Genomic DNA, 55,153 nt, shown 5'->3' with positions numbered 1-55,153 from the left:
CCACATCAGCTTGCCGACTGGTGCGCCGAGCGAAATCCCGATCGCAGCACCGAGCGGAGCGCCAGTTAACAGTGGCGAGGCCAGTCCAAGTCCGATGACGCCGTACTTCTCCCAAATGCGCCCCATTCGTCCTTGGTTTTTCCCCTTTTTCTCCACCCGTTTCATCAGCCAGCTTCGCAGGGAGCCGCCCAAAAAGATGACGATACCCGCGCTTGCTATTGCACCAATGGCACTGAACAGCCCCGTCAAAAACGGCGGCAACTGCAATAAAAATCCAATGGGAATCGCTCCCCACAATTCAAGCATGCTTGTCAAAGCGACTGTCCCGCATTTCCATAATACGTCCATACTCTCTCGTCAATCTCCTCTCGTTGCCATTCCTGATCCTCTCAGTAAATACGAACGAGAAGGAAAAAGGTAGCGCTTTTTTCCAAATTAGGAAGTGACGTCCCGGCGGATAAAGACGGTGTAGGCTACGATCAGAGCAGCTAAGGCCCATATACTCAGCACAGTCAAGGAAAACGGAAGCGTCATTCCTTTGATCGGAGGCAGTGTGCCATTCAAATAATCGGTCAACTGCAAATTGACGACGAACAAGTATTTGGACGACTCCCAGGAGGAGGCCATCTGGGTCAGAATCATGCCGCTGATCAAAGCCGCCATCATGACTCCCATCCCGGCGGCGGCGCTGCGGATCAGCACGGAAACCATGAACGTGATCGTTCCGACTACGAGGCACACGAACCAGCCCAGTCCGTACTGCATGAGCAAAAACTGCCACTGCGGCAACATGAACGCCCCTGCTGTCTGCAACTCTCCGCCTGCCACTTCGAAGCCGGTGAGCACAGGCAAGTCCCATCCGGAATAGCCAAAGACGAAGCCTGACAGCGAATAAGCCATAAACAGCGTCATCACCACGGTCAAGGACGTAAACAGCAGCAAAGTGATGTACTTGCTGGTCAACACCTTCCAGCGCCGAACGGGTCTGGTCAACAACAGCTTGATCGTCCCTTCGCTCAATTCCGCCGAGACGATATCGACTGCCAAAATGACGATGATCATCGGCAAAAACATGGAGATCGTCTGATCCATAAAGCCGCGAGCAAAAGTCGGACCTCCAGGCGCCATCGGGTTGATATCGTGGTCGAGATAATATTGCTGTTGCTGAATGCGGATTTTAATGATGTCGCGCCATTCGTCCGGGAGGCGGCTGGAAGCAAGCCTGTTTTGCATATCGACGATTTGCTGGGTCAAAAGCGGACGCCAGTCAGTCGTGCCCATGCGCTCCTGGGTGGTGATCACGGAACGATACTGCGCGTATGTAAAAATCGGGATAAGGATCGCCAGAATCAGCACGACGACGAGGAAGCGGCGGCGGCGCAGCAGTTTGACCGTTTCATTTTGGACGAGGCCCAGCATGCTTGGATTCATTTTTCTCCCCCTCCTGTCAACGTCAGGAACAAGTCTTCGAGCGTCACCGTTTTCGTGGCAATTCCCACGACCGGAACGCCTGCCTGAACCAGCGCCTGGTTGACTTCTCCTACCCGTTCCATATCCATGTGCGTTTTCAATCGGTCTTCTCCGACCGCGGCAATCTCCGTCACAGCCTTATGCCTACGCAACACGTCCATTGCCTTTTGCATATGCGCAGCGGAGATGGTCCATTCCACCTGATCGGCAAACTGCTCCATCAGCTCAGTCACCAGCCCAACGGAAATAACCTTCCCCTGGCTAATAATCGCTACCCGATCGCACATCATCTCGATCTCGCTGAGCAGATGGCTGGAAATGAACACAGCAAGTCCCTCTTCCTCCGCAAGCCGCCGGATAAACTGGCGCATTTCGCGGATGCCAGCCGGGTCCAGTCCGTTTGTCGGCTCGTCGAGAATCAAAATCTTCGGTCGGTGCAACAGCGCCTGCGCGATTCCCAGCCGCTGTCTCATCCCGAGCGAGTACGTCTTGACCTTGTCGTCAATCGCCCGTTCCAGATCGACGAAGCGCACGATCTCCTCTATCCGCTCCGGCGCAATCCCGCCGCTCATGCGGGCAAATTGCTCCAGGTTTTCTCTTCCCGTCAAAAATTTGTACAGCTCGGGATTTTCCACGATGCAGCCAACTTGCGCGATCGCTTCCGGGAAATTGTCCCGCAGCGATACTCCCCCGATGCGAATGTCTCCGCCATCTGCTTTTGCCAGACCGACCAGCATGCGGATCGTCGTCGTCTTGCCCGCTCCGTTTGGCCCGAGAAAACCAAACACTTCTCCGGCGAGCACTTCAAAAGTAATATCGTGAATAATCTGCTTTTTGCCGATTGTTTTTTGCAATCCTGATACTGCGAGGACCGTATCGCCCAATGTGCGCCCTCCTGTCTTTGTTTGCGCTGCCCGCGACTGACGCAAGCTCTGCGTTTATGGTACACTGGCATAAGATGTCCAACCACATTATACCATGTCTGTTCACTTCACATCGAATAGGAGGATAGCCGATGCGCACATCCGGCAAACTTCTCTGGCGGACCGCAGGGTTGCTGTCATTTCTGTCCTTTTTGCTCTTGGCTACAGGCTTTGTCCTGGCGATGAACCCGCAGCAGCTGGCCCCCGCTACAGGAACATCCCCTGCCGAATCCGCGAAAACGCCAGCGCCTTTGCCTGCTGAAGGCGTCCGCAAAATCGTCGCGCTCGGTGACTCGCTCACACGCGGTGCCGGCGATGCAAACGGTCAAGGATACGTCGGGCTCGTCCGGCAAGCGTTGGAAAAAAAGGCGGGCCACTCGATCACGTTTACCAACCTCGCGATTAACGGACAAGAGTCGACCGACCTGCTCAAGCAAATGTCCGAAGCACAGGTCAAAACGCTGATTGCCGATGCCGACCTGATCTTGTTCACCATCGGCGGCAACGACTTGTTCAGGCAAACCGGAGGACTTTACACGATTGAACAAGAAAAAGTGGCCGCAGCCATTGACAGGCTTACGACCAACTATGAGGAGATCATTCGACAAATTCGCGCGCTGAACAAAAAGGCGACGATCGTCTACACTTCTTTGTACAACCCGTTCGGCAATACGGAAGCGGCTGTGGATACGGTGCAACCTGTCCTGGACTGGAACAACTCCGCCTCGCAAATCGCGGCCCGCTACCCGCAAGTATTCGTCGTCCCGACTTATGACATGTTCTTGCGCAAGGAACAGTCGTACTTGTACACCGATCATTTCCATCCGAACACGGAAGGGTATTCGCGGATCGCCGAGCGGATCATGCAGGCGCTAGAGTGATTCCGCCCGCGCCTCGTTCAGCGATTTGCCGTGCGTGGCGAAGTACACCCGCTGACCTGCCCACTGGAAGGCGCTGCTGACCATGGAAAAGGCGGCTACGGTCAAGAACAGCGTCGTCCCGCCGTAAAGCCCGAGCAGCATGCCGCCCATCCACGGACCGATGAACTGCCCGAGGTTGCTGAAGCTTTTGGCACCGTAGTAGCTGCCGCGCATTCCTTCCGGCGCCATGCGGTCAATCAGGACGTCACCTGCGGTAAAGGTCAAGATTTCACCGAATGTAAACAACACCATGGCGATGATGAAAAGCGCCCAAGAGCCAGCGAACGCGTAGCCGATATCGCCCAGTGCATACATGACGTTTCCGACCACAATTGCGGTGAGGGGCGTCTTTTTTTCTGCCCATCTGGTCAAAGGCATCTGCATGAGCACGACGACAACTGCATTGATGCTCATGAGAATCGCGAACAGCTCCGCACCGGACGCCACTGTCATCTCCGTGAACTTGGCGAGCGTGGAGGACATTTGCGAATAGCCGACCGCTCCCAGCACCCCGGCAATCATGTACAGGCGGAATGCCTTGTCGTTCACGACTACGCTGAAGGCGCGGCCAAAAGTAATCGTCTCTTTCTTTTGCCCCTCGATTTGCTTGATCCCGAACTTGTTCAGCAATCTTTGCAAGCTGATGACGTACAGCAAGTAAATGAGCGCGGTAATCATAAAAGGCAGCGCGACGGACGTCTTCGCCAGCACAGCGCCCGCAATCGGACCGACCGCTACCCCTACGTTGATCGCCGTATAGCGAAGGCCGAATACGCGAAACCGTTTTTCCGGCGGCGTCACATCCGCCATCAGCGCCTGCGAGACCGGCTCATAAAACGAGCGACAGAGCCCGCCAGCCATATTGAGGAACAGCAAGACCAACGGGTTTTTGCTGATCGCAAAGCCGATAAAGACGAGCGTCCAGACGTACAACGCCCCCAGCATGACCCGTCTGCGTCCGATTCGGTCCGACAACGTCCCGGCAATAAAACCGCCAATCGTCCCGGCTAATGGGCCAGCTCCGATCGTCAAACCGATCATCGCCAAATCCATATCGGTATGATTCGACAAGTATAAAAACAAAAACGGCATGCTCATCGAACTAGCAGCCCTGACAAACACAGTCCCGACAATCAGCGACCAGACGATCGGGTGGTACTCCTGCAAACGTTTTTTAGTCCAGCTCATGCTCTCTTCTCCCCACAACTGTTCTGCTTGCGCCTTGCTACCAGAACAGACGCTCTGTGATGTTCCTATTGTAGTGAGGAGTCTATGGTTCGTCAATGAGCATTCAAAATTTTTGGATTATGAAAAATTTCTATGAGACTTATCAAAAATTCGATAGCTGCTAACTTGCAAAAAAAAGCCGGGGATCTCCCGGCCTTTACGCTTCTATTTTGATGTGCTCGATGATTTCACCTTTTTCATTGAGCTTGACCGCCCGGTAGACGGCGTCGTGATAAAACGTGAACCAGGCTCCTTGCTGGATGCCGCCGAGTATCCATTCTTCTTTCGCGAAAATCGACGTCATCGGGTAGTCGTCGTACGCCATGACCCACAGCGGATTGTGGTGGGTGTGCGTCGGCATGATGTCTGCGAGATGCAAAAGCAGTTGACCGCCGCTTTCCATGCGGACGATGGCATGTCCCTGGCTGTGGCCGCCCGTGTGATGCAAGCTAATGCCGGGAACGACCTCCAGCGTGTCGCCGTATGTTTGCACTTGCGCTTCAATCGGGCGCCAGTTTTCTTCCCAGTATGTATTGCGGGAACGAATGTTGGGCTCTCGCATTTCCGCCCATTCCTGCTCTTGTACGTAAATGACGGCGTTCGGAAAAGTCGAGACATGCTGCCCGTCCTGTACGGATACGAGTCCATTTGCGTGGTCGTAGTGCATGTGCGTCATGATGATGATATCAATATCAGCAGGCGTCAAGCCTTTTGCCGCCAGCGATTCTTTTACTTGCGATTCTTCCACGAGGCCGAAGTTGCGCTTCTGCTTTTCTGTCAGCCGATCGTTCCCCATGCCGGATTCGATCAAAATGCGTTTGCCATACGCCTGAATCAAAATCGGGTCTGCCCGAAGCGGAATCTGATTGCTTTCGTTGGGCGGATAGCGTTTGCTCCACAACGGCTTGGGAACCACGCCAAACATCGCTCCCCCGTCGAGCTGGGTCAAACCGCCTCTGAGCCACGTAAGTTGCAGCTCGCCTACTTGCCATTCGTTTGCTGTCAAATTCTTCGGCCTCCTCGCCTGTATCTATGTAGAGGGGAAAAAAGCGAAAAGCACCCTGCTCAGGGTGCCTTACAACTTCTCTGCCACACTCACAGTTCTGGTCGCTGGCGCGATTTCCAGCAGCAGCTCGCTGGAGACGGCCTGCACGGTGACATCTGAGTCGGAACGTCTATGATGAAGCACGAGTTGAGCAACCTTTTCATTTTCACGGTAAACGCTGATAAGTGTCTGAAGTGGGTTAGCACTACCACCTGCAATCATCTTAAACCCCGGGGCAATCGTAAACGTCCATCCCTCCACTTCTGCTACAGGTGCAGTGGAGTACAGGAAGTAACGCTTTCCTAATAGAATGCCGTTATGGTTCATCAAGGCGAAAGCCCCCAATCAAATGAATTTGAACAGTATGCTTCCATTGTGCAAGAATTTAAGTATGTTGAAAAGCGATTCGACAAAAGTTCTAAAAAGACGACATACTTTTTTCATCATACACGATCCAATGTATTTTCGGAATAGAAAAACTTTTGCAGGGCATCAAATCGCCCTTCCCACCTGTGCTCCTTCCAAAATCGCCCGCTTGGCGTCCAGCTCCCCTGCCTCTTTTGCGCCGCCGATCAAATGCACCGGAATGCGTCCTGCAAGCGCGTGATACAAGGCATCATTCGGCGTAGCTCCCGCCGCGATGATCACCGTATCAGCCGGAATGACCTGCTCTTCGCCATTGCGGGTAATGTACACACCTTCTTCGGCGATCCGCTTATACTCGATCTCGGTCAGCATCTCTACGCCGTTTTGCTTTAAATAGGCCAAAGTCGCCCAGCGCGTCGTTTTGCCCAGCCCGGTGCCGACGTGCTTGCCCCTGCGCAGCATGAAGACCTTTCTTTTGCCTGTTTGCAGCTTGTGCAGAGCTTTCGCATCCAAAATCCGATACGCGAGCAAATACTCCGCTGCTTCCGGTGAAATCACCTCGTCATGGACGAGCAAGTGGGACAAGTCACAGGCAATTCCCCCTGCGCCCACGATCACGACCTTGCTTGCGACCTTCACCTTGTGCTCAAACACTTCATTGTACATGACGACGTGCGGCAGCTCCTGGCCCGCAATCTCCGGTCTGCGCGGAACAACGCCTGTCGCGATGACGACTTCCGCAAAGCCTTCGCGCACCAATTCGTCCGCGCTCGCTTCCGTGCCCAGCCTGACTTCTACCCCCAGCTTGACCAGCTGCGTCTGATAATAGCGCAACGTCTCGTTAAATTCGGCCTTGCCTGGCACTTGTCGCGCGTAGTTCAACTGCCCGCCGATGCGCTCCTGCTTTTCGAACAGAACAACCTCGTGCCCCCGCTCAGCCAGCACGCGGGCTGCTTCCAATCCGGCAGGGCCAGCGCCCACGACCGCGACCTTTTTGCGGACAGTTGCCTGTGCCAACGCCCACTCCACCTCTCTGCCGACCATCGGGTTGACCAGACAGGATGCGACCTTGCCATCGAAAATATGATCGAGGCAAGCTTGGTTACAGGCGATGCACGTATTGACTTCATCAAAACGTCCCTGAACGCTTTTCGCGACGATTTGCGGGTCAGCCAAAAACGGACGGGCCAGCGAAACGAGATCGCAGCGGCCAGCCTGCAAAATTTCTTCTGCGTGACGGATGTCGTTGATCCGGTTGCTGGCGATGACCGGGATGTGGACAGCCTCTTTGACTTGCTGGGCGACCCACACATACGCTCCGCGCGGCACCATCATGGAGATCGTCGGCACTTTCGATTCATGCCAGCCAATCCCGATATTGAGCGCGTCAACCCCGGCCTCCTCCAGCATCCGGGCGAATTGCAGCGTTTCTTCGATCGTGGTGCTGTCCGGAATCAGATCAAGCCCGGACATTCGGAACAACACAGGAAAATCACGGCCAACTGCTTCCCGCACGCGCTTCGCTACTTCCACCCCAAAGCGTGTCCGCCGCCCAAAGTCTCCTCCCCATTCATCCTGCCGCTGGTTGGTCACAGGAGAGAGAAACTGATTGATCAAATACCCTTCCGACCCCATGATTTCGACAGCGTCAAAACCAGCTTTCTGCGCCCGCACCGCACCACTGGCAAAAGCGGCAATCGTCCGTTCAATGCCAGCCTCGTCCAGCTCCCGCGGCTGTGTGCGATTGATCGGCGCCTGCAACGGCGAGGGAGCTACCGGATCGAGTCCTGTCACCTCTTTGTACGCGTAGCGGCCCGCATGGAACAGTTGCAACGCGATTTTGCCCTTTTGCTGGTGCACTTTTTCTGTAATGATCCTGAGCTGTTCGATATGTTCATCGAGAAACACGTTGCAGTAGACCTCACCCATGCCACCCTCCGGCAGCACAGCCGCTCCTCCCGTCACGATCAATCCTGCTCCCCCGCTGGCTCGCTCCGCATAAAAATCTGCGAGGCGCTCTACGCCGTTCGGCAGCTTCTCCAGCCCGACGTGCATCGAGCCCATGATGATCCGATTCGGCAGTGTCATCGCTCCGAGCCGGATCGGCTGTTGGACATTTGCAAGCTTCATGATAGGACCCCCTCAAACAAGAATGAATGCTCATTCATTTTCTGTTTAATCGATTCTGCATCTCTGCCCGCAAATCCTGCCCGCTGTTTCCGCAAAACAAACAAAACATGGGGAGCGCCTGCCGCCTTTGCAGCAAACCGCTTGCCTTTCTTTCTAGACCGGGAAGCAAAAAAAGCCGAGAGGTGTCCCTCCCGGCCTGTGCTTCGCTTTGCTCGTCCCGGCTTATCCCAGCTTGACCAGCTCTCCCAAATCCGCTGCAAACCGCTCCAGCGTCTCGTTCAGCGCGGTCTCTTGCTCTGCACGCTCTGGCGTCTGCACGACAAAGTGGTAGTCCACCTGTACAGATGCCTCCACCAGCTTGCCTGGCTCGGTATAGCGGCGTTTCTCGGTAACCGAGCATTCTGCTACCCGCCCTCTCGCCTGCTCCCACAAGTCCTGAACCTGTTTTTCCTGGAGTTTGCCCGGATATTGAATCTCTACCTCAACTTCGCAGCTCTGCTCGTCTTCCAGCAAAAAAAGATGAATCGTTGCCGTCGGCTGTTCCTCTTCAAAAGAGCTTGCGAAGGTGATCATGACCTCGCGCATTTCTTCGTCTTCCAGCAAGGAGCGATCCGAACGCAAAACGACATCCGTAATCATCCCTCGTGTAGACAGCAGTTGATTTAGTTTTTCTACCAATAATTGCAGCACGGTAAATGGTTCCTCCTGTAAATGCGTTATTCCCTATCCAGCTAGAAGTATAGCACGATTGCCCGGTGCGCGAAAAACCCCTTCGCTCAGGAAGGGGTCGGTGTATTGTTCATATTTTTTTGATTCATAAATTCAGAGAGCCAGGCGCGTCTTACTTCTTTGTTTGGGCAATAGCCTAAAATGTAGCTTTCCCCGCGCATATATTTTTCCTTGATCCACTCTTTATGCTTGCGGAAAAAGGCGTGTTGGAAATCGATCGGCATTTGCTGATATTCTTCCAGCGCTGAGGGGTTCTGGAGGAAAAAATCTTCATCGTACACAAGCTCTTCATTTTGTTGGCGGCTGATCAGGTACACAAAGGCAATCACCAGAAACAGGTTCACCAAGAAAATCGTCATCCAAATCCCTCCAGTCAGGTAAGTATTTTTCTGATTAATCTGTCTTATCAGCATATTATTATTGTACCACGAATTTGGTGTTTTCTAAACCTTTCGTTTCATTTTTTATAAAAAAAGTTCTATTGAAAACAGAAAAGGCTTGGCAACGTTTTGCCAGCCTCATTAAAAAGCACCCGCTCTTTTTCAAGAAACGGGTGCTTTGCCTGCTTGCTATGATGGAGTCGTTGTCGGGTTCGATGCTGGTGCTCCGCCGTCCTGTCCGGTTGCAGGCGGAGAAACGATATCGGGAGGTGGTGCCGTAGTCCCGCTATTTCCTGCTGGAACGGCAGGAGGCTGCTGGATGACAGTCCCATTCGGAACTGTCGTCTGCGACTCAGGTGTAGTCGTCTGGCCCTGCTGTTCCGGATTCGCTACATCTGGCGGTGGAGTCGTTCCATCCGTCACGCTTTCCTCGCCCTCTGCGACTTCCTGCTCCGTCGACTTTTTCGTCTCTTCGCTTGCTTTCGGCTTGGCCGAAGCTGCCGACTCCGTCGTTTTCTTTTTGGTCGATCGGTTGCTGCTCGATGCCGACACAGTTGATTCCCCTGATCCCAATGTCGGGGAGTTGTTCAGCTTTGCTACTACATTGCCGGACACGCCCATTTCCGCTTGCAAGGAATCGCGAATCAGATCGAGCTTCTCTTTTTCCAGGAACGTATAGCCGCCTTGCCAATAAGCGCCGTTGTCCAGCGTCGTCAGCGTCGAAGCGCTAAATCCTTTGAAGTCGTACGCGAGTCCCTTAATTTGTTCTTTGGACAGGTCCGTATGTATATGCTTTTTCCCTACGTCCATGATGTTGAAAACTTTGGTCAATCCATCCAGGGAGCCTACCTTGTCAACGACGGCACGAATCACTTCCTGCTGGCGTCGATTGCGGTCGAAATCGCTGGAGTAATACTTGGTTCCCCGATTGTCGTGGCGGTGGCGTACATAACCAAGCGCCTGCTCGCCATTCAGCTTCTGCAGTCCAGGATTGAGGTTGATGTGCGTATCGTCAGTCGGATCGTCGTAAACGAGCTTGCGGTCGACATTGACCTCGACACCGCCCAGCTCGTCGATCACAGCTTTGAAGCCATCAAAATCGACCGCTACGTAATGTTCGATGGGAATCCCCAAAATTTCGTTCAATGTTTTCTTCGTGAGCGAAATTCCGTCCTCTGTCGGCGTCTGCTTGTTTCGCTCGGCCTGTCTGCGCTCAGCCTCGCCGTTGGCGTAAACCGAGTTGATTTTGTGATAATCGCGATATCCCGGAATTTTCACACGCGTATCGCGCGGGATGGAGACCATCGTTACTTTTTTCGTCTCCGGGTTGGCTACCGCGACAATCATCACGTCCGTGTTCATCGAGCCTGTCTCTGGCCGTGAATCGGAGCCGAGCAAGACGAAGGACATCGGCTTGTCAGAATGATAGACCGGGTCCACATTTTTGGATACTTCAGAGGTAAAACCATTTTCTACAGGGCTCGTTACTTCGTCCAGAGTGTCTTCAATTTTCCAATAAATTGCTCCAGCGACACCGCCGACCAGCAACAGAACCGTCAAGGCGAAGATCGTCAGGAATCTGCGCAGCTTCCGGCTACGGGTTGGCTGCTGCTTCTTCTTGCGCGGAGCAGAAGCGCGTGTTTTTGCAACAGTTTCTGGCATATGTATCAATCTCCTTGTTCGCGCACGCTTTTTGACAAAAGAAAAGGGAGGCACAATTGGGAACAGTGCCACTTAACCAGATGAACTAATATTTTCTTCTGTTGGTAATCATCTGATTCAGGTATTGTACCATAGGATTGTCTGCATTTGTAGAAAAATGTTCCTTTCACGCAAAACTCCCCTACCGTTTTTGTCGATAGAGGAGTTTTTTTCTGTGAAAAACGTCCCGGCATTTTTTGCCGAAAAAAGAGGTGACCGCTTGCGTTGGGCAAAGCGGTCACAATCGGTTTGCTGTTTATTGCAGACCTTTTGGCGCCTGGCTAAAACCTTGCACTGGCCCATCTGGCTGCTTTTGCTTGGAGCGGTGCGAATCGCCGCCTTGACGCACGTGGCTTTCTTGCTTGCCGTTCACATCGTTTGACTTCTTTTCCATGTACACTCCTCCTTGGGACAAAATACCCAATTAGTGTACGCCGTTCTATGTACCCTCATTCCCGCTCGAAAATTTGCATCTCTTTTCCAGTAAAAGACTGTTTTCGCTGCATGAGCAGTTCCAGATTGTAAGGGCGATGTTTGTCGCGGCTCATTTCCGCAAGCGCCATTCCGTAGGCCGCTTGTTCCCGCAGCAGGGGCGTCCGATGCTGCGCAAAAAGAATGCCCGCGGCAAAAGCGTCGCATGCCGCTTCGCGAATCGGCGCAGGAGGAGCGGCGATCCAGATCGATTCGGCTTCCCGGCACAAATACAGGCCCGCTTCGCCGCAGTTGATCATCAGCTGGCGCACGCCTTGTTCGAGCAATCGTTTCGCGCATACTTCCACATCGTTAAAGGAATGCAGCGATTGGCCGGACAATATTTCTATCTCATCAATGCTCGCAATCAGCACATGCACCCCATGCAAAAGGGGCCGCCATTTTTCCGCCTTTTTCACGGAGACAGGATCGACAGCAACGATTTTTCCCAGCCTGTTTGCCTCTTCCAAAAAGGCGTGCATGACCGGCACGGGCAAGTTTGCATCCATAAACAGGCCGGCAGCTTGCGGCAGGCGCTCCATAGCCTGACGGACAAGCTCCTCTGTCCACGCCTCGTTGACTTCCATGTCTGCCACTGCTGTGTACAGCTCTCCGTCGAGATCGCGAATCGCCAAATACCTGCCAGTCGATTTGCCAGCAATCCGCAACATCCCGTGGGTCGATACTCCGCTTTTGGCCGTCACTTGCCGCAGCCATTCCCCGTCAGCATCCTCTCCCACAAGAGCAAAAAGCTGTACTTCTTCCCCAAGCCATCCCAGATTTTCTGCCACATTACGAGCTACTCCGCCTGCCACTTGCTGAACATGCCCCGGATTGCTCGTTCCAGGCAGCAATCTGGCAGAAGTGACTCCTTGCACGTCCACATTGGCTCCACCCACGCATAGCCAGTATTCGGTAATCCCTTTCAGCACTTCGGCACTCCTCCCAGCCTTTTGCTCATGGTCTCGTCCTTCATCTTTTCGACAACGCATTTGCATTTACCTACCGATCCCAAAACTTCATCGTGGAAGACGAAGCGTATATCTCGTCGGCATATTCCATCCAGACAGTGATGACGCCTCCAGCCCATCCGTGCTACAGTGAGAAAAAGTCAACGGCAACTTCTCACTGAACAAGAAGCTGCACGATTTTCCCACTCTGAATAATGGAGATGAACTGACATGAGTGCCACATCGACACCGCTGCAAGCGTCTGGGGCAACAACAGCAGCACCTACCGTGTATCGCATGCTGTTTGCCATCAGTCTCGTTCATTTGCTGAACGACAGCTTGCAAGCGGTCATTCCGGCCTTGCTTCCCATCGTGGAAAAAAATCTGGCGTTGACCTTCACACAAGTCGGCTTCATTCTTTTGGTCATGAACTTGACTGCATCCGTCTTGCAGCCTGTTGTCGGTTACTTCTCCGATCGCAAGTCACAGCCGTTTCTGCCTCCGCTTGCCTTGCTCGTCTCCGGGCTCGGGATGCTCGCTCTCGCTTTTGCAGGCAGCTACTCCTTCGTTCTCGTCGCTGTTGCCTGTGTCGGTATCGGCTCCGCTGTCTTTCACCCGGAGGCGTCCCGTTTTGCGCATCAGGCATCCGGCCCGCGCCGCGGCTTGGGGCAATCGATTTTTCAGGTCGGCGGAAACGCAGGCCAAGCGCTTGCTCCGCTCATGACGATTCTCGTCTTCGCCAATCTCGGCCAGCCGGGAGCGGCCTGGTTTTTGCTTCCGGCGGTTTTGGCAAGCGGCGTTCTGCTTTACGTGGCGCTGTGGTATCGCGGTCAACAAAGGCTGAAAAAAGCCGCTGCCGCGGTCGTGACGTACACGAACCGAAAGCAGCGGCTCGTCGCCTTGTGGCTGCTCATCCTGATCGTCAGCGTCCGCTCCTGGATGAATGCGGGCTATCAGAGCTTTTATCAATTTTACTTGATGTACGTCAAACATATGGATTATTCCAGCGCCCAGCTAGTTGTGTTCGGCTTCCTGCTCGCCGGAGCCATCGGCACCTTTTTTGGCGGACCTCTGTCGGACCGATTCGGAAAACGCAATCTGCTGATTCTCTCGACACTCGGCGCGTTGCCGTTGACCTTGCTGACGCCTTACGTCTCCGGCTTCTGGTCTTTTCCCCTGCTGCTCGTAAGCGGCTTCATCATGCTGTCCAGCTTTTCGGTCACCGTTGTTTATGCCCAGGAGCTTTTGCCAGGCAAAATCGGCACCGTGTCCGGCTTGATTATTGGCTTGGCTTTCGGCATGGGCGGCATGGGTGCTCTCGCTTTTGGCTACTTGGCAGATATGTTCGACCTTGGCTTCGTCATCACCCTCTGCTCGGTGCTCCCGTTAATTGGTCTGGTCGGATTTTTGCTGCCGAAAGACAAGACCTTGCAATCGTGGGTGCAATAAAAGCACGCTTTTGCGTCAAAAGAAAAAACCCGAGGAGCGATTCCTCGGGTTTTGTTTTTATACCAAGACGCCAGTCGGCACACCCAGCAAATGGGCAATCGCTGGCGGATACAGCTCAGGCGTGCTGTACAGACGCCAGTTGCCATCCTCGCCTTTGCCAAACACGCCGGAAATCATCCAGTCAGGCGCCAGCACGTCTTTTCCGTCAGCAGCGATAGCCAACGTGATTTTTTCACCATCAGGACGTTTGGCAACCCAGCCGTTTGCGGCTGTATCCAGCAAGAGCAGCGTTTCCTCCGCTACTTCTTTCGGAGCGGAAGTGTTGCCGTACAAGTTCTGATTGGCTTCCTTTTCCAGTACGCCACGCAAACGGTATGCTTCTGGCAGCGTCTCTTTCAGCTCTGCCAGCAAAGACTGCATGTTCGCGTACAAGGCACTGGCTCCTTGCTTGTCCAGCCACTTGAAGAATGCGGTCAGAACAGACAGCAGGTTTGTTGCCAACGTTTTCGTCGCAGCATCTGCACGTGTAAAAATGTCATGAACGAGGAAATAAGCAAGCTCCTCCTTGCGCAGCTGCTCCCAGGTAAACGCAGGGCCAAACGCGCCTCTGACAAAAGAGCGGAAGTTGTTCATAACCTCATCATATTTTTTGACCGTAGCTTCCGACTTGCCTTCTGTCATCTCTTGCACGAAGCGATTGATGTCAGCGAGTCGGTCAGGATGCACGGTGTACACACTTTCTGGCAAGCCTTCGATCAATGGTCGGTTGAGCAGGTTGTTCACGTGCAGGCTGGCATTGGACAGGCTCAGGCGCGGACGGAGCATGTCCATCCGAATGAAACGGGCAATGCCTTGTCCTACTTTGTGATCCTGTTCCATTTGCACCAGGAGGCTTTCCAGCTTGGCGTGAAGCTCTTTGCTGTCTGACGCCGCCACCAAAACAGGAGGCAGGTCGTCGAGCGCATCCTGCGGGTTCACCAGCCATTTTTCCGCAAAATACGTCTGCACAGCCCATTGCAATACTTTTGGCGGCAATGTCGGCTGGCTCGTAATGAACAAGGTTCCTTTGGACAGTCTGGAACCAGTCGAGGTCAGGACGCGAATCTCTTCCTCTTTTTCGTAAGCGAGCAGCAAAAGCAGCTGCGCCACTTCCTCCAGCTCCGAAGCGTATCCTTCCAGATACAGCTTGTCGCCTTCCAAAATTGCCTCTGCCTGCACTTCATACAGTTCAAGCAACGCATCTTTCAGCGCCGGGAACAGATGCTCTTCCTTGCGTGTCGCATATACCCAGATTTCCTTGGCGCCATCGGACTTTTTCAGCTCGAAAGCTGGATTGGCCTCGATCGCTTTGGAAAGCTGATCGCGATTGGGCAACACATACGTGCGGCGCAGCAAGGTGCCTTGACCAGATGCTGGCTGTTCGCTGCCTGTTTCTGTCCCGCCGAACTGAACGATGAAACGGTACAGCTCCGTCGTATACACTCTTTTGCCCGCGTCTTCTGCCGCATGCTCCACTTCCGGATGCTGATTCAGCCATTCCAGCAAGCTTTCTTTGACATGCGGCTGCAAAATGATGCTGCCGGAAAAGAGCATGTTGCGCAAGCCGAGGTTCAACAGGCGACCGACGATCATCTGGCCTGGCATGACATTCAGGCTATTGGAACGCAAAATGTAATGCTTTTCCAAAGTGAGCGGATGTTGAACCGTCATGACATCGCGGTCTACTTCCGTGATCTCGTATACGTTCAGATGCAAGCCTGCAAAAGCACGACGGAGGTCAGGCTCCATCCGGCGGCCGTGCTGCTTGATGTAGTTCTCCAGCAGCGTGCTTCCGCCTGTTCTCACATCCAGGACACACCAGTTGAAGAAATGCGCAGCCCACTCTGGACGCGTGACTTCTTCTTCGGTCAAGCCCACTTCTGCTGCAAAACGGCTGCGCGCTTCGGAAATGGTCTCGCTGGTGACATTGCCACCTACGAAATGGTTCAGACGCTCGACCCAGCCTGCATATTCTTTCTGCAATTTTTGTTCATGACGGCTGCGCAGTTCGGTAATCGGTGTAACGACTCCGCAGCACTTCTTGTATTTTTTTCCGCTCCCGCACGGGCACAGTTCGTTTCTTCCTACTGACATAGAGGGTTTGGATCTCCTTTCCATCCCACGCGGCATGCGCGGGGAATCCTACACAATCCCCCTATATTACCGCATTTTCCATCATGTGTTCAAGTGTTCTCGTTTTGGCTCATGTGCGATTCCCACATCGCCGTTGCCTTCCCACTGGGAAATAAACAGCTCCAGACGGTTCATCAAGCGGACGATGCGCTGCTTTTCGCTCATGCATGTAGATATAGCAGAGAGCTGGTTGGCGGCAAAAAGTTCCACCACTTCCCGCTCCATGTCTTGAAGGCGAATCCGATAACTCGCGATGATGTCGCGCAGCAAATCAAATCGCTGTTCCAACCGGATCATGGCCTCAAGTTTACTCATTGTTGCTCACTGGTTGCCAGTACTTGCTGAATGCCAAGTACGATTTGCTCATGCTTATGTTTCTCTTTCATCAGCACTTCTATAGCTTGCATATTGCTTTGTTGGAAATGCGCGACGACTTCCTGGGACATCTCCTGATTGCGGCCTTCCAGGCGGCTGATTGCTTCTTGCAGCAATTGTTGTACTTCCTCCAGCACTCGTACATTCGTAGCGTTTGTCATGTTCGTTTCCTCCTTGGTAAAAATTGTTTCTTCTTGTTTCGGTTCCTGATGCAACGGGCTTGCTGTTTCGGGTGCAACTTCCTCTGTTTCATTCTCGATGACGGCTATCGATTCAGAAGAGTCCGCCGCTGCGATTTCTTCCGCAGCCAGCTCCTCATCGGTTTCCTCACTGCGAACAATGATATACAGCGTTTCTCCCTCGACCCGGAATCGGTCATCCAGCAGGGGCAGAAAAGCGGCATCCCCGGCGATCCCCACCTCTTGCTCCAGAAAATGGACAAGCGAGCGGGCAGCTACGTGCGTGATGCCGTTATCCCGGCAATAATCGTAGACTTGGTCGTTTGCCTGCGTCCACTCTGCCAGGAACCATCGGTCGTCGCCTTGATACTGAACAAAGCGAGGGTCGCGTTCCAATTGCAACATGCGAAGGATCTGATTCCAGCCAAACTGCGTCTGACGGCGCAACTCAGCGACGATCTGTTCCAGCTTTTTAGGCGTTTGGGTATCGCGCAAAAAGCGGTGCGCCAAATCGTACACCTGATGCGGCTGGTAAGTGATCTCCACGATCGCCTCCGAGCTGGCAATCCGTACAGGCGACTGCTCCATCTTCAACACTTTATCAAGTAGTGTCGCGCTATCCAGATCCAAAAAAGCCGTCAGCTCATTCACTTCCATCCGGGAGCAAATCTCCGTACGTGGGAGGGAGCGCTCGCCGGACCGGAACACCTTTTTGACAATACTTGGTAGGGTATAGGTTGGCCGTTTCATGCACTTTCTCCTTCTCGTGATCGGCATTTTTGCCAAATCAAATGGGAATCAAGAAGATATTCTACAAAAAGCAAAAAAATCCTACTAGCTGTGAAGTGTTTGTCTATTTTGAAAAGAAAGGCATGGGACAATCCATGCAAACAACCCGGCAGCACACAGCCACGCCGGGTCGTTGCCTGTTTTGGTTACTCGGTCAGCTCACGCCAGTTGCCCGCTACTTCGCCTGTTTTGGCTTCCACCTGCAACGCTTCCGTATCCGCCGTCGGCACATACGCGAGCTGCGGAGTGGCAGCTGTCTGCCCGCCGATCTGCGGATAGAAGTACGCAAGGCGCAAAGCAGCATGCTTCAGCAACATCTCTTTGGCTCGCTCCTGACCGATGACCCCTTGTTTGTCCAACGCGGCTGGCATCGCGGCTGTTTCGTTCACCTTTGCTTTGACGACGTTCCCTTTTTTCGCGTCTACTTCGATGGTAAACAGCGGAGTTTTCGCGCGGATTCCATTGGCCTCGGGATAAAAATCGTACTGGTAGAGCGGCCGCACCACATTTTGATCGGCCCATCCGGGCAAGTAGTCAACCGGGCGGGTTTGTTTGACCACAAAGCTCTGTTCCCTGGACAACAAATTCGTTTCTGCAAAACGGAGGGCCAACGCTTTTGCTTCATCTTCACTCAGCGGTTTTTCCCGTTCGCTTTGGGCCGAGCCATCCAGGGAAAAGGCAAGCAATGACTTCGATTTCCGCTCTACCAGCACGGAGGCACTCTGGTACATTCTCGCGTTCCACTCGTACAGATCGGTGTCGCGTTTCTTTTGTTTCACGGATGGGGCCTCGAATGTCAGGCTGCTCATTTTCAGCGCGAAGTTCTTCGCAAGCCACTCTTCCATTTTAGTGCGATCGCCCCAGCTTGAGTTGCCAGCGGTTCCTTTCAGCTTGACGGTTTCCGTTGCCGTGACAGTGACTTCCGGGACGATTTCTCCGGTCAGGGCATCCACAACCGGGAGCTTGACCGGCTCGTATACGAGCTTGCCCGCAGCGGTATCGTAAACAAGCTGCACGTCCAGGTCATTGCCCCACGCGCTCGCCGCCTTTTCCAGAGCGATCGCTTTTTTCGGGTCAGCTACCTCCGTTGCCAGTGGAAGCTTCTTTTTCTCTTGCCAAAAGTGCACAATCTGTCCCGAAGCATCGATATAGGCGCGACCCATCTCCTTTTTCACCCAGACGCCGTTGAGCACCGGATAAAACGGCACGACTGCCAGGCGGTCGAGTCCCGCTTTCCGCTCTGTAGAGAGCATGGGCTGTGTCGCTATGACGATATGGTCAGGCACGTTCTCGCGAATAAAATCCGTCAGCTTTTTGTAGGTTGCTTGTTTGTCCCACTTTTGCTGATCACGGTCAGCGCCATTCAGTTTTAAGGAAGTAATGTTTCCATCTGCATCGACGACGAGATCGAGAAAAATATTTGCGGTAATCACGCTTTTTCGGTCGGACAGAGCAAGGATCGTCTCGGACTTGCTGCCTTTTCCGATCGCATCGACGTGCAGGTCGGACAAAAGCGGCACGTAATCTTCCTTCAAATCGACCAAAAGCTTGCGTATATCGTCAGGCAGCGGCATGACTTCGAGATCAGATTTGCCGTCGTAGGCATAGACAGGTGCCGCTGTTCCAATCGCAGCTCCCGGCACGGCGAGAACTGTCGCCACCAGCATTACTTCAATCATTTTGCTGCTTTTTTTCATAGCAAACTCCTCCTTTGCAAGCCAATCTTGTAGTAAGACGGTACAGGAAGGAAAAGGTTTCAGAAAATTTGTTCGGCACAAAAAAGCCAACTGCCTGATTCGAGCAGTTGGCTTTCTGGTTTTGGTGCTTTTCCTTTTTCATGCTGCCAGATGACGATTAGTAGCCTCGCCAAACTTTTCGTCTGAGCACACCTGCGTACGCCCACTCGTCTTCCTCGCCCATGTCGGCGAGTGTTTGCCCGAGTGCGTTCATTTTGCTGTCGATCTGGTCCAGGTAATGGAACAAGACAGCCGTCGGAGTCTTGCCGGATACGGCGCTTCCCCAGCCGTTCTCCACTTCCCCATGATGACTCAAAATGCAATGTTTGAGATGAAGCACCTCGGCGTCTCCGAGCGGAATGTCCAGCTTGCGGCAAATGCCGCTGACCATCTCGACGCCCATCACCAGATGGCCGATCAGCTGGCCTGGCGTGGTGTAGTCCGGCGCAATCGGGTCTGACAGCTCGTACAGCTTCCCGATATCGTGCAGGATGCAAGTGGCGTAGAGGACATCTCTATCGACCTGCGGATAGAGCGGAAGCAAGCTTTGCGCCGCTGACAGCAAGGAAACGATATGTTCCAGCAGTCCGTGGTAGTAATTGTGGTGCATTTTTACCCCTGCCGGGTACTGCCTCAGCCGCTCGCTGATTTCCTCCGTAGCCAACGCCTCGCGGATAATCGCTCGCAGCGTGTCGCTTTTCAAGCTGTCTACCGTCTGCATGAGCTTCGTCCACAGCTCGTCCACCGGAACCGGGGATACAGGGATCAGCGACTCCATCAGCACTTCATCCGATGCGGCTGCCGGGCGAATGCGCTGGATCACCAGCTGCTTTTTCCCGCGGTACATCTGGACGGCGGCGTCGATTTTCACCACAGATTTTACGGCGATCCACTCTTTCATTTCAGGGCTGACATCCCACAGCTTGGCCATGAGCGTGCCGGAGCGATCTCCCAGCTCCAGATTCAAATACTCGCTCTGGTTGCTCGCCACGCCAGCCTCTTTGCTTTTCACCAGGCAAAAGGCGACGACTCTCTCTCCCTCTTGATAATCCAGCAAATATTTTGTCATTCGTGTCCCATCCTGTTTATTTTTTTCGGAACAGTGTCTCTTCCAGCTTTTTCACGATTTTTTTGCCAACGAGGTCATCTGCCGACTTTACGACCTTCGTAATGACACCGAGCAAGTCTTCCTTGCCATTCCAATGCTCGCGCACGATTTTTTCATCCACGTCCACCAAAATTCGCCGCAGGGCGTAAACTGCCAAAACGACGTCGTCCAAAAGCCCGACGCCGCCGACGAGCGCTTCCGGGATAAAATCGATCGGCGTGATGAAATAAGCGACCGCCACCCCGGCAATCGCCTTGGACTGAACGCCTACCCGCTTGTCCAGAAGCAGACGGGCGAGCAACACGAACAGATCCGGCGCCAACAAAATATAGTTCGCTGCCGTGTCATTGACGCCTTTGTCTTTGATGAAAGCTTCGATTTTGGCCCGCAGTTTGTCGTAGAAACGCTGATGCACCTCGGGTAATTGTAGCGGAACCAACTGCTCAGGCTCGCGAATCACTGGCAGGTTATTGTCTTGCCGATTCTCTTCACTCATTGCATTCCCCTCCGTTTTTGTTTCTTCAAACTTGCCCGATGCCGCAAATAAGACCAGCCGGCAATGATTGCAAACAATGCGATAAAGAATATAGCCAGATTGCGCGAGATGAGATCGAACAGTTCATCCCAGCGCTCTCCCAACTGCCAGCCCAAGGTGACGAACAACAGGCTCCAAAACAGCCCGCCCGTATACGTGTACAGCAGAAATGTCGGAAACGGAAGTCTCGTAATTCCCGCGAAGTAGGCGGTAAACTGTCGCACCCCAGGGATAAAATAGCCGAGCGGCAGCGCCCATTTTCCTACCCGATTGAACCATTCTTCCGTTTTTTTGTAGACGGTGTATCCCATGCCGAGCCGCTTCCCGTACTTCTCTAAAAAAGGGAAGCCCAGCTTTCGCCCGATCCAGTAGGCCGTCGTCATCGCTGATATCGAGCCGAGAAAGCAGACGAGAAAAGTAGGCCAATAAGCCAATTGACCTGTCGAAACCAGAAAACCGGAAAAAACGAGCAGCGTTTCTTCTGGCAGCGGCATCCCCAAAATTCCCAGAAAAAACAAGCCAAACAAGGCTCCGTATCCGTATTGCGCAATGTAGTCGCCAAATGTAGTCATCACTTCTGCCATAACTTCCACCACTTTTCTTGCGGGTCTGCCCTCTCCATTATGCCAAAAGATAGCAGCATTCACAAATGAACGCTCCTCTCGGTCGGCGTGGACAAAGGGGTATCAATTTTTGCCAGGAGAACTGGACATACTTGTGTTAATTGGCTTCCCCCAAGCGAAGCCTTTTTTGGGAAAAACAGAACATGAGTTCAGACAAAAGAGAGGCAACTATGTGGAACAAACTGTACCGCAAACTGAAATTCGAATACTACAAGCTGATCAGAATGAAAGGGGCGCCTTCTTTTGTCGCCCGCGGCTTTTCCGTCGGGATTTTTGTCGAGTTCATTACCCTGCCCACCTTCGGCCTCGCTTTTTTGCTGCTCTTTCCGCTGGTCAGGCTGTTTCGCGCCAGCCTGCCTGCGGGTTTGATCGCGTTTGTCATCGGAAAACTCGTGCTGCCTATCTTCATGGTCGTGAACTACAATATTGGGTACGCTTTTGTCGGAAAACCGTTACAGTCTCCCCCCGCCCCTCCGCACGAAGCGTGGCCGCAATGGCTTGTCTGGATGAAAGAAAAAGGGTTGGCCTACTTCACAGGAAGCGCGATTATGGGCCTGGTCGTCGCAGTCGCCAGCTATTTTTTGGTACATGGCGCTCTTCTGATGTATCGCCGGAAAAAACTGCGCCGCTCCGTGACCCACGGCCGCACCTCTCCCTGAAAATTCGGCGGCTCCACCGCTTCGCATTAGAAAACTTGGCTGCGCCAAGCCTGCGGCGCAGCTTTAGTTGCACTTATACTGGATAAGAATCTTATATCTGTATAAAAAAGACCGGAACTGACAATTTCTTGTCCGTCCGGTCTTTTTTATGTACGCAATCTTGCGTTACGCCAAGTAGCCTTTATCCCGCAGTTGCTCGATGATTTCTGCAACAGTAGCGTCTTGTTTCAACAGTTCCATCGTAACTTCCACTTGTTCCGGGGACAGGCCGTTCGCTCCGAGGCTTTCTTTTACCAACACGTCGTTAGGACGGCGGAAATACGTTTGCAACGTACGTTTCACGCGGCCTTCGAGGCTCGTTCTCAGCATCAATTCAGTCGTCGACATCTGTTCCACCTCTTTCCTAGAAAGTTTTGTGCGTAACTTCTATTATCGTACAAAACTGCCTAATAATCAACCTGTCAGTGAAACAGCTTCCTTCATCAGCACGATGCGGTTTTGCTCGTGGGAATCTTGCAAATACTGGCCGATCGGCGCACCGTCGTAGGAGATTTGCCGAAAGCTCTCTGCCAGCGCTTCCTCGCTCGTCCCCGCCGCTACGCCTTCGAAAATCAGCTTCCGGGCAGCAAGCAAATACTCTTGGTCCCGTCTGATCCGGTGCAAAATTGACTCGCGCCCTTTTGCCGGGACGCCATGCCCCGGAATGAGCTCTTCAACCTCGCCGTCCACGACCAGCTTTTCAATCGCTTGCAAGCTCGACAAGTACGCGCTGCTGTCGTCCACAAACGGAAATTCCAGGTTGGAAAGCATGTCGCCGACGACCAGCAGTTTTTGCTCGCAAAAGAGCGTCGCCAGCTGATCAACCGTATGGCCGGGAACCGGGATAAACCGCACTTCTTCCCATGCTTCCACCTGCTCGACCAGCTTGTCAAACGCGGGAGGATTCAGCTCGTACGGACGATTCACATAATACGAGCCGTCAAACTTCCTCGCCTTCTGCAGCTTTTTGGCAAGCCGCTCAGGGTCGGTAATTTTTTTGTGCCCAATCAGCTTGGCATCGGCAAATCGGGGATAGCCCACAATATGGTCCCAGTCGCCATGCGTCAAGACGAGAACAAGCTCCCGTCCGTTTCGCGCACTTTGCACATACTCGGCAATCGCCTCGATCTCGTGCGGAAAATAGGCCGGGTCAAACAAATACAGTCGGTCAGGCGTCGAAACGACCGCACTCGTCGTCTGCCACAGGCAGCTCGTAAACAGCTTGTAATCGCTCATCTTAAATACCTGGCATCAGGTTGCGTTTGTGTTCGGATATGCGGTGCAAGTAATCGATGCGCTCTTTTGCTTCCGGTCTGGTTTCTCCGGTAATCAGCAGGCGGTCGAGGTCTTCGTACGTAAAGCCCATTTCCTGCTCATCCGTTTGGCCTTCCCACAAATCGGCGGAAGGAGCTTTCGTAATGATCGCATCCGGCACGCCAAGTGCAGCGGCGAGAATGCGCATTTCGTGCTTGGTCAGGCTCGCTACCGGGTTGAAGTCAGCCAGACCGTCTCCGCCTTTTGTCATGTAGCCGACATGAATCTCGCTGCGGTTGCACGTATCGGCAACCAGATAGCCTTTCTGGTTGGCTACGGCGTACAGCACGGTCATGCGCAGGCGCGCTTTTGTATTTCCTTTTGTCTTGTCGTCGAGCGCGAGCACTCCTTCAATAGCTGGAACAAGCGCATCGTACGCAGCTCCGACATCGACTGTATGCAAATTCATTCCGATCGCTTCAGCCAAACGCTGTGAATCTTCGGCGTGAACGTTTTGCGAATACGCTGGCAGCCAGATGCCAACGACTCGTTCGCGGCCCAGGGCACGCACGCACAAAGCCGCTGTTACGGCGCTGTCGATCCCGCCGGAAATGCCTACGACTACGCCGCCCAGCCCGTTTCCGTCAATCTGCTCGCGAATAAATGCGACGCGTTTTTCGATATCGTCCTTTACATGAATCTGGTAGTTCGCCAGATGTTCTTGAAACTTGTCCACGCTACCTACCCCCAGGTTGTTTAGTTCTTCCTCATCCTACCATGCCGTTTTCACTGTGGCAATTAGCCCCAAACAGGTCTACACTGTATACTGTATAGAGAGCATTTGAACTTACGCGAGGACAAGGAGAGAGTCGATGATTATCCTCAAGACACCCGAAGAAATCGAACTGATGCACGCAGCAGGCAAGATTTTGGCTGCCTGCCATCGCGAGATTGCGAAGATGATTCGTCCTGGGCTAACCACTTGGGAAATTGAACAATTTGTAGAAGAGTTTTTGGCGAGCCACGGCGCAACACCGGAACAAAAAGGCTTCCACGGCTACCCGTACGCCACCTGCGCTTCCGTTAACGACGTGATTTGCCACGGCTTCCCGAAAAAGGAACCGCTGCGCGATGGAGATATCGTCACGATCGACATGGTTGTGCGCAAAAACGGCTGGCTGGCGGATTCGGCCTGGTCGTACGAAGTGGGCACCGTCTCACCGGAAGCGAAAAAGCTGCTGGAAGTCACGGAAAAATCACTGTACCTGGGCATTGAACAAGCGGTTGTCGGCAACCGGATCGGCGACATTTCCCACGCGATTCAAACGTACGCCCAAGCACAAGGCTACTCGGTTGTACGCGACTTTACCGGCCACGGAATCGGACAGGAAATGCACGAGGAGCCGTTCGTTCCGCACTTCGGCCCTCCAGGACGGGGTCAGCGCCTGAAAGAAGGCATGGTCATCACGATCGAGCCGATGCTCAATATCGGCACCTACCACGCCACTGTCGATGCCGACGGTTGGACGGCCAGAACCCGCGACGGCAAGCTGTCTGCCCAGTACGAGCACACGATTGCTATTACGGCGAACGGGCCGGTTATATTGACGAAGCAATAAGTACAGGACTCAGTTGCATTGCTCAATCCATCTGCCAACGAGTCAAGGGTTTGCCTCACCTCACTCCCTTGACTCCGCTGGCTATGGTAAATCTACATTCTCGCCATTTTCATATGGCCCTCCCCCATTTCGCCATCAGCAACAGCTCTTTGTCTCCTCATTCCCGTTCTCGGATTCAGGCGTGCAGCAAACTGCTGCAATCTCCCTATGAGTATCTGCATCTGCTTTCGTGTAAAAGAACTCCCACTCGTTTCCATCCGGGTCGTGTACCCAGAATTTATCCTGGGTTGCATAACAGCAGGTAATGTTCCTTTCATCTTTATTCGAAAAAAGATTGCGCTTCTCCAAACGTGTTTTATGGATGAGGACGTCCTCTGTCGAAGCGACTTGAAATCCAAAGTGGCTCACTTGATTCCCGGTCACTTCACGGCTTACATTCAGCGTAAAATTCAAAGCTGGAGAAGACAGAAGAAACTTCGCGTAATCAGGCTTTACTTTGACAGGTTCAGCGTCAAACAGCTTAGAGTAAAACGCGATCGACTTCTCCAGATTTGTTACGTTAATCCCAATATGAGCATACAACATGACTGTTCCTCCTCAATATCAAAAAATTTTGATGTTTTGAATAAAAAAATTTTAGCAACAAGTGTTGCTAGACCGGAACACACAACAAAGCTCTTCGGAAAGAAGGTGATTGATCTGAGTTTCGTTTAGCTGATAGTAGTTCCATGTTCCATCCGTTTCTTTTTGGATGAGATTGGCATCGAGAAGGATCTTGAGATGATAGGACAGTTTGGACTGTGCCATATCCATCACTTCTGCCAAATCACATACACAAACCTTGCCGCGCTGCGTCAGTTCGTACATGATTTGCAGTCGCTTCCGATCCGCAAGAGCTTTAAATTTGGCTTCATATTGTTCAAATGTCCCGCTTATATCTCCTTGCTTCATCCTGTCTCACCTGCATCAACTTTTTTTGATGTATTAACTGTATCACCAAAATCTTGCAAAAGCAACGGATTACATCAATTTTTTTTGATATTGGAAAATGCCCCCGCTTACCTATCCGAGAACCGGGGGCATTTCATGTTATTTTCCTGCTTCCACGAACTGGACGACACGCTTCCTGATGGCATCACGAACGGTTCGGAACTGCTCCTTTACTTCCTCCTCTGTCCCTGTTGCCTTGGCTGGGTCATCGAACCCCCAATGCAGCTTGATTGCGTTTTCGTTCGGGATCAAAGGGCAATTCTCATCTGCATGCCCGCATAACGTAATGACGTAATCCGCTTTTTTCAAAATGACAGGATCAATCTTGTCGGAAGTGTGATGGCTGATATCTACTCCTGCTTCTTTCATCACATCTACAGCCCGGGGATTCAGCCCATGCGCTTCTAGCCCCGCACTCATCACCTCGTACTTTCCCCCGCCAAGCGCTTGTAAAAAACCGTGGGCCATTTGGCTCCTGCAAGAGTTGCCCGTGCAAAGAAAATAGACGAATGCTTTGTTAACCATGTTGGACTCTCCTTTACTTTTGGCCTGGATGAAAATACTTCTTCTGAAACCAAAGTGCCAAATTCACGAGTGCAATCATCACGGGCACCTCTACCAGTGGGCCGATCACCGCAGCAAACGCAGCCCCGGAGTGGAGCCCAAAGACGCCCACGGCAACAGCGATGGCCAATTCGAAATTGTTGCTTGCAGCGGTGAACGCCAGCGTAGAGGTTACTGGATAAGGAGCTCCTGCCTTTTTCCCCATGAAAAACGACACCAAAAACATAATGACAAAGTAAATCAACAGTGGAATCGCAATCCGCACAACATCCAGCGGAAGCGCGACGATGACGTCCCCTTTGATCGAGAACATGACAATGATCGTAAACAGCAGAGCGTTCAACGTGATCGGACTGATTTTTGGGACAAACACGCTCTCGTACCAGGTACGCCCTTTTCGGTGGACCAACGTATAGCGTGTGATCATCCCTGCAAGAAACGGCACCCCCAAATAAATAAAGACGCTTTTGGCTACTTCAGCGATAGTTATGTCAACCACCATCCCCTGCAAACCGAACCACTCTGGCAAAACTGTAATGAAAATGTACGTATAAACGGAATAGAACAAGACCTGAAAGATTGAATTGAAGGCAACCAGTCCCGCCGCGTATTCAGTGTCTCCCTTACAAAGATCGTTCCATACAATGACCATTGCAATGCAGCGAGCGAGCCCAATCATCATGAGACCTACCATGTACTCGGGATAGCCTTGCAAGAAAACAATCGCTAGCACAAACATTAAAATCGGACCAATCACCCAGTTCTGTACAAGGGATAACCCCAGCACTTTCCCGTCGCGAAACACCCGCCCCAATTCTTCATAGCGCACCTTTGCAAGCGGCGGATACATCATCAAAATGAGCCCGATTGCGATCGGAATAGATGTAGTTCCGACCTGAAATTGATTCAGGATGGCAACCGTATCAGGAATGAAAACGCCGACTCCAATTCCGAATGCCATGGCAAGAAATATCCACACGGTCAAATAGCGATCTAGGAAAGACAAGCGCTTTCCTATGTGTTTACCCACTTTTGCCCCTCCTTTCTTACTCGCACGTCACTAGCAAACCTTGCTTACCAAGTTCCTCGATCTCGGCAGAAAGGTCAGGCAATTGACTCAATCCGTATCCTACTTCTGCCAATCTGCTTCGATTCAAGGAATAAATCACCCACTGGCCTTTTCGAGTTTCCGTGACAAATCCAGCAGCCTTGAGCCGCCCGACATGCTTAGATACCGCTGGCTGAGAAATTTTGAAGATCGGAACAAATTCACAAACACAAAAGTCCCGGAGCTTCAATAAAGCAATCATCTTCAGCCTCGTGGGATCGCCCAGCGCTTTTAGACTGTCTGCCAACTCCAAAATGTCCATGCTCCATATCCCTCCTCTCTTCACAAAGAGTATAATATAACTATAAGGTTATGAATCGTTTTTACGGGTTTCTTTACAAATCCTTTACACTGGAACCAGATCGCAAATGTGCTGCCACAACCGATCGAAACATTGACAGCAGCCTCCCCTCCCCGTAAGATGCAAGTACGTTTGTTACTAACCAGTAACATTCTGACACCCCAAAAGGAGGGTTCCCTTTCCATGGCAAAAACATTGCGCGATATTCCGCTGTCTGTGCTGGATCTCGCTCCTATTGTAGAAGGCAGTACAGCTGCCCAGTCGTTCCAAAACAGCCTTGACCTCGCCCAAAAAGTCGAGAAGTGGGGCTTTCACCGTTACTGGCTCGCGGAGCACCACGCCATGCCCAGCGTTGCCAGCTCTGCTACCTCTGTCCTGATCGGCCACATCGCGGGAGGGACATCGACAATGCGCGTTGGCTCCGGCGGGATTATGCTGCCCAATCACGCCCCACTCGTCATCGCGGAGCAGTTCGGCACTCTCGAATCGCTCTATCCGGGGCGGATTGATCTCGGGTTGGGCCGCGCTCCCGGAGCAGATCAGCGGACGGCGCGTGCGTTGCGACGCGACCTGCGGATTGGCGGGGATGACTTTCCTGAGCTTTTGGAAGAACTGCGCGAGTATTTGCGGCCGCGTACGAGCGATGCTCCCGGTGCCTTGCGCGCGATTCCCGGCGAAGGCTTGAACATTCCGATCTGGCTGCTCGGCTCCAGCGATTTTTCCGCGCGTCTCGCTGGGCTGCTCGGGCTTCCCTTCGCTTTTGCCGGACACTTTTCACCCAACTACACATTGCCTGCCTTGCAGACATACCGCCACGCCTTCCGCCCTTCCGAGGTATTGCCCGAGCCTTACGCGATGGTGGGCGTCAATGTGATGGCGGCTGATACAAACGAGCTTGCCGAACGGCTGGCCACCTCGCACTACCAGGCGTTTCTCAACCTCGTGCGCGGCGACTTGAAACCGATCCAGCCGCCCGTGGACAATATGGATGAGCTGTGGAGCGAGTTTGAGAAACTTTCGGTGCAGGCCCAACTCCGCTCCTCAATCGTGGGCGACCCGGATACCGTGAAAAGCAAACTGTCTGAGCTTTTGGAAGCGACCCAGGCGGACGAGCTGATGATTACGACGCAAATGTACCGCCACGCCGATCGGGTGCGTTCTTTCGAGATCGTCGCGGATATTTGGAAATCGTAACAGAGAGCAGGACGCTGCCATGACCACAAGCAAACGAACCAGGGTGCCCCGCGCCAAAGCGCAAGAAATCATTTTGAACGCAGCCGAAGAACTGTTTTACCAGGAAGGCATCCATGCCGTCAGTGTAGACGCTATCGTGGAACGTGCCGGACTGAACAAAATGAGCGTCTACCGCCAGTTTTCCTCGAAGTCAGACTTGATTTTGGCCTACATGCAAAAGAAGCAGACCGTTTTCTGGCAAGAATGGGAGCAAAGCATGGCCAAGCATCCCGATCAGCCTCGGGAGCAATTGATCCAGTTTTTTGCCGACCTGGCTGCCAGGGCGTCTTCCCCGGAATTTCGCGGCTGCTGCTTCATCAACGTCTCGATCGAGTTTCCCGACACCGCCCATCCGGTTCGCGAACTGGTTTGCACGCATCAGAAACGGATTTCGGATGCCTTCCTGGAACGCACAACGGCGCTTGGTGCCGCGAATCCATGTGAGTTGGCCTACACGCTGATGCTGTTGATGGAAGGAACGTACGCCGACAGTCAGACGTACGGAACAGACAGCGCCGCCATCCGGATGGTGCCGACGATTGTGGAAAAGCTGCTAGACGCCGCGCCTCGCGAATAAAAGACAGGACGCAAAAAAGTGGCTGACTGCCGTTTGGGCGGTCGCCACTTTCTCTGTTTTCACAAGCCCGCATCCTTTTTTACGCGCATCCTTAATGCTGGCCGCTTGTTGCGTACTTCTCTTTGTTGGTCATTTCTTCCAAGGCTTTTACGTCTTTCTCCAGCTCTTGGATGTCTTCTTCAATCAGCTTTTTCAGGTGCTGCTTTTCCCGCAAAACTTTGCGAGTCTGCTCCAGACGCTGATTCAAATCGAACACGCCGAGATACACTGCCGTTCCCTCCCTATGTACATTCTCCACCTTACATGTTATGCACCCGGATGCCGAAGTTGACTGGATTTCCGCCAATAATTTTCCTCAGCCAGTTGCGCCCGAACAGCTTGCCTTTTCGCCAAAAGAAAAAGGCTCCCCGTGCCAAGTGGACAAGGAACCCTTTTTGCTGCTTACAAGCCTCTGTATTTGCTCAGTTCTTCCCGCAAACGATGCACTTCCTGCACCAGCGCCTGTTTCTCCAGACGGTCAATTTCCGAATCGAGATCGTTCATCCGCGAATGTCCAGCCTTCGGAGTGTCGTACAAGCCAAATCCGTCACCGGCAAATGCCCAGCTCGGTTCTTTTGGCATGATCATCGCCATGAGCAGATAGATCAGGATCGGAAATCCTGTACAAACAGTCAAAATGACAACGCCTACACGTACAAGCGTCGAATCAACGCGCAAAAACTGGGCAATGCCTCCACAAACCCCAAACAGTCGCTTGTCTTGCGAAGAGCGGTATAAACGTCTTTCCATGGGAACCAATCCTTCCTCTACAATATCCGCTTGCCTTATATGTATTAAGGATACCCTAGTGCGTAGCGCGGCAAAATGGCCCATAGAGGGATTTGTCCTCAGCCCCTAGACGGATATCGGCTTTTCGCGTATGAAAACCGCGCAGAATAGTCACGCTACTAACGAGGTGAAGCATGATGCGGTTTCTTCTGTTCCTCTTCACAGGCTTGCTCCTTGGCGGCTGTACGGCTGATGGGCAGGAACGCTCCTACATCCAAAGCGATCGGAATTTGTACTACCAGCAAAGCGTCGTTCACCCGCTGGGCCAGGAGCCGAACGCCACTCCTTATGGCACGCCTGCCAATGCCGGGACTTCCTCCGATTACGACAGCTGGATCAGACCCGATGCCATTTCCCGTTATCCCGGTCTGAACTAGCGAACAAGAGAACGCCAAAAACCGTTCCAGCTGCCTGCCAGAACGGTTTTTCTCTGTCTACAAGCGCGATTTACTTGGATGCAGGGTCAGGCTCGTAGACGGGACGCGGGCGGTCAAACAAATCTCCCAAAGTGGCATACGTATGCCCTGCCAGCCTACTTACGGGTGCGAAGGCATGGGCGTCAATTCGCCCGGCGTGATACAGCTCGTCGGCTACATGTACGTGCACAACTTCCCCGATGATCAGGTCGGATGTAGTCGGACTTCCCAACTCGACGACCTGGTGCAGCTTGCATTCAAAATGAATCCGCGATGCCAAAAGTCTTGGAACCGCAACAACCGACGAAGGAGCAACGGCAAGGCCGAGTGCATCGACCTCGCTCACTTGTGGCGGATAGTCGGCAGATGTCTGGTTGACGGCGTCCACATTGTGAACATCCACCATGTTGACGACAAACTCGCCCGTCTCCACGATGTTTTGCGCCGTATCTTTGCGGACGCTGCCCGGCTTGCGCATGACAGCGACAGACACCATCATCGGCTCGATGCTCGCCACATTGAAATAGCTGAAAGGAGCGGCGTTGATGACACCGTTGCCATCCTGCGAAGTCACCCAGGCGATAGGCCGGGGAATGATGCAGCCGATCAACAGTTTGTACTTCTCCTGCCTTTGTAACTCGTCAATCCTGATTTCCATCGTGATCCCGCCTTTTTTACGCGAAAAACGTCTCGACGTTATTTATGGTAAGTGCTGCGACCACTTGCGATCAACCGTAACGCTCACAGCCGCTTTTGTGTTCACTCGGACGGCAGCCAGCTCGACATGTACGCTTCGTCCTCCACTGCCAACGCCTCTTTTGTGACGTAAAGCGGCTGGAACGTATCCAGCATGACCGCCAGCTCCATCGTTTCCTTTTTGCCGATGCTCGCCTCGATTTTGCCCGGGTGCGGCCCGTGCGGAATGCCCATCGGGTGCAGTGTGATCGAGCCTTCGTATACGCCTTTTCGGCTCATGAAGTTGCCATCCACATAGTATAACACCTCGTCGCTCTCCACATTACTGTGGTAGTACGGAGCGGGGATCGCCTGCGGATGGTAGTCGTACATCCGCGGCACGAACGAGCAGATGACAAAATTTTGTCCGGCAAACGTCTGATGCACCGGAGGCGGCTGATGGATGCGCCCGGTAATCGGCTCAAAATCGTGAACACTCAGCGCGTACGGATACAAGTAGCCATCCCAGCCTACGACGTCAAACGGATGGAAGTCGAAAAAGTAGCTGTAGACAACGGATTGGCGCTTGACGCGCACTTCGAACTGGCCGCTCTCTACGTGTGTCACCAGCTTTTCCGGTACGCGAATGTCCCGTTCGCAAAAAGGGGAATGTTCCAACAATTGACCGTGCTCGTTGCGATAGCGCTTCGGAGGGACGATTTCGTTTTGCGATTCAATCACCAAAAAGCGGCTCTGCACACTGGGCACGATCCGATACGTCGTGCCGATCGGAATGACCAAATAATCTCCGGGACGGTAGGTAATCGTGCCGAAGATCGTTTGCAGCTCGCCCTCTCCCTCGTGCACAAACACGACTTCGTCGCCGTCTGCATTGCGGTAAAAGTAATCCATCGGCTCTGTCGGCGAACAAACGCCCATGACTACATCGCTGTTCCCCAGCAAGTAGCGGCGGCCAAAAACCGGATCGCCCCCTGCGGCTAGGTCAAACGTTTTGAAATGCTGGTGCTTCAAATCCGCCTGCTCTACAAATTCCAAGCGCACATCCGCATATTTGCGCGTCTCGCGCACTTGCGTCGGCGGGTTGTGATGGTACAAAATCGACTGGATGCCAGAGAACCCTTTCGTTCCCATTACTTGCTCGCGGTACAGCTGGCCGTCCGGTTTGTAAAAAGTCGTGTGCCGTTTTTGCGGCAATTCTCCCATGCGGTGATAAAAAGCCATCCTGCTTCCCCCTCTATTATCGTGATTCGCTGATCGTATTTCTGAGCACGCCCAGGCGCTCTACTTCAAGCTCTACCACGTCGCCCGGCTTGAGCCATCCGTATTGCTCCGGCCCCAGCTCCAGAATGCAGCCAGTGCCCACTGTCCCGGAACCGATGACATCGCCCGGATACAGCATGCAATCTTGCGAGGCCCTGGCGATCATTTCCGCAAACGTATAGTGGATGTCGAGCAAATTGCCGCGGGAATACTCCACGCCGTTCACCCGCGCCACCATCGTCAGATCGTAGCGCTCGCCTTTTGCTCCCGCTACTCGTACATCCTCCAGCTCTTCCGGCGTAACGAGCCACGGCCCCATCGAAGTAGCGAAGTCTTTGCCTTTTGCTGGCCCAAGCCCGACCTTGACCTCTTCACGCTGAATGTCGCGGGCACTCCAATCGTTGAGGATGCAAAAGCCTGCTATATGCTCGTGGGCACGCTCTGGCGGAATATCTGCCCCTGCCTTGCCAATCACGCACGCGACTTCCAGTTCATAGTCGAGCCATTCTGTCGCTTTTGGCTGCTGGATGCTCGCGTCCGGCCCCAAAAAGGCTGCTGCATTGGAAAAGTAAAAGACCGGGAACCGATACCACTCGGGAATCATATCCAGTCCGCGCCGTGCCCGGGCTGTCTTCACATGCGCTTCAAAGGCGTAAAAATCGCGAAAGCTCGCCGGGCGCGGCAATGGCGAGCCGAGGAACACGTCCTCTGTGGCCAGACCCGTTGCTTGCACGTCTGCGCTTTGCGCAAGCGTCAGCAAACGCCCTTTCCATTCCTCCCACTGTTCCAACAATCCCAGCAGCGTATCGGGTGCGCCCGGCAGCGCCTGCGCGATGTCTGTGATTTTGCCTTCCGCAAGCAGTCCGGCGCGCCACGCTCCCCTGTCGATTTGTCGATAGGAAACCAGTTTCATGCGCTTCCCTCCTTCCTTTTGTTGCACAAAAAAACCCAGCTCGCCCCCGTTCGCTCAAATCGGTGCATGACAAAGGAAAGGGGTGTCCCTGTATCTTGTCAAAAGCTCCGAAACGTGCGTCAGGCGCAAGCTGGGTCTGTCTGCTACCGAAAAAAATCTTGCGGGATTTTTCCCCGCAGACAACCAGCTGTTTCCACAGCTTATTTGTTTGTTTCTTCTATCATATCGAAAACGCTTTCTGCTTTCCACAGAAATTTGCCGAATTTTTTTGCGACTTCTTTCTAGCTGCCCGCAGGCCGTTCCGGGAAAAACGTTCGCAGCAATTGCTGCATATCCGCTGGCAATGGCTCGGCAAATTCCATAGGCTCGTTGCTGCGCGGGTGAACAAAAGACAGTCTTGCCGCGTGAAGCGCCTGTCTTCCGATATGCTCCCGTCCGCCCAGGTAAAGGTCGTCGCCTGCAAGCGGATGACCGACGCTTTGCATATGTACCCGAATCTGATGCGTACGGCCTGTCTCCAGCTTCAGCTCCAGCAACGTCATGCCCTCACCGCGAGCCAGTACCCGATAATGCGTAACAGCCGATTGACCGTCTTGCCGGATTTGCCTCGTGATAAACGAATTTTCCGCAAGCCCGATTGGCGAATCAATCGTGCCTGCATCGTTCGCAACGATCCCTTCGGCAATCGCCTGATAAAAGCGCTGGAGCGTCCGCTCTTGCTGCATGCGGCTGAACTGCTCGTGCGCCCACTGGTTTTTGGCGACAATCATCAAGCCTGACGTATCTTTGTCCAGGCGGTTGACTGCGCGAAACCGCCGCGCTTCGCCCCGCTTTTTCCAATAGGCAATCACCCCGTTGGCAAGCGTACCTGACGGATGGTTGCCTGTCGGGTGCACGACCAGTCCAGCCGGCTTGGCGATGACCAGCAAATCGTCGTCCTCATAACGAATGCAGAGCGGCATTTCCTCAGGAGCTACCGTCTCTTCTGTTTCTTCTTCGACCATGACAGCCACTTCGTCTCCGGCTTGCAGCTTTTCATTCACGAACACGAGGACTCCGTTGCGCGTAATCGTTCCTTTGAATTTGGCCCGGATCAGCAAGCGGCGCGACACACCGTAACGCTTTTGCAGCACATCCCGCACCGTTTGTCCTGCATCTATCTCATCCGCTGTAAAGCGTATCAATTCTTCCTGCATGTTGTCTCTCCTTTGGGATTTTCCCTGTTGTCCAGTATAGCAAAAAGTCCCGGTGAGTAGACAACCTTCGCGAGGTTAAAGCGGGCGATTTTCCCTGACCTCAATCACAAAAGCATGTCCCGCATCGCCTTGGCTCCACTGCCCGCGAACGTCAAACAAATACCAGCCCGGCTGCTCGGGAGCATTCCATTGGTTTCCGTTTTCCAAAAGCTGTTCGATCCGCTTCGAGCCGATCCATTGCGCGACCGTAAGAGACTCCGTCGTGGGCGGGGGCGAATATGTAACGGTTAGCATGGCGCCGGGATTCACTTGCAACGGCTTGGGCTTTTGTTCCCCGATCACTTCCGGCGGAGCGGCCATGTCCATGCAGACACCCTCGTTTTCGTAGTTCCAGCAGTATGAGGTCGGAACCGTCACGGCTGTTTTGCCTTTCCACGCGATGACAGGCGCGGGCGGTTGGGCCAGCTCTTGAAAAGACGACTGATTGAGCATGCCAAGCTGACAGCCTGTCAGCAGCAAGACAGCTGCCATGTACAGCGGGGCTATCTTTTCTACCTTTTTCATCCAATCACCTCTATTATGAGACGCGAAAAAGAGCGGTTCGTTTCAACCGCTCCTGGCAATTTGTGCTATCGCTTTATCGAACACGTACAGTGGAAGGAAACCAACTATCGCAGCGTCTTGATGAGCAAACAGCTGACGCCCTCATAAAGCCCGGCTTCCTACTGCCACACACTCGTCGGGATGGAAAAGGCACGGGACATTTCCGCCAGGTACGCATCGAGCTGCTCGGCGGGATTGTGTACCGCCTGGCCGTGACATACTTCCAGCCGAAGCGGGTTCAACTCTCGCACGATTCGGCTGCTTTTCACCGCTTCTGTCATGTCGGCCGTAAACATCGGCATCGGGCGGTGCAGTTTTCCCCGCTTGGAGGTAAACAGATCACCTGCCAGCAGGACGCGATCTTGCTCGTGGTAGTAGACGACGTGACCAGGCGAATGCCCTGGCGTGAGGTACGGCTTGAGTCCAGCGATCGCAGCCAGTCCTCCGTCCTCTGTTTCCGCGAGCGGCTTCGCCAGGCCCGGCTGAACGTTCGCTTCCAGCTTTTTGCGGCGCGGATACAGCTCTCTGCCTTCCATGTACGGAATCTCGATCCGATGGGCATACACCGGAACGGGCATCGTTTCCACCAGCCGCTTGACGGCTCCTACGTGATCGGAATGGCCGTGCGTCAACAAAATTTGCTTCAATGGCCCTGCTCCCTGTTTTTGCAGAAACGCCGCAATGCCTTTTGCCATGAACGGCATCCCCGCATCAACCAGCGTCACGCCGTCCTCTTCTACCACCGCCCAGACACGAACCGGAATCAACATCCAGCTGCGGATGCACCAGATGTGCTTGGAGATTTGCTCGATCTTCATTTTTCACCACTCCTTGTCATCGTTTGTTTGCTGCCCGCGAGGATGACGTCCACAGCCAGATCGAACGTCGGCGCCAATCTGCCTAGCAACTCTTCCAGCGATTCCTCCGAATGGGTATACGTCCCGACGATGCCGTGCAACGTATAAAAATAAATCCGTGCATACGCCAAAGCTTCCTCTTCCCCGACCTCAGGCGGCAAGCAGAGCAACACGGCTTTTCTCAACAGCCCGAACAAGTGCGTGCGCAGCGCTTGAAGCTCTTGTTCCGGCTCTTCTTCGTCTATGCGCGATGCTTTGATCATGAAAAACAGCGTGTACATGTTGCGATTCCCCAGGCAAAAGCGGATGAACTGGCGACTGATTTCACGCAGTTTTTCCTCGGATGACCGCTTTTCATCCGCAAGCGCAGCTTCCATTGCCTGTGCCAACGTTTGCAGCGGCCCTTTGGAAAGCTGATGCAGAAGCGCTTCCTTGTCTTTGAAATAAATGTAGAGCGTCGTATGTGAACAGCCTGCCGCCTTGGCGATTTCCCGAATCGAGACGGCCTCGAAGCCCCGCTCCGCGAAAAGTTGTGTCGCGGCCGCGAGAATCGCCCGCTTCGTTTCCTCTGATCGCACTTCCTGTCTGCTTGCCATGCAAGACTCCACTCCTGACTTCCACCAAACAAAATAACCAGTGGTTAGTAACCGTTGGTAATAATATAACCACTGGTTACTAAAATCGTCAACACATTTTTGCAGCTCCCCAAAAAACAGGCGCCGCCTGGACAAAACAATCCAAAACAAAAACCCCCTCCTCGTCTCCATAGACGAAAAGGGGGTCTGACTCTCAGCAGATTGCTTGCGAAAAAGCTTACTTCGCAGCTTTTGCAGCAGCGATTGCCGCTTCGTAGTTTGGATGCTCACCAGCAGCAGCCACATACTCCGCATGAACTACTTTGTCATTTGCATCGATTACGAATACAGCGCGGGACAGCAGACGAAATTCCTTGATCGCTACGCCGTAAGCTGTACCGAAGGACAGGTCTTTGTGGTCGGATACAGTTTTCACTTTGTCGATGCCAGCAGCACCGCACCAGCGGTTTTGCGCGAATGGCAGGTCAACGGAAACAGTCAGAACTGTTACGCCTTCCAGACCGGCAGCCTCTTCGTTGAAACGACGAGTTTGCGCGTCGCAAACACCTGTGTCGATGGATGGGATTACGGAGATGATGCGAACGGTTCCTTTGGAATCGTCCAGAGTTACAGGGGACAGGTCGCCGCCTACTACGGTGAAGTTAGGAGCAGTATCTCCCACTTTGATTTCCGGACCGAGCAGGGTAACAGGACCCCCTTTGAAAACAAATGCGCCTTGACGCTCAACAGCAGTTGTCATGATTTCTTCCTCCTCACCAATACTTTCATATGTACCTCATTTATCATACCCTATCATTCACTTTTTTTCACTATGCCAATAGTAGAAATTACAGATTCACTTGCACTTTCCCGGAAGCTTTGGCATCCACCTTGACGATGCGCTTCACTTCGTGCTCATACTCCCAGTCTGTTTTCGTGTTCAGCTCGTGGCAACGCATCAGCGCATGGTAAAGCGCGAAGCCAAAATCGACATGCTTCATCTCGTAGCGCGTAGCGTGTGCCTTTGGCAGTGCCGTATTGAAAATCTCGATCTGATACGTAGCCTTTTCCCGCTTCTCCCTGACCGGGACGATGTAGCCCATCTGCTTCAGGACAAATCCGTAGTCAAACTCGCCCTCGTCGTCAAAGTCAATCGTATCGTCGGACGTCGCCAGACATTCCAGCAGCGTGCCCATATCCAGCATGTCAAAGCAGGCCGGCTTGGGCAGCGCCAATACCGAGCCATCCTGATTCACGAAGTAAATATGGTCGCGATAGTGAAAGATCAGCTCATCCTCGGGAACTTCCTCCGTGAACATCCAAAAGCTTTGCGGAATAAGCAAGCGCCAGATTTGCGCAGGTTTCGCGTTCATCAATTCCATGGCAGGGTCCCTCCTTTTCCCTACCAGTTTTGGCAAAACGCGCCTCTGCTATTCAGCCCGCTCCATGAAGGCGCGCCAGTCTCCGTGCTCCACTCTGGTCCCGACCCGCTTCACATAGGCTTCATCCAAATAGCGGTAAACGTACACCTCTACCTCTTGCCCAGTCTCTCGGACACAGGCTGTTACGGGAATCCGCTCGTACTCGTTTCGCGAGTCTCCCTCGCCGTAGTAGGTTTCCAGCTCGTCGAGACCAGCCAGCGCCTTTTCGTACACCTCAGGGGCAAAATCGACGATCTCGCCTGCCACTTCTCCCGCGTCTGTCATGAGCAAGCCGGGGTAGCCTTCTGGCAAATGATAGATTTCCCCCTTGATCGTCGCCCTTGTTTTGGTATGCGAAAACGGTTTGATATAACCGCTGTCATTATGAAAGCCGGACAATAATGTGCCATAGACGAAAACAGGCAGTTGCTTTGGCAAAACGATTCACTCCAGTCAGTTGGCTGATGTTGTAAAAGAAAAAAGGGTGTCTTGTATCACGAAAATTTTGTATATTTATGCTATATATAATTTTTTCATGTCTCTCAAAGAGACAAAGGGGGAGAGAAATTTGGAAAAGAGAAAGATTAATCGGCTGCTGGTAGCAAACCGCGGAGAAATTGCGATTCGCATTTTCCGTGCGGCTACCGAGCTGGGCATCCGTACTGTAGCGATTTACTCTGAGCAAGACAACGTCTCGATTCATCGTTTCAAAGCGGACGAGTCCTATTTGGTCGGTGCCGGAAAAGGCCCGATCGAAGCTTACCTGGACATCGACAGCATCATCGAGATCGCCAAGCGCAACGATATCGATGCGATCCACCCCGGCTATGGATTCCTCGCCGAAAACGCCGATTTCGCCAAACGCTGCCAGGAGGAAGGAATTATTTTCATCGGTCCTTCTTCCGAGTTGATCGAGAAATTCGGCGACAAGGTCGAAGCGAGAAAGCTTGCCATCGAAGCACAAATCCCGGTCATTCCAGGCACGCCGGAGCCGATTGAGACTTTGCAGGAGGCCCTGCTGTTCGCCAAGGAATACGGCTATCCGATCATCATCAAAGGCGTCTCCGGCGGTGGCGGTCGCGGGATGCGCATCGTCCGCAGCCAGGACGAGCTGCAAGACTCGCTTGATCGCGCCCGTTCAGAAGCGCGTTCCTCCTTCGGCAACGCCAAAGTATACCTGGAGCGCTATCTGGAGCAGCCAAAGCATATCGAAGTGCAAATTCTCGGCGACAACCACGGAAACATCGTGCACTTGTTCGAACGCGATTGCTCGGTGCAACGACGCCATCAAAAAGTGGTCGAAGTGGCGCCAAGCCTTTCTCTCGACGATAGCCTGCGCGAAGAAATTTGCCAGGCAGCTCTCACCCTGATGAAAAAAGCTGGCTATTCCAACGCAGGGACGGTCGAGTTTTTGCTCACGCCGGACAAGCGCTTTTATTTTATTGAAGTCAATCCGCGGATTCAAGTGGAACATACGATCACCGAGCTGATTACCGGCATCGATATCGTGCAGTCGCAAATTCGCGTCGCGGAAGGACACGCCCTCTCCGATCCGGAAATCGGGATCGCCTCGCAGTCCCAGATTCAAATGAGCGGCTATGCGATCCAGTGTCGCGTAACGACAGAAGATGCAGAAAACAACTTCCTGCCAGACGCGGGCCGTCTGTCAGCCTGGCGTTCCGGCGGCGGCTTCGGCGTCCGGCTCGACGGCGGAAACGGCTACCCTGGCGCGATTATTACACCGTTCTACGACTCCTTGCTGGTGAAAATCTCCACGTACGGAACCAGCTTTGATCAAGCTGCGCGCAAAATGCTGCGTACGCTGCGGGAGTTCCGCATCCGCGGTGTGAAAACCAACTTGCCTTTCCTGGAGAATGTCGTCACACACCCTGATTTCCTCAGCGGCAACTACGACACCTCCTTCATTGATACAAAACCGGAACTGTTCGTGTTCCCCGGCCGTCAGGACAGGGGTTCCAAATTACTATCGTACATCGGCAATACGATTGTCAACGGCTATCCGGGCATGGCAAAGCCGGACAAAAAGCCGCACTTTGACTCGCCGCGCATTCCGCGCACACCGTTTACCCAACCGTACCCGGATGGAACAAAGCAAATTTTGGACAAAGACGGAGCGGATGGCCTGGTTCGCTGGATTCAGGAGCAAAAGCAGGTGCTCGTAACCGATACGACATTCCGCGATGCCCACCAGTCGCTGTTTGCCACGCGCGTGCGCACGTACGACCTCGCGTCGATTGCCGAAGCGACGGGCAAGCTTGGCTCGGGACTGTTCTCTTTGGAAATGTGGGGCGGCGCTACGTTTGACACCTCCATGCGCTTTTTGCAGGAATCGCCTTGGGAGCGGCTGCAGATTTTGCGCCAGCGCATCCCGAATGTGCTGTTCCAGATGCTTTTGCGCGGGGCAAACGGGGTTGGCTACACGAACTACCCGGACAACGTCATCCATGCGTTCGTCAAGGCTTCGGCGGAAAACGGCATTGATGTCTTCCGCATCTTCGACAGCCTGAACTGGCTGCCAGGCATGCAGACGGCCATCGACGCCGTGCGCGAAACAGGCAAGGTGGCGGAAGCGGCGATTTGCTACACAGGCGACATCCTCGACCCGAGCAAAACGAAATACACGCTGTCCTACTACGTCAACCTGGCGAAAGAACTGGAAAAAGCAGGCGCGCACATTTTGGCGATCAAGGATATGGCCGGATTGCTGAAGCCTTACGCCGCTTACGAGCTGGTTCGCGCCTTGAAACAGGAAATCGGCATTCCGATTCACCTGCACACGCACGATACGTCTGGCAACGGTGCGGCCATGCTGCTCAAAGCCGTCGAAGCAGGAGTCGATATCGTCGACGCGTGCGTCAGCTCCATGTCGGGCTTGACCTCGCAGCCAAGCCTCAACGGATTGATCGCGAGCCTCGCCCATACCGAACGCGAGACGGGTTTGTCGCTTGATTCGTTCAACAAGCTGTCCGATTACTGGGAAGATGTCAGACCGTACTACCAAGGCTTTGAAAGCGGCATGAAAGCGAGCAATACCGAAGTATACGTGCACGAAATGCCAGGCGGTCAGTACACCAATCTGGAGCAGCAGGCAAAAGCTGTCGGCTTGGAAGGCCGTTGGGACGAAGTCAAGCACATGTACGCCGTCGTCAACCAAATGTGCGGGGATATCGTCAAAGTCACTCCGTCTTCGAAAGTCGTCGGCGATCTGGCCTTGTTTATGGTGCAAAACAACCTGAACGAAGAAAATATTTGGGAGAAAGGCGAACGCCTCGACTTCCCTGATTCCGTCATTCAGTTTTTCCAAGGCTATCTGGGTCAACCGCCAGGCGGCTTCCCGAAAAAGCTGCAAGAACTCGTGCTGAAAGGCCGCGATGCCTTTACAGCTCGTCCTGGAGAGTTGCTTGCGCCGATCGACTTCGCCCAGGTGACATCGGAGCTGGCTGAAAAAATCGGCCGCGAGCCGAGCGAGCTGGATGTGCTCTCGTACATCATGTACCCGCAGGTTTACCTGCAATTTGACCAGCGCCTGAAAGAATACGGCGACCTGTCCGTCCTGAACACATCGACGTTCTTCTACGGCCTGCGTCCTGGCGAGGAAACCGCGATTACGATTGAGCGCGGAAAAACATTGATCATCAAGCTGGTCGCTGTCGGCGAGCTTCATCCGGATGGACGCCGCATCATCTACTTCGAGCTGAACGGTCAGCCGCGGGAAATTTTCGTTCGCGACCAGTCGGCAAAAGTCTCGGAGACGATTCGCCGAAAAGCAGACCCGCAAAATTCCGCTCACCTCGGTGCTTCCATGCCAGGCAAGGTATTGAAGGTACTCGTGGCAGAGGGCGACAAAGTGCGCAAAGGCGAACACCTTCTCGTCAGCGAAGCGATGAAAATGGAGACGACGATCCAGGCACCGCAAGACGGCAAAGTCAAAGCCGTTTACGTAAAAGCGGGCGAAGCGATCGAAACTGGCGATCTGCTCATTGAAATGGAGTAGTCATCGTCTATAATGAAAGGTAACAGACGATGGTTTCCATCGAAATCCAATTGTTCGTGGTGAGGTGATCGACTTGAAATTGGACCGAGTCAGCCAAATTCCTTACAGCTCCCGAGTCGGCCGCTATCATTTTCAAATGGTACAGGCGAAGCTCAGCTCTCCTGTCGAGCCGATTTTCGGATATAGTCTGCAGCCTTACTATACCCGGCAGCAACAGTGGATGACTGATCTCTCCGATTCCTTGTCCCGCCTGTACCGCTTTTTTGCTGACCTGGATCAAGCTGCCCAAGAGTTTGACCCCGCGCGACCGGAAAGTGCCATCAACCAACGGACTGTCGTCTCCTCTCAACCGGAGGCGGCAACCGTCAAACCCGGTCCGCGAGCAACGAACGGCACGCACCGTCTGTCCATCGGCTCCCTGGCGAGCGGACAGACCAACACAGGCACAGCATTGCCGGGTGATTTCCCGACACTTGTAACCGAAGGCCCGCAGCAGTTTAGCCTGCACTTCGGCGAGCAAGAGGAGTTGTTTGCCTATTATTCGCATGGCAAAGACACGCACGCGGACAGCCTGCGTTCGGTTGCCGAAGCACTGCGCAACAGCTCGCTTCCCGTAGATGTCCGCCAGAAATCCGAAGGGCAGTATGTGGCGTTGAGCGTTTCTTCGCGCAAAACAGGAGCCGGCGAGTCTTTTGCCTTGCAGGATGTGAGCGGAAATACGATCCGTGTGCTCGGCCTTGACCGCGCGACGACAAGCGCCGCTGACGCTGTGTTTGTGTGGAATGGAAGGCGGGATTCAAGCCCCTCCAACCACGTTTGGCTCACGAACGATGCCGTACAAGTCTCCATGCTTCAAACAACAGCTACAGACATTGTCATCGAGATTGCGCCTGACTACGATCGGCTTTTGCAAAAGACGCACGCGTTCGTCAACCGCTACAACCAGTTGCACGACTTTTTGACAGAGCAGGCATCTGCCTTGTCATCGCAAAAGCTTGATCCGTTCGCACATATAACCCGAGCGTCCAGAGGAACACTCGACCGTTACGGGCTTGGCTTTCGCAAAGATGGATCGTTGTCCTTCGATGAGCAAGTTTGGCGTGAGGCCACTTCTGCGCATGTTTCCGGCTTTGTCGACGAAATGACTCGCCTCTCCCGCGCGATTCGCGAGGAGGTCGTCAAGGTGCAGAGCAAGCCGTTTGGCTCGTTCTCCCAAGCCTACACAGCCGCAACATCGGCCAACCCGTACCACAACACTTCCGCCTCGGGAATGAACTACCGCTACGTGGCGCAAACAGGCTTGTTCCTCAACCAGCTCTGGTAGAGAAACGTGCTGATGAAAGCAAAAAACAGGTATGCCCCGCAATAGGCGCATACCTGTTTTCATTTTTTAACCCCGGTCCATCAACTCTTCCAAGTCGTGATCGTCTACCCTCTTCCTTCCCGGATGGGACTGAACAGGCATCTCGTCGTGCTTTTTAAAAAGCGACTGCATCTTGTCCACAAACTGCGGAACGGAGTCGAGAATCCGGTCGTACAGATGCGTCGTATTTTCCAGCGGTATGGAGCGTATTCCTTGTTTTCCGACGACCAAAAAGGCCACGGGTGTAATCGAGACACCGCCCCCGCTACCGCCGCCAAACGGATGTCCATCGATTCCCTGGTGATGCTGGTCGTAGTGAAATTCGCTACCCCCAGCAGCAAAGCCGAATCCCACTTTGGAGATAGGGAGAATCACACTGCCATCCGGCGTCTCGACAGGATCGCCAATAATCGTGTTCACGTCCACCATTTGCTTGAGATTTTCCATCGCTGTTCTCATGAGGCCCTGAATCGGGTGGTCTGCCATAGTAAGCTGCTCCTCCTTCCTGCATGTCTCATCTATTAACATTCCCCCAACAATTTCAGAGCATGTACAGGAACGCGGCTATATGACGGAAAGCGTCACGGTTTTTTGTGCTGGTTCATGCTTGCGATGGGCTTGTATGCCATTTGCGCTGGCCTGTTTTCCTGATCCGCCAGGCAATTTTCAGCAGCGAAAACAGAAAGTGCCCCAAGTAAAAGCGAAAGACACAGCGAAACGTTGTCTGGATCACCGCATCATTCCACACGGGCTGGACGCTCATCGCAGGCATCGTCCGCAGCGAGATCGAGTGTGACAACACCCCGACAATCAAGCTTTTCACGCCCCAGATCACTCCGGTGATGGCTCCTGTTTCCGCAGCCTGCCCTGTGCCGAGCAACGTATGCCATTCCAGCTTGGTGCAGTGAATCTGCTTGCACAAGTCGCGGATCAGCGGCAGCAAATCCCGCACGCGATCGACCAGCTCCCGATAGTTGTGATACCATCTTTTTACTTGGCGGCGGGTAAAGTCTTTGATTTTTTCCTGCACCTTGCTTCCTTGCTCGATCGTCTCCACCTTTGCCACCAGCTCCGGGCCTGCCGGGGACACTTTGAACAGCAAAATCGGCAACTCGTATTTTCGGGAAAAAAGGCCATGCCACGCCTCAAGCTCCACTTCCAGTTGATCGTCTTCCTCTTTTCGATGATAATAGCAACTGATTTTTACTGGGGTAATCACAAGCAGCAGCAATAAGACAAGCAATCCGAGAAATACCCAGGCCCACAAAAAAATCCCACCCTTTCCACGTTAGTATGAGTGGAAAGAGCAGGAAATATGTCCTTAACGATACGTTAATCCAGCACGTATACTTTGACGCCCTGCTTCATGCCGTAGTTTTCGGCTTCCTGCAAGGTCGGCAAATACAAGTCGACGTGACGCTGCTTAACGGCACCGCCAATGTCTGCGGCAACTGCGTAGCCGTAACCATCGATGTACAGATGGCTGCCGAGCGGAATGACAGCCGGATCGACAGCGACGACACCTTCACGGAGCGGGTACTCCAAATACGACAGGATCGGCTGGTTCGGGTTGCTGTAGGCGGTCGTCTGGACGGTCAGCGCCTGCTTGTAGGCCGTCCCGTTGAACAGCTGCTGCCCGCTTTTGGAAGCTTGGCCGCTGACGAGGTGCACAGCCGCATACGTGGCTGCCTCCGCTCTCGTCATCCGGTTTTTCGGCTTCAGCGTACCATCGCCATAGGCGCTCATCAAGCCTTTTTCCAAGGCGTACACGAGCGGACGCTGGTAGCCCTCATCCACGCTGCGCCCATCCGGGTATTTGGCCAACGTCTGAACCGTCGTCGACCATTTGAGCTGATTGACGACACCGCTATCGCCCATCGTTCGAATCAAAATCGAAGCAAGCTCCTCTCTCGTGACAAGCTCCTCCGGTTTCAAAAATACTTGGCTTCCTTGTTTGGTGCCATGGACGATTCCAAGGCGATAGGCAGTTTCCGCATATGGTGCCATCCAACTGTCTGACGGAATGTCAGCAAATGGTGACTGGCTCGCTGTGCCTGGCTCTATCCCTTTTGCCTTGACAAACATCGTTACCAGTTCCCCGCGCGTAATCGGATCATCTGGCCGAAACGACTCGGTATCGCCAATGACTCCCGCTATGTATAATGTTTCAATTTCCTTTTTGGCCCAATGCTCTGCAATGTCTGTGTACGGTGTACTGCTCGTCTCGTTTGTCTTTGCCTCTGCAACCGGCGCGCCAATGACCAGCAAGGCTGCCAGCGAGGCCAGGATCATCTGTTTCCTCATCATCATCCTCCAGAAAAAAGATTCGAAGCCGTTTCGTTTCATTTTATCGAAACATTTCGTGAAAACAAGGGACAATTCTTCCCAATTGCCTGTCCCTTCCCGCCAGGCGCGAACGACGCGCATTGGGGCTTTTCAGGAAAAAAGACTCTTGCTTTCCGCTGGCTGTCGCGGAAAAACAAGAGTCTTTTAGATCGCTTCTCTTCGTCACTTGGCAAAAATGTGCTTGCCGATTTGCACCACTTGCGGGCGCGACCAAATCCATTTGGACGTGGCGGTCGCCGGGTTGAAGTAATAGAGGGCACCATTGGTTGGGTCCCAGCCCCGCACTGCTTCCCACGCTGCCCGGTAAGCCGTCTTGTTGGGGCTCAACCAGTACTGTCCATCATCGACTGCGGTAAAAGCGTACGGCTCGAAAATGACGCCCTTGAGCGTATTCGGGAAGTCTTTGGACTGAAGACGATTCAGGGCGACGGCCGCAACCGCTACTTGCCCCTTGAAGCTTTCGCCCCGCGCTTCCGAATAGACGAGCTGAGCGAGCATTTGCATCTCGTTCTGATTGACCGACACTTTTTTCAGTGAACGCCATGTATTTTCACCAGCGATCCCATCGGCTGGCAGACCGTATGCTTTTTGAAACTGGCGCACCGCCTGAGCCGTGTTCGCCCCAAAACTGCCATCCAGCTTGTCCTGATAGTACCCCAATATTTGCAGGCGATACTGCAAGTCCCACACATCCCCGCTCTCGCTGCCGCGCTTTACAAGCGATGCCGCGTAAGATTCGGCAGGGAAGACAAACGCGACGGCAAGCATCGCCGCGAGCAGGGTCGTCAATGTTTTTTTCTGCCATGACATGAACATCCCCTCCTAACGCCACCATTCTACCCGCTGGCGAAAGTAGGTTCAATTCAAGCATTTTGGCAGCAGAGGTAACATCTGACTCGCTTTTGCCGACTTTATCCTTTGGGCCGGAAGATAAGCGCCATCAAAAAGCCAAACACAATGGCAGCGGATATCCCTGCACTGGTCACCTCAAAAATGCCGGTCACAACGCCGATCACCCCATGCTGCTCCGCTTCGGCCATCGCCCCGTGAACGAGCGCGTTGCCAAAGCTCGTAATCGGGACGGTCGCACCTGCTCCCGCGAACTGAACCAGCGGCTCATACAGCCCGAAGCCATCCAGGACGGCACCTGCGACAACGAGGGACGACATCGTATGGGCGGGGGTCAGTTTGACCACATCCATGAGGAATTGCCCGATGACACAGATGATCCCGCCTACGAGAAATGCCCATAAAAACGTCATGCTATCACTCTCCAGGTTACTCGGACTCTATGGCTACTGCGTGCGCGATACACGGGATGCTCTCTCCTTGCTGGTAGGAAATAGGCGATAACAGCGCACCTGTGGCAACCAGCAGCATCCGCTTCCATTCGCCTGCCTTCATCCTCCGCAGCAAATGTCCGTAGGTGACCGTCGCAATGCAGCCACATCCGCTCCCGCCCGACCAGACGTTCGGATTGTCGCCGTAGATCAGCTTCCCGCAATCGACGTAGCGTTGCAGCGGAACCATGACATTATGCTTCGGCAGCAATTCCGACAAAATCGCGTGGCCGACTTTTCCCAAGTCACCCGTCACGACCAGATCGTAATAGTCGTGTGGCAACTGAAAGTCACGAAAATGCGATTCGATCGTCGTCAGCGCTGCCGGAGCCATGGCTGCCCCCATGTTGAACGGGTCAGTCATCCCCATGTCTACAACCCGTCCAATCGTCGCCCCTGCAATGTGCAGCCCCTGGCCTTGTTTGCCGACGACTGCTGCTCCCGCTCCGGTAACGGTCCACTGTGCCGTAGGCGGCTTCTGCGAGCCGTACTCTGTCGGGTACCGATACTGCTTCTCCGCCGCTCCATTATGGCTGGAGGTTGCCGCAAGCACGCAATCCGCAGATTGGCTGTCTACCAGTTGCGCAGCGAGCGCCAAGCCTTCCATCGCTGTCGAGCAAGCCCCGAAAATCCCGAGAAACGGAATCGCCAACGTCCTTGCGGAAAAGCTTGCCGAGATGATCTGGTTCATCAGATCGCCCGCCAGTAAAAAGTTGATCTGCTCCTTCGTCAGATTCGCCTTTTCGATCGCTTTGGAGCACGCCTCTTCCAGCAGCACTTTCTCCGCCTTCTCCCAGCTCTCCTGTCCTATCATCAAGTCTCCGTGCAGCGTATCAAAATCCTCGGCCAGCGGCCCCTGAGCCTCAAATGGCCCGCCGATGGCTGCGTGGCCGAGAATGACCGGCCTGGAAGGAAACACCCACGACTGATGACCCTGGCGCATGTGTCACCCTCCCATCGTAATCAATGTTTTAATCAAGCCGATGACAAATGCGGCAGCAACACCAAACACAATCACAGAACCTGCGAGCTTGAACATGTTTCCCCCTACCCCAAGCACCAATCCTTCGCTGCGGTGCTCAATGGCGGCTGAGGTAATCGAGTTGGCAAATCCGGTCACCGGAACACTGGTGCCCGCCCCGGCCCATTGGGCGATGCGGTCGTACACGCCCAGTCCCGTCAGTAGCGCCGAGAGCAGAATCAGAACCGCGACAGTCGGGTTTCCCGCCGTTTTCTCGGTAAAGTCAAAGTAGCGGATGAACAGCTCGGTAATCCCCTGACCAATCAGGCAGATGACGCCGCCCACGATAAAGGCGCGGAAAAAATTGCGCACGAGAGGTCGCTTCGGCTCATGTCGCATCGCCAACTGCTGATACTCCTGCTGCACGGGGGTTAAATTCTTCTTTTTTTGATCGGCCATTCTTCTCTCACTCCTTTTTACCGTATTAAAAATGGCTTGACCTGGTCGATGATCGTCTGCAATTGTTCGGCGTCGCGCTGATACGTCTGTTTGGCTGTGTCGTTTTTTGTCCCGAGAGCAAACAGCTCCAGATCAGCCTGGCATTTTTTCAGAGTCGCAAAAGTCAGCTTCGTTGCCTGCGGAGCCGGAACCTGTATCTTGTCGTCATACAGATCGAGGTACAGCTCGCCTCCTTTGTCTACCTGGGCGAGAAACACATTTTCCAGCGCCACACCTGCTTTTTGCAGCTGCGTGCGTACCCATCTGCGGTTGTAGCCCGCCGTTGCCAACGGCTCGTCCATGATCACCCCATCCATGATGACGACCTGGCCTTCTTCTGCTGGCGGCACCGTCAGCTCTAATTGTTGAGCTGTCAAGGGCTGGTTTTCCGACTTCAGCAGTACACTCAGTTCCCCGTTTGTCTCCATGAGCGCAAATTCGACGTCTGCCACCCGAAACACATTTTTGATTCGAAGCTGTTCCATTAAATCTTCTGCCGTCAGCCGCTCCCTTTTCAGGTTGTCCTCCATGATTTTCCCTTCTTTGATCAGCACGGTTGACTTGCCTTCGAACAAGTCGCGCATCACCTTGCTTTTCAGCGATACCCATTCCATCAAAACGGGGAAAATCGCAAACACACCCATGGAAATCAAACTGTGAAAAACAGGCCCGTCCATCTCCGTTGCCATGAAGGCTGCGATCGAGCCGATCGTAATCCCGACGATGTATTCAATGAACGTAAGCTGCTTGATTTGCCGCTTGCCAATAATTTTGGTAAGAAGGAACAAGTACGCCAACGCTCCTATGGAACGCAGCAAAATATTTAACCAGTCAGGCATGCTCCACCTCCATCAACCGTTGACCCTTGAAGAAAAGCCAAGAGAGAGAGCGTCTCTCCCTCTTGTTTTGCAGCATGGCTAGAAGCCTTTGTACTGTGGCTCTTCGTTCTCCAACTCGGTAACACGCTGTTGCAAGTTGTCCACAATCGTTTGCGTCTGCGCAGCTGCATCCGTGTACAATTGCTTTGCTTGCTTGTTCTGCGTGCTAAGAGCGAACGACTCCAAATCTGCCTGTGCCCCTTTCAGGCTGGCAAGAGCCTGTTTTACCTGTGCTCCAACTGTCATAGCCAATCACCTCCCAACACATATAGAATCAGCCAGTACCGCGGAAATATGCGGTTAAGTTTGGTTTGTCGGCTGTAACGTTTTTCCATTTCATCGACTTTTTCCTCATAAAAAAGGAAAGACACCCGCAGGTGCCTCTCCTCATCCACTTATGCAATTAGCCACGGCCAGCCAATTGTTGTTCAGCGAAAGCAACGAGACGTTTTGTGATCTCGCCACCAACTGAACCGTTTTGACGGGAAGTGGTGTCCGGACCAAGCTGAACGCCGAATTCAGAAGCGATTTCGTACTTCATTTGGTCCAGCGCTTGGTTAGCTTGAGGAACCACCAGATTGTTGCTGGATCTGTTGTTAGCCATCTGTAATCACCTCCTCGTCGTTGGTAGGTTTAATATGCGTGAAGTTTTCCTTGTTCATTCGCGATTTTTGTTTCCAATTTTAGACTCCAGCGAAAAAAGGACGTGTGCGATCTCAACTGCTGCCTCCGGGCGCCGCAGCTTGTCCATGTGCGCGGCAAGCTCTCCCACGCGCCCAGAGCCGCGCAAGCCCCGAATGACTTCGCGAATCTCCTGCGGAGAGCGAGCGAGAATCGCCGCTTGCTGCTCTGTAAGAAACGCACTGTTGTACTGCTCCTGCCCTGGCAACGGCTGATGCAAAATGAGCGGCGTGCGCAAAGCGAGCGCCTCCGCACAAGTGATTCCTCCCGGCTTGGTCACATACGCATCTGCCGCCCCGATCCATTGCCACATGCGCTCCTCGTAGCCTTTCACGACAAAACGGTGCCGCTCGCTCCACGGCGAAACCACGGCCTCCAGCCGCTTTTGCAAACTTGCATTTTTGCCCGTGATGACGACAATCTGTAACGGCTCCTCTTCCTCTGCCAATGTGCGAATCACTTCTTCCATCTGGCCGTATCCGCCCTCGCCGCCGCCAATCAGCACCGTAAATCGATCGACGGCAATGCCGAGCTGACTTTTCCAATCCGACTTGGTCTTACTCGCAGCATAATGGAAAGCACGGCGAATCGGGATGCCGCAAACATGCACTTTTTCAGCGGAAATGCGATAGCGATGCGTCAGCCTTTCCGCCATCTGCTCATGCGCTACCATATAAGCGTCAATTTGCGGGTGTATCCAGAAGCGGTTGACATGAAAGTCAGTAGGGACGCTCACCAGTTGAAAAGGCTTGTCCGCCTTTTGCTTGGCATAGGCGAGCGCCGACAGGCAGTAAGCATGTGTCGCCACCACGACGTCCGGCTGCTCCGCACGCAAAACACGCTGGAGCAACCTTGTCGAGAGCCACCAGCCCAGTGGCTTGGATAACGATCTTCCCCACATCTCATCTTGCTCGTACATTTTGTGCCAAACTGGCTTCGCATACCGCAGCATGTTCAGATAAAAAAAACGGGACAGCACCCGCAATCCCGGGCTGGCCGTCTGTAAGCCTCCGATCACCCGCGCAGATTGTGCGCCGTCCATGTTTTGCAATACTTCCTGGATCGCCTCTGCCGCTACTCGATGTCCGCTGCCTGCCCATTCCTCCGTGACCAGCAAAAAGCGCTTGGCCATCAGAAGGCATCCCCTGTCGTCGGCTTGCTCTGGCCGTAACGCTCCAAGAGCAATTCCTTGGACATGTAGACGCGCTTCAACGGCATATCTTGCTTCCACGTCTGCACGCGCTTTTTCCCGTTCGGGTGGACGATTCTGAGCATGAGTCGCAAATACCAGCGCTTGTAGCGGAAAAACCAGCTCATCGGTACGTCGGAAATGGAAAAGCCCAAAGGAGCCACGCCTTTGTGCAGCATGGTTGTGCCGACGATTCCCTTGATTTGCCCCCGTTCCTCCATCGCTTCCAGAAAAGCCGCCAGCCTCGGCAAGGATTGCAAAATATGCCTGCGCAATAACAAGGCTACTTTCAGTTCGTCTTTGACGCCCCTGCAAAGAGTGGCAAAGTAGTAGTTGTGAATATGTATTTTCAAAATCAGATCGCCGTCATGAATGATCCGCTCGTCTGACGTACGCAAAGACTCACCCCGATAACGCAAGGGAACGACCCGAAAAATATTGTTCCCTTTTTCAATATAGGTAAGTCTGGTGCACCGTTGGTAGATTTCATCCCAGTATCCCCATAGCATCAAGAGATTTGTGTTCATATGCAACGGTTCCTTTCCAGCGATGTTTACTTTGTAGTATTCCCCACTACCGCTTCCTTTCATTACCTGGTCAGGCCCTTTTCATCCGCCCCCACAGCATGATCAATGCGGCAGCAATCACGGGAAGCCACATGTGATTCAACATCAGCGGATTGAGCCATTTCCACACGTACGGGTCTTCCAGACACATGTCCACAGCCGTAAACGCCAACACGCCGCCACCGATGATGACCAAACCTGGGAAACGGTTCATCAGCCGCGCGACCCAGACGCTTCCCCACATCAGCAGCGGGATGCTCATCCCCAGTCCAAGCAAAACCAGCCATATATCGCCATGTGCGGCTCCGCCAACCGCCAAAACATTGTCCAAACTCATTACAAAATCTGCTAATATAATCGTTCTGACCGCTTGGCCGATTGTCTGATTGTGCGCAACCTCTGTCGTCTCGTCGTGGCTGCTCAGCATCAGCTTGCAGGCAATCCAGAGCAGCAGCAACCCTCCGATCGCCTTTACAAGCGGAATGTCCAGCATCCACGTCATCACGCCTGTCAAGCCAATTCGCAATACAACAGCCCCAATCGTTCCATACATGATTGCACGGCTTCGCTCCCGTAAAGGCAAGCCCCGACAGGCCATTCCTATGATGACAGCATTGTCGCTGCTCAGTACCAGATCAATCATGAAAATATGCACCAGACCCAGCCAAAAATGCTCTCCCATCCCTGCCTCCCTGGTCCATGAAATGTTTGTCCATTCTACTTTATGCGACTAGAATCGGACCTATGATTGAATATTTTTCCGAAAAAAGGCGGTTTTCAGCGGATTTTGTCAACAAAAAAATTCCACAAAAAAAACATTTTATCGCGAAATCGGGATATTTATACCTTGTCTAATCTTACCTTTTTCCCTTACGATTCTAGTGGGGTGGATAATGAGATGGTGGAGACTGTGACGCTTAACTTATTGCACGTTTCACGGAAAATTTTAGACTTGGCTCCAAGAATTACTACGATATGGATGCAGGAAATTGTTCGCAGTATGGAAATCCCTGTAACAATTCCTCGTGATTTTGCGGAGAAACGAACGGTTCTCTTAGCCCGTTATCTGGTGGAAGACGTAGACCAGGACATGCAGAACTGGGCACTGGATATGGGAGAGTGGCTGCGTTCGCAGGAGTTCCCCTTCTCCTCCATTTTGCGCACGTATCAGTTGTATCGAAACGTATTCTGGCGTGTGCTTCAGCCTGAACTGCAACATTGGTCCCTCTCTCCCCAGGACATGCACTATCTGGAAAAGCAACTGGGCAAAGCGATGGACGAGAGTGTCTTTTGGGCTGTCTATCATTTTGAGCAAATGATCAACAAAGAGCTCGTTCAAAAGGAAGAAACGATTTCTTACCTGCACAACGACAAGCTGACCATGCTGGGGAAAATCGCGGCCAACATGGCCCACGAGCTGCGCAATCCGCTCTGTGCCATTGAAGGCTTTCTCAAACTGATCAGTGAGTCGACGCAGGAACAGGCACAATTGCAAACGTACATTCAGGTCGTCATGCATGAATTTGAAAACTTGCATCGGCAAATTACCGGCTTTCTCAGCTTTTCCAAAAAACCGATTCTCGATGAAATTTTCAAAACTGTCCAAGTTGAGCAACTGCTCGCTGAAGTAGAAACGCTGATTACTCCGAGACTTTTGGGAGAAAACATACGATTCGAAAAACAAATCCACCCCTGCTCTCTGGCTTGTTATGAGGAAGGCTTGAAACAGGTCGTCGTCAACTTGCTGAACAATGCGATTGACGCCGTGCAAAACCGAACGGACAAGTACGTCCACATTATCGCTACTGCTTCGGATGGCTGGCTTTATTTAAGTGTGGAAAACAACGGTGAAATGATTCCTCCCGACATTGTGGAGGTTCTGTTCCAGCCGTTCTTTACAACCAAACAAAACGGGACGGGCATTGGCTTGTCCATCTGTAAAAATATTATTGAGAAGCACAACGGCACCATCCATTGCGACTCCAACGAGAAGCGCACCCGTTTCGTCGTATCGCTTCCGATCGTAACAGTAGAAGAAGCTGTAGAGCCTGTGGAAGCGACCAACTGAATCCTGGTGGGTTAGTATAATAGTCAAGTCAATCGCGCTTCTGTGAACACAAAAAAGCCTCCTGGTCATCAGGAGGCAATGCAAGAGATCCGTTACCTATACGTTCGGTAAGCGACCTTAGCCTTACTGTACACGAAAACATATGTTTCTACCACTGAAACCGTCAGACAGCTTTCGACATCGTTTTTCTGAAGCTTTTACGTTCATAAGCACTAAACCTGCTGCTTCGTTCATTCGTCTCTCGTCGGATGAAAGAAACCCGGACTGATTCTGTTTCTTTTTTGTTTTTTATACTTACGCGAATAAAAGACCTCTGGCATGCTGGACTGACGCAGCCACACGAGGTCTTTTTCTGTTGGATCGTTTGCTTGCGGATAGAGACGATGGGAGAATAACGAAAAAAGCAGAGAGCTAAACGGCTCTCTGCTTTTACATATGGAGCGGGTGATGGGAATCGAACCCACGCGACCAGCTTGGAAGGCTGGAGTTCTACCATTGAACTACACCCGCATCGAACGAACTTGGTGCCGAGGACCGGACTTGAACCGGTACGGGAGAAACTCCCGACAGATTTTAAGTCTGTTGCGTCTGCCCATTCCGCCACCCCGGCAGCTTTTCACGAATCGTTAGGCAAATCATGGTCGGGAAGACAGGATTCGAACCTGCGACCCCTTGGTCCCAAGCCAAGTACTCTACCAAGCTGAGCTACTTCCCGACTTTGCTATTTCTCTTCCCTTTTAAGGTAAAGAGGCGTGCCCTGAGAGATTCGAACTCCCGACCTTTTGATTCGTAGTCAAACGCTCTATCCAGCTGAGCTAAGGGCACATGATATGAAGCGGACGACGGGTCTCGCTTCTACTG

Annotated in this window: 62 protein-coding genes and 4 tRNA genes (1 of these 66 cut by a window edge); 10 read left to right on the top strand and 56 right to left on the bottom strand. The window is 53.2% G+C overall.

All coding sequences use genetic code 11. The features are described 5' to 3' along the window. From DEP07_RS09800 to DEP07_RS09790, 3 genes are all read right to left on the bottom strand, one after another. On the bottom strand, positions 1-348 hold the 5' portion of the coding sequence (locus tag DEP07_RS09800) for a small multi-drug export protein (protein ID WP_173597785.1). It extends 84 nt beyond the left edge of the window; 348 of the gene's 432 nt are visible here — the first part of the coding sequence; the start codon lies at positions 346-348; its stop codon lies beyond the left edge, outside the window. An 87-nt stretch (positions 349-435) separates the two neighbouring features. Then, a complete protein-coding gene (locus DEP07_RS09795) occupies positions 436-1,431 on the bottom strand; it encodes an ABC transporter permease (RefSeq protein ID WP_173597786.1) in 996 nt (331 codons plus the stop codon). After that, positions 1,428-2,354 (bottom strand): ABC transporter ATP-binding protein, encoded by a 927-nt coding sequence (locus DEP07_RS09790; RefSeq protein ID WP_173597787.1) that lies wholly within the window; start codon positions 2,352-2,354, stop codon positions 1,428-1,430. The genes DEP07_RS09795 and DEP07_RS09790 overlap by 4 nt, the downstream gene beginning before the upstream one ends. Positions 2,355-2,485: 131 nt before the next feature. Between DEP07_RS09790 and DEP07_RS09785 the strand changes: the two genes are divergently transcribed. Then, positions 2,486-3,274 (top strand): GDSL-type esterase/lipase family protein, encoded by a 789-nt coding sequence (locus DEP07_RS09785; RefSeq protein WP_122964805.1) that lies wholly within the window; start codon positions 2,486-2,488, stop codon positions 3,272-3,274. Here the strand turns inward: DEP07_RS09785 and DEP07_RS09780 are convergent. From DEP07_RS09780 to DEP07_RS09740, 9 genes are all read right to left on the bottom strand, one after another. Continuing rightward, a complete protein-coding gene (locus DEP07_RS09780) occupies positions 3,266-4,501 on the bottom strand; it encodes an MDR family MFS transporter (protein WP_122964804.1) in 1,236 nt (411 codons plus the stop codon). The two genes, DEP07_RS09785 and DEP07_RS09780, sit on opposite strands and share 9 nt — an antisense overlap. Positions 4,502-4,697: 196 nt before the next feature. Next, on the bottom strand, positions 4,698-5,546 hold the full coding sequence (locus DEP07_RS09775) for a YtnP family quorum-quenching lactonase (protein ID WP_122964803.1): 849 nt from the start codon (positions 5,544-5,546) through the stop codon (positions 4,698-4,700). 69 nt (positions 5,547-5,615) lie between these two features. Continuing rightward, positions 5,616-5,912: a hypothetical protein gene (locus DEP07_RS09770; protein ID WP_122964802.1), complete on the bottom strand. Its 297-nt coding sequence runs from the start codon at positions 5,910-5,912 to the stop codon at positions 5,616-5,618. Positions 5,913-6,077: 165 nt separating this feature from the next. Continuing rightward, positions 6,078-8,081: an NADPH-dependent 2,4-dienoyl-CoA reductase gene (locus DEP07_RS09765; RefSeq protein WP_280649044.1), complete on the bottom strand. Its 2,004-nt coding sequence runs from the start codon at positions 8,079-8,081 to the stop codon at positions 6,078-6,080. Between the two features lie 222 nt (positions 8,082-8,303). Further along, positions 8,304-8,771 carry a hypothetical protein gene (locus DEP07_RS09760; protein ID WP_173597789.1) on the bottom strand — a complete coding sequence of 156 codons (468 nt, stop codon included), beginning with the start codon at positions 8,769-8,771 and terminating at the stop codon, positions 8,304-8,306. Between the two features lie 86 nt (positions 8,772-8,857). Continuing rightward, a complete protein-coding gene (locus tag DEP07_RS09755; protein ID WP_005828950.1) occupies positions 8,858-9,169 on the bottom strand; it encodes a hypothetical protein in 312 nt (103 codons plus the stop codon). Positions 9,170-9,379: 210 nt separating this feature from the next. Then, positions 9,380-10,852, bottom strand: a complete 1,473-nt coding sequence (locus tag DEP07_RS09750) for an LCP family protein (RefSeq protein ID WP_122964799.1) — start codon at positions 10,850-10,852, stop codon at positions 9,380-9,382. A gap of 295 nt (positions 10,853-11,147) precedes the next feature. Further along, positions 11,148-11,285 (bottom strand): hypothetical protein, encoded by a 138-nt coding sequence (locus DEP07_RS09745; RefSeq protein WP_167470311.1) that lies wholly within the window; start codon positions 11,283-11,285, stop codon positions 11,148-11,150. 55 nt (positions 11,286-11,340) lie between these two features. Further along, the gene (locus DEP07_RS09740) at positions 11,341-12,294 is read right to left on the bottom strand and encodes a carbohydrate kinase family protein (protein WP_287102417.1); all 954 of its coding nucleotides are present in this window, start codon (positions 12,292-12,294) and stop codon (positions 11,341-11,343) included. 249 nt (positions 12,295-12,543) lie between these two features. Between DEP07_RS09740 and DEP07_RS09735 the strand changes: the two genes are divergently transcribed. Continuing rightward, the gene (locus DEP07_RS09735) at positions 12,544-13,761 is read left to right on the top strand and encodes an MFS transporter (RefSeq protein ID WP_122964797.1); all 1,218 of its coding nucleotides are present in this window, start codon (positions 12,544-12,546) and stop codon (positions 13,759-13,761) included. Positions 13,762-13,818: 57 nt separating this feature from the next. On the opposite strand, the gene DEP07_RS09730 is transcribed toward DEP07_RS09735, so the two are convergent. The 7 genes from DEP07_RS09730 to DEP07_RS09700 all read right to left on the bottom strand — a co-directional run bounded on the left by DEP07_RS09730 (position 13,819) and on the right by DEP07_RS09700 (position 21,239). After that, on the bottom strand, positions 13,819-15,894 hold the full coding sequence (locus DEP07_RS09730) for a YecA family protein (protein WP_173597791.1): 2,076 nt from the start codon (positions 15,892-15,894) through the stop codon (positions 13,819-13,821). Between the two features lie 81 nt (positions 15,895-15,975). Beyond that, positions 15,976-16,248, bottom strand: coding sequence for a hypothetical protein (locus tag DEP07_RS09725; protein ID WP_063230068.1), 273 nt, complete (start codon positions 16,246-16,248; stop codon positions 15,976-15,978). Beyond that, on the bottom strand, positions 16,245-17,237 hold the full coding sequence (locus tag DEP07_RS09720; protein ID WP_287102416.1) for a hypothetical protein: 993 nt from the start codon (positions 17,235-17,237) through the stop codon (positions 16,245-16,247). The genes DEP07_RS09725 and DEP07_RS09720 overlap by 4 nt, the downstream gene beginning before the upstream one ends. A gap of 185 nt (positions 17,238-17,422) precedes the next feature. Beyond that, positions 17,423-18,973, bottom strand: a complete 1,551-nt coding sequence (locus DEP07_RS09715; protein ID WP_173599604.1) for a hypothetical protein — start codon at positions 18,971-18,973, stop codon at positions 17,423-17,425. A 157-nt stretch (positions 18,974-19,130) separates the two neighbouring features. Beyond that, entirely contained in the window at positions 19,131-20,081 is a 951-nt protein-coding gene (locus tag DEP07_RS09710; RefSeq protein WP_122964793.1) for a 3'-5' exoribonuclease YhaM family protein, read from the bottom strand. 16 nt (positions 20,082-20,097) lie between these two features. Further along, positions 20,098-20,616 (bottom strand): YkvA family protein, encoded by a 519-nt coding sequence (locus DEP07_RS09705; RefSeq protein ID WP_122964792.1) that lies wholly within the window; start codon positions 20,614-20,616, stop codon positions 20,098-20,100. Then, complete coding sequence (locus DEP07_RS09700) at positions 20,613-21,239, bottom strand: DedA family protein (protein WP_122964791.1); 627 nt, start codon at positions 21,237-21,239, stop codon at positions 20,613-20,615. Before DEP07_RS09700 ends, DEP07_RS09705 begins: the two co-directional genes overlap by 4 nt. 209 nt (positions 21,240-21,448) lie before the next feature. On the opposite strand from DEP07_RS09700, the gene DEP07_RS09695 reads away from it, so the two are divergent. Next, positions 21,449-21,937 carry a DUF2062 domain-containing protein gene (locus DEP07_RS09695; protein WP_122964790.1) on the top strand — a complete coding sequence of 163 codons (489 nt, stop codon included), beginning with the start codon at positions 21,449-21,451 and terminating at the stop codon, positions 21,935-21,937. A 165-nt stretch (positions 21,938-22,102) separates the two neighbouring features. Here DEP07_RS09695 and DEP07_RS09690 read toward each other — a convergent pair whose 3' ends face one another. The 3 genes from DEP07_RS09690 to nadE all read right to left on the bottom strand — a co-directional run bounded on the left by DEP07_RS09690 (position 22,103) and on the right by nadE (position 23,966). Continuing rightward, positions 22,103-22,324 (bottom strand): hypothetical protein, encoded by a 222-nt coding sequence (locus DEP07_RS09690; RefSeq protein ID WP_063230062.1) that lies wholly within the window; start codon positions 22,322-22,324, stop codon positions 22,103-22,105. Positions 22,325-22,390: 66 nt separating this feature from the next. Beyond that, a complete protein-coding gene (locus DEP07_RS09685; protein ID WP_173599603.1) occupies positions 22,391-23,212 on the bottom strand; it encodes an MBL fold metallo-hydrolase in 822 nt (273 codons plus the stop codon). Position 23,213: 1 nt separating this feature from the next. Continuing rightward, a complete protein-coding gene (nadE, locus tag DEP07_RS09680) occupies positions 23,214-23,966 on the bottom strand; it encodes an NAD(+) synthase (RefSeq protein WP_122964788.1) in 753 nt (250 codons plus the stop codon). 136 nt (positions 23,967-24,102) lie between these two features. On the opposite strand from nadE, the gene map reads away from it, so the two are divergent. Then, entirely contained in the window at positions 24,103-24,849 is a 747-nt protein-coding gene (gene map, locus DEP07_RS09675; RefSeq protein WP_122964787.1) for a type I methionyl aminopeptidase, read from the top strand. A 135-nt stretch (positions 24,850-24,984) separates the two neighbouring features. On the opposite strand, the gene DEP07_RS09670 is transcribed toward map, so the two are convergent. From DEP07_RS09670 to DEP07_RS09650, 5 genes are all read right to left on the bottom strand, one after another. After that, positions 24,985-25,434 carry an ArsI/CadI family heavy metal resistance metalloenzyme gene (locus DEP07_RS09670; RefSeq protein WP_122964786.1) on the bottom strand — a complete coding sequence of 150 codons (450 nt, stop codon included), beginning with the start codon at positions 25,432-25,434 and terminating at the stop codon, positions 24,985-24,987. Between the two features lie 51 nt (positions 25,435-25,485). Further along, a complete protein-coding gene (locus DEP07_RS09665) occupies positions 25,486-25,785 on the bottom strand; it encodes an ArsR/SmtB family transcription factor (RefSeq protein ID WP_122964842.1) in 300 nt (99 codons plus the stop codon). A gap of 153 nt (positions 25,786-25,938) precedes the next feature. Next, on the bottom strand, positions 25,939-26,364 hold the full coding sequence (gene arsC / locus DEP07_RS09660) for an arsenate reductase (thioredoxin) (RefSeq protein WP_122964785.1): 426 nt from the start codon (positions 26,362-26,364) through the stop codon (positions 25,939-25,941). 13 nt (positions 26,365-26,377) lie between these two features. Beyond that, positions 26,378-27,421, bottom strand: a complete 1,044-nt coding sequence (arsB, locus tag DEP07_RS09655; protein WP_287102422.1) for an ACR3 family arsenite efflux transporter — start codon at positions 27,419-27,421, stop codon at positions 26,378-26,380. Between the two features lie 28 nt (positions 27,422-27,449). Beyond that, the gene (locus DEP07_RS09650; RefSeq protein ID WP_173599600.1) at positions 27,450-27,773 is read right to left on the bottom strand and encodes an ArsR/SmtB family transcription factor; all 324 of its coding nucleotides are present in this window, start codon (positions 27,771-27,773) and stop codon (positions 27,450-27,452) included. A gap of 222 nt (positions 27,774-27,995) precedes the next feature. On the opposite strand from DEP07_RS09650, the gene DEP07_RS09645 reads away from it, so the two are divergent. Together DEP07_RS09645 and DEP07_RS09640 are read left to right on the top strand one after the other, a co-directional pair. Continuing rightward, positions 27,996-29,006, top strand: a complete 1,011-nt coding sequence (locus DEP07_RS09645; RefSeq protein ID WP_287102413.1) for an LLM class flavin-dependent oxidoreductase — start codon at positions 27,996-27,998, stop codon at positions 29,004-29,006. A 19-nt stretch (positions 29,007-29,025) separates the two neighbouring features. Further along, on the top strand, positions 29,026-29,622 hold the full coding sequence (locus tag DEP07_RS09640; protein WP_173599598.1) for a TetR/AcrR family transcriptional regulator: 597 nt from the start codon (positions 29,026-29,028) through the stop codon (positions 29,620-29,622). 91 nt (positions 29,623-29,713) lie between these two features. On the opposite strand, the gene DEP07_RS09635 is transcribed toward DEP07_RS09640, so the two are convergent. Continuing rightward, positions 29,714-29,890, bottom strand: a complete 177-nt coding sequence (locus DEP07_RS09635) for a hypothetical protein (protein ID WP_167470310.1) — start codon at positions 29,888-29,890, stop codon at positions 29,714-29,716. A 173-nt stretch (positions 29,891-30,063) separates the two neighbouring features. After that, entirely contained in the window at positions 30,064-30,411 is a 348-nt protein-coding gene (locus tag DEP07_RS09630) for a PspC domain-containing protein (protein ID WP_122964780.1), read from the bottom strand. 173 nt (positions 30,412-30,584) lie between these two features. Here DEP07_RS09630 and DEP07_RS09625 point away from each other — a divergent pair, with 173 nt between their 5' ends. Further along, positions 30,585-30,827, top strand: a complete 243-nt coding sequence (locus tag DEP07_RS09625) for a hypothetical protein (protein WP_233454156.1) — start codon at positions 30,585-30,587, stop codon at positions 30,825-30,827. A gap of 70 nt (positions 30,828-30,897) precedes the next feature. On the opposite strand, the gene DEP07_RS09620 is transcribed toward DEP07_RS09625, so the two are convergent. The 10 genes from DEP07_RS09620 to DEP07_RS09575 all read right to left on the bottom strand — a co-directional run bounded on the left by DEP07_RS09620 (position 30,898) and on the right by DEP07_RS09575 (position 38,825). Next, entirely contained in the window at positions 30,898-31,524 is a 627-nt protein-coding gene (locus DEP07_RS09620; RefSeq protein WP_122964778.1) for a flavin reductase family protein, read from the bottom strand. A 101-nt stretch (positions 31,525-31,625) separates the two neighbouring features. Beyond that, a complete protein-coding gene (locus tag DEP07_RS09615) occupies positions 31,626-32,783 on the bottom strand; it encodes a homogentisate 1,2-dioxygenase (protein WP_287102412.1) in 1,158 nt (385 codons plus the stop codon). A 16-nt stretch (positions 32,784-32,799) separates the two neighbouring features. Then, a complete protein-coding gene (locus tag DEP07_RS09610; protein ID WP_122964776.1) occupies positions 32,800-33,735 on the bottom strand; it encodes a fumarylacetoacetate hydrolase family protein in 936 nt (311 codons plus the stop codon). A gap of 281 nt (positions 33,736-34,016) precedes the next feature. Continuing rightward, the gene (locus DEP07_RS09605; RefSeq protein WP_287102411.1) at positions 34,017-34,931 is read right to left on the bottom strand and encodes an RluA family pseudouridine synthase; all 915 of its coding nucleotides are present in this window, start codon (positions 34,929-34,931) and stop codon (positions 34,017-34,019) included. Between the two features lie 75 nt (positions 34,932-35,006). Beyond that, positions 35,007-35,495 (bottom strand): hypothetical protein, encoded by a 489-nt coding sequence (locus tag DEP07_RS09600; RefSeq protein WP_242774990.1) that lies wholly within the window; start codon positions 35,493-35,495, stop codon positions 35,007-35,009. A 158-nt stretch (positions 35,496-35,653) separates the two neighbouring features. After that, on the bottom strand, positions 35,654-36,352 hold the full coding sequence (locus DEP07_RS09595; RefSeq protein WP_242774988.1) for an MBL fold metallo-hydrolase: 699 nt from the start codon (positions 36,350-36,352) through the stop codon (positions 35,654-35,656). Further along, positions 36,349-36,987: a TetR/AcrR family transcriptional regulator gene (locus tag DEP07_RS09590; RefSeq protein ID WP_173599595.1), complete on the bottom strand. Its 639-nt coding sequence runs from the start codon at positions 36,985-36,987 to the stop codon at positions 36,349-36,351. Before DEP07_RS09590 ends, DEP07_RS09595 begins: the two co-directional genes overlap by 4 nt. 217 nt (positions 36,988-37,204) lie before the next feature. After that, a complete protein-coding gene (tpx, locus tag DEP07_RS09585) occupies positions 37,205-37,726 on the bottom strand; it encodes a thiol peroxidase (RefSeq protein WP_122964771.1) in 522 nt (173 codons plus the stop codon). Positions 37,727-37,814: 88 nt separating this feature from the next. Then, complete coding sequence (locus tag DEP07_RS09580) at positions 37,815-38,348, bottom strand: hypothetical protein (RefSeq protein ID WP_122964770.1); 534 nt, start codon at positions 38,346-38,348, stop codon at positions 37,815-37,817. A gap of 48 nt (positions 38,349-38,396) precedes the next feature. Next, positions 38,397-38,825 (bottom strand): gamma-glutamylcyclotransferase family protein, encoded by a 429-nt coding sequence (locus DEP07_RS09575; protein WP_122964769.1) that lies wholly within the window; start codon positions 38,823-38,825, stop codon positions 38,397-38,399. Positions 38,826-38,955: 130 nt separating this feature from the next. Here DEP07_RS09575 and pyc point away from each other — a divergent pair, with 130 nt between their 5' ends. Further along, a complete protein-coding gene (gene pyc / locus DEP07_RS09570) occupies positions 38,956-42,402 on the top strand; it encodes a pyruvate carboxylase (RefSeq protein ID WP_173597799.1) in 3,447 nt (1,148 codons plus the stop codon). Between the two features lie 73 nt (positions 42,403-42,475). Next, positions 42,476-43,726 (top strand): flagellar filament capping protein FliD, encoded by a 1,251-nt coding sequence (fliD, locus tag DEP07_RS09565; protein ID WP_281868015.1) that lies wholly within the window; start codon positions 42,476-42,478, stop codon positions 43,724-43,726. Positions 43,727-43,792: 66 nt separating this feature from the next. On the opposite strand, the gene ytfJ is transcribed toward fliD, so the two are convergent. The 13 genes from ytfJ to DEP07_RS09500 all read right to left on the bottom strand — a co-directional run bounded on the left by ytfJ (position 43,793) and on the right by DEP07_RS09500 (position 52,906). Further along, the gene (gene ytfJ / locus DEP07_RS09560) at positions 43,793-44,251 is read right to left on the bottom strand and encodes a GerW family sporulation protein (RefSeq protein WP_063230686.1); all 459 of its coding nucleotides are present in this window, start codon (positions 44,249-44,251) and stop codon (positions 43,793-43,795) included. 115 nt (positions 44,252-44,366) lie between these two features. Beyond that, complete coding sequence (locus DEP07_RS09555) at positions 44,367-45,032, bottom strand: DUF2953 domain-containing protein (protein WP_173597801.1); 666 nt, start codon at positions 45,030-45,032, stop codon at positions 44,367-44,369. Between the two features lie 65 nt (positions 45,033-45,097). Further along, a complete protein-coding gene (locus DEP07_RS09550; protein ID WP_173597802.1) occupies positions 45,098-46,069 on the bottom strand; it encodes an S-layer homology domain-containing protein in 972 nt (323 codons plus the stop codon). Between the two features lie 204 nt (positions 46,070-46,273). Continuing rightward, positions 46,274-46,921, bottom strand: a complete 648-nt coding sequence (sleB, locus tag DEP07_RS09545; RefSeq protein ID WP_122964765.1) for a spore cortex-lytic enzyme — start codon at positions 46,919-46,921, stop codon at positions 46,274-46,276. A gap of 101 nt (positions 46,922-47,022) precedes the next feature. Further along, entirely contained in the window at positions 47,023-47,373 is a 351-nt protein-coding gene (spoVAE, locus tag DEP07_RS09540; RefSeq protein ID WP_122964764.1) for a stage V sporulation protein AE, read from the bottom strand. A gap of 16 nt (positions 47,374-47,389) precedes the next feature. Beyond that, the gene (spoVAD, locus tag DEP07_RS09535) at positions 47,390-48,394 is read right to left on the bottom strand and encodes a stage V sporulation protein AD (RefSeq protein WP_063230691.1); all 1,005 of its coding nucleotides are present in this window, start codon (positions 48,392-48,394) and stop codon (positions 47,390-47,392) included. Between the two features lie 3 nt (positions 48,395-48,397). Beyond that, positions 48,398-48,871: a stage V sporulation protein AC gene (spoVAC, locus tag DEP07_RS09530; RefSeq protein WP_063230692.1), complete on the bottom strand. Its 474-nt coding sequence runs from the start codon at positions 48,869-48,871 to the stop codon at positions 48,398-48,400. 17 nt (positions 48,872-48,888) lie between these two features. Further along, positions 48,889-49,749, bottom strand: coding sequence for a DUF421 domain-containing protein (locus DEP07_RS09525; protein ID WP_217023126.1), 861 nt, complete (start codon positions 49,747-49,749; stop codon positions 48,889-48,891). Positions 49,750-49,827: 78 nt separating this feature from the next. After that, positions 49,828-50,034: a DUF1657 domain-containing protein gene (locus tag DEP07_RS09520; RefSeq protein WP_063230694.1), complete on the bottom strand. Its 207-nt coding sequence runs from the start codon at positions 50,032-50,034 to the stop codon at positions 49,828-49,830. A gap of 157 nt (positions 50,035-50,191) precedes the next feature. After that, entirely contained in the window at positions 50,192-50,392 is a 201-nt protein-coding gene (locus tag DEP07_RS09515; RefSeq protein WP_063230695.1) for an alpha/beta-type small acid-soluble spore protein, read from the bottom strand. Positions 50,393-50,446: 54 nt separating this feature from the next. After that, on the bottom strand, positions 50,447-51,601 hold the full coding sequence (locus tag DEP07_RS09510; protein WP_287102408.1) for an MGDG synthase family glycosyltransferase: 1,155 nt from the start codon (positions 51,599-51,601) through the stop codon (positions 50,447-50,449). Further along, positions 51,601-52,185 (bottom strand): YkoP family protein, encoded by a 585-nt coding sequence (locus DEP07_RS09505; RefSeq protein WP_287102407.1) that lies wholly within the window; start codon positions 52,183-52,185, stop codon positions 51,601-51,603. Before DEP07_RS09505 ends, DEP07_RS09510 begins: the two co-directional genes overlap by 1 nt. 70 nt (positions 52,186-52,255) lie before the next feature. Next, a complete protein-coding gene (locus DEP07_RS09500) occupies positions 52,256-52,906 on the bottom strand; it encodes a TerC family protein (protein ID WP_122964760.1) in 651 nt (216 codons plus the stop codon). Positions 52,907-53,122: 216 nt separating this feature from the next. Between DEP07_RS09500 and DEP07_RS09495 the strand changes: the two genes are divergently transcribed. Continuing rightward, complete coding sequence (locus tag DEP07_RS09495) at positions 53,123-54,292, top strand: sensor histidine kinase (protein WP_122964759.1); 1,170 nt, start codon at positions 53,123-53,125, stop codon at positions 54,290-54,292. A gap of 436 nt (positions 54,293-54,728) precedes the next feature. Here DEP07_RS09495 and DEP07_RS09490 read toward each other — a convergent pair. The 4 genes from DEP07_RS09490 to DEP07_RS09475 all read right to left on the bottom strand — a co-directional run bounded on the left by DEP07_RS09490 (position 54,729) and on the right by DEP07_RS09475 (position 55,117). After that, positions 54,729-54,802: transfer RNA gene (locus DEP07_RS09490), tRNA-Gly, on the bottom strand. Between the two features lie 12 nt (positions 54,803-54,814). Beyond that, a tRNA-Leu gene (locus DEP07_RS09485) sits at positions 54,815-54,902 on the bottom strand. Positions 54,903-54,930: 28 nt separating this feature from the next. Continuing rightward, positions 54,931-55,007 (bottom strand) — tRNA-Pro (locus DEP07_RS09480). 36 nt (positions 55,008-55,043) lie between these two features. Then, positions 55,044-55,117: transfer RNA gene (locus tag DEP07_RS09475), tRNA-Arg, on the bottom strand. Positions 55,118-55,153 lie beyond the last annotated feature (36 nt).

This window comes from Brevibacillus sp. (genome assembly GCF_003521185.1).
GTDB lineage: Bacteria > Bacillota > Bacilli > Brevibacillales > Brevibacillaceae > Brevibacillus > Brevibacillus parabrevis.
This window is presented reverse-complemented; position numbering and strand designations above follow the sequence as displayed.

Bases quoted from the DNA above. Each gene is read 5' to 3' on its own strand.
- DEP07_RS09700 (WP_122964791.1), bottom strand. From the start codon at position 21,239: ATGGCAGAAGTGATGACTACATTTGGCGACTACATTGCGCAATACGGA.
- DEP07_RS09780 (WP_122964804.1), bottom strand. From the start codon at position 4,501: ATGAGCTGGACTAAAAAACGTTTGCAGGAGTACCACCCGATCGTCTGG.
- arsC (WP_122964785.1), bottom strand. From the start codon at position 26,364: ATGGTTAACAAAGCATTCGTCTATTTTCTTTGCACGGGCAACTCTTGC.
- map (WP_122964787.1), top strand. From the start codon at position 24,103: ATGATTATCCTCAAGACACCCGAAGAAATCGAACTGATGCACGCAGCA.
- sleB (WP_122964765.1), bottom strand. From the start codon at position 46,921: ATGTCATGGCAGAAAAAAACATTGACGACCCTGCTCGCGGCGATGCTT.
- DEP07_RS09750 (WP_122964799.1), bottom strand. From the start codon at position 10,852: ATGCCAGAAACTGTTGCAAAAACACGCGCTTCTGCTCCGCGCAAGAAG.
- DEP07_RS09670 (WP_122964786.1), bottom strand. From the start codon at position 25,434: ATGTTGTATGCTCATATTGGGATTAACGTAACAAATCTGGAGAAGTCG.
- DEP07_RS09525 (WP_217023126.1), bottom strand. From the start codon at position 49,749: ATGCCTGACTGGTTAAATATTTTGCTGCGTTCCATAGGAGCGTTGGCG.
- tpx (WP_122964771.1), bottom strand. From the start codon at position 37,726: ATGACAACTGCTGTTGAGCGTCAAGGCGCATTTGTTTTCAAAGGGGGT.
- DEP07_RS09580 (WP_122964770.1), bottom strand. From the start codon at position 38,348: ATGGAATTGATGAACGCGAAACCTGCGCAAATCTGGCGCTTGCTTATT.
- DEP07_RS09520 (WP_063230694.1), bottom strand. From the start codon at position 50,034: ATGACAGTTGGAGCACAGGTAAAACAGGCTCTTGCCAGCCTGAAAGGG.
- DEP07_RS09500 (WP_122964760.1), bottom strand. From the start codon at position 52,906: ATGGGAGAGCATTTTTGGCTGGGTCTGGTGCATATTTTCATGATTGAT.
- DEP07_RS09695 (WP_122964790.1), top strand. From the start codon at position 21,449: ATGTGGAACAAACTGTACCGCAAACTGAAATTCGAATACTACAAGCTG.
- ytfJ (WP_063230686.1), bottom strand. From the start codon at position 44,251: ATGGCAGACCACCCGATTCAGGGCCTCATGAGAACAGCGATGGAAAAT.
- DEP07_RS09785 (WP_122964805.1), top strand. From the start codon at position 2,486: ATGCGCACATCCGGCAAACTTCTCTGGCGGACCGCAGGGTTGCTGTCA.
- spoVAD (WP_063230691.1), bottom strand. From the start codon at position 48,394: ATGCGCCAGGGTCATCAGTCGTGGGTGTTTCCTTCCAGGCCGGTCATT.
- DEP07_RS09515 (WP_063230695.1), bottom strand. From the start codon at position 50,392: ATGGCTAACAACAGATCCAGCAACAATCTGGTGGTTCCTCAAGCTAAC.
- DEP07_RS09505 (WP_287102407.1), bottom strand. From the start codon at position 52,185: ATGAACACAAATCTCTTGATGCTATGGGGATACTGGGATGAAATCTAC.
- DEP07_RS09710 (WP_122964793.1), bottom strand. From the start codon at position 20,081: ATGACAAAATATTTGCTGGATTATCAAGAGGGAGAGAGAGTCGTCGCC.
- spoVAE (WP_122964764.1), bottom strand. From the start codon at position 47,373: ATGACGTTTTTATGGGCATTTCTCGTAGGCGGGATCATCTGTGTCATC.
- DEP07_RS09630 (WP_122964780.1), bottom strand. From the start codon at position 30,411: ATGGAAAGACGTTTATACCGCTCTTCGCAAGACAAGCGACTGTTTGGG.
- DEP07_RS09620 (WP_122964778.1), bottom strand. From the start codon at position 31,524: ATGGAAATCAGGATTGACGAGTTACAAAGGCAGGAGAAGTACAAACTG.
- DEP07_RS09720 (WP_287102416.1), bottom strand. From the start codon at position 17,237: ATGAAACGGCCAACCTATACCCTACCAAGTATTGTCAAAAAGGTGTTC.
- DEP07_RS09745 (WP_167470311.1), bottom strand. From the start codon at position 11,285: ATGGAAAAGAAGTCAAACGATGTGAACGGCAAGCAAGAAAGCCACGTG.
- DEP07_RS09640 (WP_173599598.1), top strand. From the start codon at position 29,026: ATGACCACAAGCAAACGAACCAGGGTGCCCCGCGCCAAAGCGCAAGAA.
- DEP07_RS09625 (WP_233454156.1), top strand. From the start codon at position 30,585: ATGATGCGGTTTCTTCTGTTCCTCTTCACAGGCTTGCTCCTTGGCGGC.
- DEP07_RS09755 (WP_005828950.1), bottom strand. From the start codon at position 9,169: ATGACGATTTTCTTGGTGAACCTGTTTCTGGTGATTGCCTTTGTGTAC.
- DEP07_RS09645 (WP_287102413.1), top strand. From the start codon at position 27,996: ATGGCAAAAACATTGCGCGATATTCCGCTGTCTGTGCTGGATCTCGCT.
- DEP07_RS09550 (WP_173597802.1), bottom strand. From the start codon at position 46,069: ATGAGGAAACAGATGATCCTGGCCTCGCTGGCAGCCTTGCTGGTCATT.
- spoVAC (WP_063230692.1), bottom strand. From the start codon at position 48,871: ATGGCCGATCAAAAAAAGAAGAATTTAACCCCCGTGCAGCAGGAGTAT.
- DEP07_RS09730 (WP_173597791.1), bottom strand. From the start codon at position 15,894: ATGTCAGTAGGAAGAAACGAACTGTGCCCGTGCGGGAGCGGAAAAAAA.
- DEP07_RS09690 (WP_063230062.1), bottom strand. From the start codon at position 22,324: ATGTCGACGACTGAATTGATGCTGAGAACGAGCCTCGAAGGCCGCGTG.
- DEP07_RS09770 (WP_122964802.1), bottom strand. From the start codon at position 5,912: ATGAACCATAACGGCATTCTATTAGGAAAGCGTTACTTCCTGTACTCC.
- DEP07_RS09615 (WP_287102412.1), bottom strand. From the start codon at position 32,783: ATGGCTTTTTATCACCGCATGGGAGAATTGCCGCAAAAACGGCACACG.
- DEP07_RS09495 (WP_122964759.1), top strand. From the start codon at position 53,123: ATGGTGGAGACTGTGACGCTTAACTTATTGCACGTTTCACGGAAAATT.
- DEP07_RS09705 (WP_122964792.1), bottom strand. From the start codon at position 20,616: ATGAGTGAAGAGAATCGGCAAGACAATAACCTGCCAGTGATTCGCGAG.
- DEP07_RS09510 (WP_287102408.1), bottom strand. From the start codon at position 51,601: ATGGCCAAGCGCTTTTTGCTGGTCACGGAGGAATGGGCAGGCAGCGGA.
- DEP07_RS09715 (WP_173599604.1), bottom strand. From the start codon at position 18,973: ATGAAAAAAAGCAGCAAAATGATTGAAGTAATGCTGGTGGCGACAGTT.
- DEP07_RS09735 (WP_122964797.1), top strand. From the start codon at position 12,544: ATGAGTGCCACATCGACACCGCTGCAAGCGTCTGGGGCAACAACAGCA.
- DEP07_RS09765 (WP_280649044.1), bottom strand. From the start codon at position 8,081: ATGAAGCTTGCAAATGTCCAACAGCCGATCCGGCTCGGAGCGATGACA.
- DEP07_RS09610 (WP_122964776.1), bottom strand. From the start codon at position 33,735: ATGAAACTGGTTTCCTATCGACAAATCGACAGGGGAGCGTGGCGCGCC.
- DEP07_RS09685 (WP_173599603.1), bottom strand. From the start codon at position 23,212: ATGAGCGATTACAAGCTGTTTACGAGCTGCCTGTGGCAGACGACGAGT.
- DEP07_RS09595 (WP_242774988.1), bottom strand. From the start codon at position 36,352: ATGAAGATCGAGCAAATCTCCAAGCACATCTGGTGCATCCGCAGCTGG.
- DEP07_RS09605 (WP_287102411.1), bottom strand. From the start codon at position 34,931: ATGCAGGAAGAATTGATACGCTTTACAGCGGATGAGATAGATGCAGGA.
- DEP07_RS09600 (WP_242774990.1), bottom strand. From the start codon at position 35,495: ATGAAAAAGGTAGAAAAGATAGCCCCGCTGTACATGGCAGCTGTCTTG.
- DEP07_RS09650 (WP_173599600.1), bottom strand. From the start codon at position 27,773: ATGGACATTTTGGAGTTGGCAGACAGTCTAAAAGCGCTGGGCGATCCC.
- DEP07_RS09590 (WP_173599595.1), bottom strand. From the start codon at position 36,987: ATGGCAAGCAGACAGGAAGTGCGATCAGAGGAAACGAAGCGGGCGATT.
- DEP07_RS09725 (WP_063230068.1), bottom strand. From the start codon at position 16,248: ATGAGTAAACTTGAGGCCATGATCCGGTTGGAACAGCGATTTGATTTG.
- DEP07_RS09795 (WP_173597786.1), bottom strand. From the start codon at position 1,431: ATGAATCCAAGCATGCTGGGCCTCGTCCAAAATGAAACGGTCAAACTG.